A 55,544-nucleotide genomic window follows, 5' to 3' on the forward strand; every position below is an offset into this window, starting at 1 on the left:
ACGGTGACTCCGATCAGAGACGGCCGAAAGCCCGGCACTCGGGTGTTCACGGTGAAGGAACCGGCGTTGGTGGTGCCGACCTTGGTGATCGCCTGACGCGATCTGCGAGCCCCGGTCAGCCTGCCGGCGGTGCGGCGAGCATCGGAACCAGGAATTTGCGTGCGACCGTGGCCAATTGGACATCGTCGGTGATGTCGACGATTCGGCTGGGCACGGTGAGAAACGACGCCGAGATCCGCACCATCATCTCGGCAACCAGATCGGCGTCCACATCGCCCGAAATATTGCCGACCTGCTGCTCGCGGCGGAGTTGCCCGGCGACGAACTCCTGCACGGTCGAGAGCATGCCGCTGTCCTTTTTGATGATGGACCCGACCACCAGCGTCAACTCTGTTTCCAGGAGGCCGCCGATCAGCGGATTGCCCCCGATGGCCCGAATGGACGCGACGAAACCGACCACTACGCGATCGGCGACGGTATCGGCTTCCTTGATGTCGTCGAGAAACTGATCCAGATACCGGCGGAACTCCCGAATGATGAGTTGCTCGACCAGGGCATCCTTGGTGTCGAATTTTCGGTACAACGTGATCCTGGACAAACCTGCTCCACGTGCCACCTCCTCCATCGACGTGCGCTGAATGCCCAGTCGGCAGAACTGCTCGTAGGCGGCATCGAGCAATCGTTCGCGGGTCTCGTCGAGATCGCCGGAGCGTTCGACCGCGTTGGTGTATGCGCGCTCGAGCAACGACATCGGCTGGGGGGCCGTCACGCGGACGCCCGATGCTGGCGCAGATTCCATCGACACCTTTCGGACGCTATACGATCCAGCGCCCGATCTGGGTGCCGGCAGTTTTGCGAGACTTCTTGTGACCTGAGCCATAGCGTGCTACCTATGATACGGCGATACGGCAGTTGTTTCATTGCATCATCGTGGTGCGTTGGGGATGGGAGATATGGCATGGAGGATCTGAATCGGCGCGGGCTACTGCGAGCAGGCGGTGCGGTGGGCGCCCTGGGCGTCGCGGCCTCGGTTGCACCGTGGACCTGGTCGCCCGCGGGTGCGGTACCCGGTGTCGGGAGTGGTGCGGATCCACGGGGGGTGTGGGATGACGAGTCCGATCAGATCGTCGCGGCCCTGATCGATCGCGGTGAGGTCCCGAAGGTCAACCAGATATTGCGCGGCTGGACCAAGAACGGGCAGGCCCTACCGGGCGGACTTCCTGGCGATCTGCGTGACTTCATGGAACGCGCTCGTCAGCTTCCGGCGTGGGCGGACCAGCGCAAGCTCGCCGACGCAGTGACGTTCAACCAGAAACGCGGCACCTATCTCGGTGTGCTCTACGGCTTCGCCAGCGGGATGATGAGCACCGTCATTCCCAAAGAAGCACGCGCGGTGTACTACTCGAAGGGTGGCGCGGACATGAAAGACCGCATCACCAAGACGGCGAAGCTCGGCTACGACATCGGCTCGCTCAACGCTTATCAGCCCGACGGCGAAATGGTCGTCACCTGCGTCAAGACCCGTCTCGCGCACTCGGCGGTTCGCCATCTGCTGCCGCAGTCGCCCAACTGGGTAAACGCCGCGCCGGAGGACAAGCCGATCAGCCAGAGCGACATGATGGTCACGTGGCACAGCCTGCCCACCACCGCCTGGCGCAACCTGAATCGGTGGGGGGTGCCGGTTGCCGCGAACGAATCCGAGGGATTCCTGCATTCCTGGCAGGTCAGCGCGGCCATGCTCGGCATCGAGGATCAGTACATCCCGGCAACGTGGAACGATGCGGACGATCAGGCCAAGCATGTGCTCGACCCGATCCTGGCGCCGACGCCGGAAGGGGTCAAGCTCGCCGACATCCTGCTCGGACTGGGCAAGAATCTCGACCTGTCGCTGCTCAGCCGCGGCGTCCTCGGCGCGCTCACTCGGTTCATGCTGGGCGACCAGATCGCCGGTTGGCTCAATATCCCGAGAGAACCGGTGTGGAGCCCGCTGCTGGAAACGGCCTGGGGACCCTATGTCGCCGTGCGCGAAGGCGCGCTGAACGTGGGTGTGCCCAAGGAGGCGTACTGGCTGTTCGACGAGTTCCTTCGCCAGTTCGTCCTGTTCTACATGTCCGAGCTCAGGATGCCGATCAACATCGAGATTCCCGTGATCAACAATCCGCACTATCGCTGAGCGACGTTCTTGGGTGGTGCCACGTCTGCGGATCGGGACCGGTACGTAAGGGACCGCCGCGGGCGTGGCAAGACGATGGGCGGACTCGCATATGTCCATCGCGATCTTCGAGGAGAATGTGAACGGGTGCTCGGTATCCAGAGCCGACCCGTCCGACTCGGATTCGAAGGAGATTTCGATGACTGCCGCTACCACCACCCACGTCGCCACGCTCGCGGACCTCGACCCGCTCGTCGGGCAGGTGGTCGGAGTCAGTTCCTGGCTGCCGATCGAGCAGGACCGCATCAACACCTTTGCCGATGCGACCGGCGATCATCAGTGGATTCACGTGGACACGGAACGGGCGAAAAAGGAGAGCCCTTTCGGTGGGCCGGTGGCGCACGGATACCTCACCCTGTCGCTGATCATTCCGATGTGGGCCGAGATATTCACCGTCGACAGCGTGACGACCGGGATCAACTACGGCCTGAACAAGGTTCGTTTCACCAGTCCGGTCCCGGCCGCCGGCCGCGTGCGGCTCAACGCGACCCTGAAATCCGTCGAGCAGCTGCCCAAGGGCGGTGTTCAGGTGACGGTCGAAGGTGTCATCGAACTCGAGAACAGTGACCGCCCTGCTGTTGTCGTGGAGGCGATCTACCGCTACTTCGAGTGACAGTTTTCGGTGAGGCCCGCTAGCGCCTGCGGCAACACGTCGAGGTGCAGTACGCCGAGGCGCTGGGTGGCGCGGGTGAGGGCGACGTAGAGGTCGGCCGCGCCACGTGGTCCTTCGGCGAGAATCCGTTCCGGCTCCACCACCAGGACGGCATCGAACTCCAGCCCCTTCGTTGCCGATGCCGGAACCGCGCCCGGCGCGCCCGGTGGCCCGATCACGATGCTGGTGCCGTCCCGGTCGGCTTCCTCGCGAACGAATTCCTCGATGGCGTTGGACAGGTCGTCCGCACCGACCTTCCTGGACCACGGCGCGACACCGCTCGCGCGGACCGACTCCGGCGGCACGACATCGGGCGCGAATTCGGCTAGCACCGCGGCCGCGATCGACATGATTTCCGCGGGGGTGCGGTAGTTCACGGTCAGGGACCGGTAGACCCACCGCCCGGGCACATAAGGCTCCATCAACTTGCCCCACGACACCGCGCCGGCCGCCGACCGGCGTTGCGCGAGATCGCCCACCACCGTGAAGGATCGGCCCGGACAGCGCCGCATCAGCACGCGCCAGTCCATCTCGGAAAGTTCCTGGGCCTCGTCGACGACGATGTGCCGGTAGGTCCAGTCCCGGTCTGCGGCAGCGCGTTCGGCGAGTTCCCTGGTGTCGCGCTCGAGGAAGCGTTCCGCGAGGTCCTCGGCGTACAGCATGTCCTGAGCGAACAGATGGTCGTCGTCGTCCATGTGGTCGGCGCGGCCGACCATGTTGTCCAACACGGCGGCGGCATACGCGATCTCGCGCTTGCGCTCCCGCTCGGCCTCCTCGTCGACCGACTTGTCCCGGCCCAGCAGATCGATGAGTTCATCGAGCAGAGGCACATCCGATACCGTCCATGCCTCGCCGTCGGCGCGCCACAGGGACTGATCGGCACCGGCGGCCCGCAGCCGGTCTGTGGACGAATAGAGCTGTGCCAACAATGTTTCCGGAGCCAGAATCGGCCACAGGTCGTCGATTGCGGCGGTGAATGCGGCGTTGTCCGCGAGCTCCGTCAGCAGGTCTGCGCGCAATTGTTCCCAGGCTTCGCGGTCGTCCCGGGTCAGCCACCCGCGGCCGATCCGGGCGATCGCCCGCTCGGTGAGCACCCACGTGACGATCTCGACGAACTTTGCTCGTGCCTCGTTGTGCGGTAATCCGCTCGTGCGCGCCTCGTCGCGAGCCCACTGGGCCGTCGCCGCGTCGATCCGCGCCGTGACGTCGGCCAACTCGATGGTCACCGGCTGCTCGGGGAGTCGCTGCCGGTCGGCGACCGCGGCGGTGAGCACATCGAGGATCTGCAACGAACCCTTCATGCGCGCTGCGGCGGGGGCATCTTCGGCGGTGACGTGCAGGCCGGGGAGCAGATCACCGGTGGTCATGAACACGACGTTCGTCTCGCCCAGCGACGGGAGAACGCGGTCGATATGTTTCAGGAATGCCGGGTTGGGCCCGACCACGAGTACACCGCTGCGTTCCATCCGCTCGCGCTGGGTGTAGAGCAGATAGGCCACGCGGTGCAGCGCCACCACTGTTTTCCCGGTGCCAGGGCCGCCCTCGATGATGAGCACCCCGGGGTGCTCGAGCCGGATGATTTCGTCCTGCTCGGCCTGAATCGTCGCCACGATGTCGCGCATACCGTCCCCGCGCGGGGCATTCACCGCCGCGAGCAGGGCCGCGTCTCCCCGGCCGGCACGCTCATCGGAATCGGGCCGCCCGAGGATCTCGTCGGTGAAGTCGACCACCTGGCGACCACGCGTGTGGAACTGGCGGCGTCGGTGCATGTTCTCCGGATTCACCGCGGTGGCGACGTAGAAGGGTCGTGCGGCGGGTGCTCGCCAATCGAGCAGCAGCGGCTCGAACTCGTCCTTCTCGTCGAAGATGCCGATCCGACCGACGTAGGAGTGTTCGCCTGTCAGGCTGTCCAATCGGCCGAAGCACAGGCCGTTGTCCGCCACATCCAGCCGTTTCACCTCCTTGGCGAGCGCGCGAACCTCGAACTCGCGCTCCATCGGTGATCCACCGTCACCGAGTAGCGCTGCCCTGTGCTTTGCCTTCGTCTGCGCGCGCTCCTCGTCGAGGCGCGTGTAGAGCCCCTCGACGTAACTTCGCTCGGAGTGCAGTTCGTCGTTGTACCCCCGGGTTGACATCCACCCTCACACTTTCTGTGGCTCAGCTTGGACCAGTGATTCTGCGCCATGACCGGGGCCTTGCGGCAAGGCCCCCAGTGCGATATATGTTGAAAGTGGAAGGGAGCGAATCGCTTCTTTCCATTCTTGTCTCTGTCGCCGGGTATCAGCCATCATTGCTCAGCCGCAGGCATACCGGAAGCAGTCGGTCGGTGGAATGCGGCTGGGCGGGATGCGGTTGGGTAGGGACATGACCGACGCAGATTTCGATCCACGTGCACTGATCTCGGACACCAAGCTCGGCATTCTCGCGACCATCAAGTCGAACGGTGTACCGCAGCTTTCGCCGGTGACGTCCGTGTACGACCGCGATTCCGACCGGATTTACGTGTCGGTGACGGAGGGACGAGCCAAGACCGCCAACTTGCGGCGCGACCCGCGGGCGGCGATCGAGTTCACCAGCCCGGACGGCTACACCTGGGCGACCGCCGAGGGCGATGTCACAGTGGTCGGCCCGGGCAGCGATCCGAATGGTCCGGAGGTGGACGCGCTCGTCGACTATTACCGGCGCGGAGCGGGCGAACATCCCGACTGGCAGGAGTACCGTGCGGTGATGGTGTCGGATCGTCGAGTCCTGCTGATTCTCAACGTCGGTCGCGTCTACGGCGCGAAGCTGCGTTAGCCGCGAACGGGGAGCCGGCTAGAGCTTGATGGTCAGTTCCAGCCCACCGGCGAATGGGAGTGTCTGCGTGACAAGACCATTCGCCGGGTCGTTGATGTAGTCGAAGTTGGGCAGATACGACGCGAAATCCACCGGACCTTTCAAGGTGGCCAGCGTCTTGGGACAGCGGCCTTGTCGGGTTCGTATTCGATGCCGATCACGACACCATCGCCACCGCCGGCTTCGCTGACCAGACGCACCGCCTGCGCGAGGTGCAACGTCGAGACACCATGTGATGTCCCGGCTTCCACGACGCGCGTGGCACGCAAGGCGAGGCAGAGCCGATGGCAGAACAATGCTTTATCGGGGTCGAGGGCAACCAATTTGTCGGCGAGGAATTGGTGTGCGTCGTGGTCCAGCTGCCGCCAGTTCAGTGTTCCTGCTCCGGCGCGGTCGGTGAAATACTGTGTGAGATCGGCTTGCTGGCCCGAGTCGGCCGAATACAGGCGATCGAGCATTTCGTCCAGACGCGGGTCGCCAAGTCCCGTCACCCTCGTGACGCTATCGGTATAGCCTGGCGAATATGGCGCTGAACTGGAAGCTGGTCGTCGACAGCCGAGATGCAGCCACGCTCGCCGACTTCTGGGCGGCAGCTCTCGAGTACGAAGTGGAAGATCCGAGTGCGCTCGTCGAGCAACTCCTGACCGCGGGCCACCTGCCCGACGCGGCAGTGTACGAGCACAATGGCCGCAAGACCTTCCGTGGCTTAGCCGCGATCCGTCACCCCGACGATCCATTCGACGAAGCCAGTGGAGTCGGTCGCGGTAGGCGGGTGCTGTTCCAGGACGTTCCCGAGCCGAAGTCCGGCAAGAACCGCCTGCATGTCGACATTCACAGCGAGCCCGGTGGACTCGACGCGCTGGTCACCCGCCTCGAGGGCCTGGGCGCAACCCGGGTCCAGGAGTTCGACCAGGGACCGGCAGGCCGCTGGTGGGTCATGCAGGACCCGGAAGGCAACGAGTTCTGCGCCGCATAGGGTTTCGGCGGTCTGGGCTTCGACAGGTTGGAGCGCGAGGTTCACGCCCACGGAACACGACGGTTCCACCAGGACGGCGATGGGCGAGACCCGATTTCGACTGTGACGTCCCGGAAGCGCTCGTCGAGTAGCGTGACCGCCACTCGCAGTCGATGTGCACGCCGCCCGCCCCTGCGCAGCAAGCTCTCCAGACGGCCACGTGCGTCCGCGAACACCTCGCCATCGCACATCGGACATCCCGTGGGGCCGTCCCAGGACGGCGCTGGGCCGCGGCCCGGCCATATCTCGCCACGATGGGCCCTCTGCTCGATGTACTCGACGTAGCGACGCCATTCGCCGAGATGTCGGATTGCCGCACTTTCCCGCCGCGGTGTGCGCGGTCGATGCCGGTTCACCGGCGCAGAAGGGGTCGGACTCTTTCTCGAGGAGGCGTCATTCGAAGTGCCGTAACGGGGCGCGACCGGTGCGAGTATCGACCGTGGTGTCGATGTGATGATCGTAGCCGCCCAGCCGGCATTGACAGGCAAGTAACTGCTTGCATATTGTTGGGGGTGTGGGTGACGTGTTCAAAGCCTTGGCCGACCCCACGCGGCGCTCGATCCTCGATGAACTGACCGACCGAAATGGCCAGACGCTCTTCGAGATCTGCGCGCGGCTCACGACCAAGCACGGACTCTCCTCGTCCCGGCAGGCGGTCTCGCAGCACCTCGACGTACTCGAGACGGCAGGTCTGGTCGAGAGCCGTCGCGACGGCCGATACAAGTTTCACTACATCAACACCGCACCCCTCGAACCGATCGTTGCTCGGTGGCTCGACCGGGCTCCCGATCGGCGTGGTGACGTGGGCAGCGTGGAAGGACCACTATGAGAATCAATCTGGCCAGTGTGCTCGTCGACGATCAGGACAAGGCGCTGCGGTTCTACACCGAGGTCCTCGGCTTCAAACAGAAGCACGACGTCCCGATGGGTGAGTTCCGATGGATCACCGTGGTGTCCCCGGAGGAGCCGGACGGTACCGAGATTGTGCTCGAACCCGACGAGCACCCGGCGGCCAAGCCCTTCAAGGAGGCGCTCGTCGCCGACGGCATTCCATTCACCTCCTTCGCCGTCGATGACGTCCGCGCGGAGTACGAGCGGCTGCATGGGCTCGGCGTTCGCTTCACCCAGGAGCCGGTGGACATGGGGCCGGTGACCACAGCGGTCTTCGACGACACCTGCGGCAACCTGATCCAGATCGCCCAGCAGGCCGAATAGCTCCCCGCCACGTGCCCGATCTCATCGCTCCGACCGCACGTCTGTATGCGCCCTGGTTCGAAGCGCACAGGGAGTGGGGTCCCGGCCTCCACGAGGACGGATTCGGACTGCGCGAGTCCGACGACGTCGATTCACCCGTGGGCTTCGCGGCCTGGGTGGGTCGGCTGATCGCCGAATCGGATTCGGCGGCGGCCGAAGGGGATCGACCGGGATGTACCTATCGCTGGATCGTGGAGGGCGACCAAGTGCTCGGCGGGATCGCGTTGCGGCACGGGCTCGATGATTTTGTGCAGTGGGCGGGCCACATCGGTTTTGGCATCCGGCCGTCCGCGCGTGGGCGCGGGCTCGCAACCTGGGCGCTGGCCAGGGTGCTCGAGGTGGCAGACCAACGCGGTGTGGATCGGGTACTCGTCGTCTGCGCGATCGACAACCTTGCCTCCGCGAGGGTGATCGAGCGCAATGGCGGTGAATTCGAGGGGCCCGGGGAAACCCCACTCGGTCCGTCGCGGCGCTACTGGATCACGACGGGCGGGATCCGATGACCGGGACGATGTCGCCTCCCTGGGCTGCGACCCAGCCGATCGCGAGCTGCGCGAGCGACGCGTCATGGGTATCGGCGAGGCCGTGCAGTCGGGCTACCAGGGCGTCGTTGTGCTCGCGGTTCGCACCCTGGAAACGGGGCGAGATGACCGCCAGGCGTGAGTTGCGGTCCGAACTTCACCGAGAGCACGACATCGTCCGCTCCGGTCGCGCTAAGCCCGGGCGATCAACTGTTCGTTGTGCCACGCGCCGTAGAAATCACCCGTATCGAGCAAGGTGCCACCGGCGTCGAGGGCCACCGACAGGTTCGAACGTTCATTCAGTCGCCCTTTCATCTCGTTGGACACAAAGAGCGAACGTGCCGGCAGCGATACGACAGACTGAGTGTCACCACTCGTTACCGTGTGTGGCAGTGCCCAGACCAAGCGGACCCGACCAGAGGAGGAACCGGTGAGCGAGCACGACGTGCGGATGATCGTCCTCTCGACCGACAATCTCGAGGAGTCGATCCAGTTCTACAGCGAGACACTGGGAATGCCGCTGAAGTTCCGCGATGGCGCCCATTTTGCCGCCTTCGACGGCGGCTCCATCACACTTGCGCTCGCGACTGCGGTGGACCATCCGATTCACGGACAGGTGGTTGTCGGTATCAAGACCGCCGATGTCGACGCCGCGGCGAAGGCCGTCGAAGCCAGTGGTGGCGGCATCGTTACGGGCCCGTACGACGACGCGCACGAACGCCGTGCGGTTGTCTACGACAACAAGGGCAACGGCCTGGTCTTCTACAGCCCACTTCCGCGGTAGATCGTTGCGCCAGAAGAAATAGTGGCGCCGCAGTTGTCTCGAGCGCCGAATATTCGCCACTGTGCCCATGGGTAGGGCTCGTACACTCGCTCAGACGTACCGACGATTCGGCGAGGCCGATGCCGCCGGAACATCGCCCCTGTACGAGCGTGTCGCTGTCGCATTGAGCGAGTCGGATGCCGCGCTGCGCGCGATCGAGGCTGCGCCGGCGCGCGTGCGGCAGCCGGCACTGATTCTCGCTGCGCTGCACAACCTAGCCCTTGCCGGACACGCTCCGGCGCTTGCCGCGGCCTACACCGTTGCCGATGTCGACGCCGCCGCCTTGGCTGCAATCGATACGCTGTTGCACAGTACCGACTCGGTTTTCGCAATCGCCATGCGCAGGCGGATTCGGACCGACGAGATGAGGCGCTGCGCCGTGCTGTATCCGGCCATCGCCGAGGCGGCGCACCGGGTGGGCGCGAGTTCGGTCGGGCTGATCGACATGGGATGTTCGGCCGGGTTCAACCTCGCTGTCGACCGGGTCCGCATCGCCTATGGCAATGGACAATCGTTGGGCGACTTATCATCTCCGGTCCAGCTGTCGTCGTCGATCGTGGGGGAGAGGCCCATACCGACACGGGCGATCCCCGAGGTCGTCGCCCGGGTGGGTGTCGATCGCGATCCGATCGACGTTACCGACCCGGATGACGCCCGATGGTTGCGTGCCTGCCTATTCCCGGATCAGGTGCAGCGCGCTACCAGGCTCGACGCAGAGATGGCACTTGTGGCATCGGACCCGCCGGTGCTGCTGGACGGTGATGCCATCGAGGTGCTGCCCAAGGCTCTCGCCCGGGTGCCTGCGCACGCCCTGCCCGTGGTCATCACGACGTGGGCGCTGTCGAAGTTCTCGCTGGAGAGCCGCCTGCGCTTCCTGCACCGCCTCGACGAAGCAGCGACCGACCGGCCTGTGGCGTGGGTGTCGGCCGAAGGTGTCGGAGTCGCACCATCGATACCCACACTTGGCGATCGGCGCGCCTCGGGCCACACCATCATCGGCGTGGCGATTTTCGAGCACGCGGCGCTGGGCGCCGAGGCCGTTGGCCGCTGCTGGTCGCGGGGCAGCATGCTGGCGTGGCTGGGAGAAGTCTGAACAGTGTTTCGCGCCAACGAGTTCGACAGCGACCGGTCCCTTTTCGGGTGCCGGTGAGAGGATGCACAACCCATGAAGGCAGCCCAATTCAGCCGTTTCGGTGGTCCTGAGGTCCTCGAGATCGTGGACCTTCCCGATCCACACCCGGGAACGGGGGAGATCCGCATCCGGGTGCGTGCCGCGGGCATCAACGCAAGCGACTGGAAGAAGCGCCGGGGTCTGATGGATCGGGAGCTGCCGCAGACCATGGGGTACGAAGCGGCGGGCATCGTTGACGAACTCGGTCCGGGCGTGACGGAGGTAGCCATCGGCGACCGAGTGTTCGGGTTCGCCAACGACGGCGCCGCACAAGCGGAACGGGCCGTGCTGTCCTACTACGTGCCCATTCCGCCATCGCTCGACTTCGTCGATGCTGCCGCCCTACCGGCCACTGTCGAGACCGCCGCTCGCGCACTCAACCAGCTTGGCGTGGCCAGCGGGAGCACGGTGCTCATCAACGGGGCATCCGGCAGCGTCGGCAGCGCCGCCGTACAGCTCGCGGCGGCCCGCGGTGCACGGGTGATCGGCACCGGCAGTTCAGCCACACATGGATTCCTGCGCTCGATCGGCGCCGAGGCCGTCGCCTACGGCGACGGCATGGTGGACCGGATTCGTGTGCTCGCACCGGACGGCGTCGACCGTGCCCTCGACGTAGCCGGTAGCGGTGTCCTACCGGATCTGATCGAGCTTGCCCGAGGCCCCCAGCACGTCATCACGATCGCCGACTTCGCCGGCGCGCAGCGATACGGCGTTCGGTTCAGCAGCGGCGAAGACGGTCGCGCGTTCGACGCGCTGGTCGAGGTCGGCGTTCTGATCGAATCCGGGCAGTTCGCGATTCGAATCGGGCAGACGTTCGGACTGAGCGAGGTCGCCGAAGCGCACCGCGTCGGCGAGGCGGGCCGCGTGCGCGGCAAGCTCGTGCTGGTCGTCGGCCAGTGACTGTGGCTGCGGCGCAGGAAGAGTGGGCACGGCTTCGTGCACTCCTTTCGGCAAATCATCGTGAGCCCTACTGTGTGATCGAGGGCACATCGTTTGGGTGCTCGACGGCCCCGCGGCCGAGTCCGACGACGAGGGAGATGCGCATGACAGCCACCGCCGAGTCCAGCAGTGATCTGGTAACAGAGCCATTGCGCTCACGACGCAATCACTGGAACAACCAGGTCCACCGGCACGCGTTTATGACACCGGACCGGATCGCGGTGAAGTACCTGGACAGAGGCACCACCTGGCGCGAGCTCGACGACCGGTCCCGTGCGTTCGCCGCGGCCCTGTATCGCCGGGGGGTGCGGTTCGGCGACCGCGTACTGATGGCACTGCTGAATCGCACCGAATACGTCGAAGCCGTGTTGGGTGCCAACCTGATCGGTGCAATCCCGGTGCCGGTCAATATCCGGATGAGTCCGGCCGAGGTCGCGTTCCTCGTCCACGACAGCGGGGCAAAGGTGATCGTGACCGAGAGGCTGCTCGCGCCGCTGGCCGATGCCGTCAGCACCTCGACTGGCGCCATCGACACGACGATCGCGGTCGATGGCAGCGATATCGCCTCGCACCTGGACTACGAAGCGCTCCTCGCCGAGGACCCGTCGGATCTGCCGGAGATCGACGTCCCGGAGGAGACTGTCGCACTGATTATGTACACGTCGGGCACCACCGGAAAGCCCAAGGGCGCCATGCTGACCCACACGAACCTGCAGGCGCAGGCAGTGACGACGATCAGCGTTTCGCAGGGGAGTTCCGACGACGACGTCGCCTCGATCGTGCCGCCGCTGTTTCATATTGCCGGACTCGCGGGCTTCGCTCCGGTGTTCTACCGGGGCGTGCGGGCGGTGATCCATCCGCTCGGCGCCTTCGACCCGGACGCGATGCTCGACACGCTCGAGCGGGAGGGCACGACATCGGTCTTCATGGTGCCCGCCCAGTGGCAGGCAGTGTGTGCTGCGCAGCAGGCGCGACCACGCAACCTCGCGCTGCGGACGATCAGCTGGGGAGCGGCGCCGGCGTCGGACACAGTGCTGAACGCGATGAACGAGACCTTCCCCGCCGCACTCAACCTGACCGCGTTCGGGCAAACCGAAATGTCGCCAGTCACGTGCATCCTCGAGGGTAGGGACGCAATCCGCAAGATCGGTTCGATCGGCAAGGTCGTGCCCGCGGTGACCGCTCGCGTCGTCGACCCGATGATGGAGGACGTCAAGCCCGGCGAGGTCGGCGAAATCGTCTATCGCGGACCGAATCTGATGAAGGGGTACTGGCAGAACCCGCAGGCGACCGCCGACGCGTTCTACGGCGGCTGGTTCCACTCGGGGGATCTGGTGCGACAGGACGACGAAGGCTTCCTCTACGTCGTCGACCGTGCCAAGGACATGATCATCACCGGCGGCGAGAACGTCTACTGCGCGGAGGTGGAGAACGTACTCTACGGCCACCCGCAGATCGCCGAAGCCGCGATCATCGGTCGCGCACACGACAAGTGGGGAGAGGTGCCGGTGGCCGTCGTCGTGCTTGCCGACGGCGTCGACGGCCTGACCCTCGAGCAACTCGCGCCGCATCTCGACGAGAATCTCGCCCGGTTCAAGCAACCGAAGGATCTCGTCATCGTCGATGAACTGCCGCGCAATGCCGGTGGGAAGGTCGTCAAGCCGAAGCTGCGGGAAGCCTACGGGAGCAAAGACGCCGGGTTGGCCGACTGAGTCTGTCGGACAAGAAGGGTGGCGGAGACGGTGGCGACCGGGATGACGGTGTCCGAGGTGATGGCCGAGTTGGCCGCACTCGACGACTCGAGGGTGCGGGCGGTGAACGCGAAGCACGGCGACGATCACGGTGTGAATCTGAGCAAGCTGCGCGCGTTCGCGAGCCGGTTGAAGACGCAGCACGAGCTGGCTTGCGAGCTATGGGAGACGGGGGAGTCGGCGCCGAGACTCTTGGCACTCCTGATCTGCCGACCGAAGGCGTTCGATCGTGACACGTTGGACGCCATGGTGCGGGAGACGCGGACACCGAAAGTGCACGACTGGTTCGTGAACTACGTGGTGAAGAAGAATCCGCACTCCGAGGAGTTACGCCGGGCGTGGCAGGACGATCCGGATGCAATGGTCGCGAGTGCGGGCTGGGCATTGACCGCCGAACGCGTGACCAATAACCCGGACGGACTCGACCTCTCGGCACTGCTCGATGTCATCGAAGCCGAGATGAAAGGCGCTCCCGACCGGCTGCAGTGGTCGATGAACGAATGCCTTGCGCAGATCGGAATTGAAAACGCCGACCATCGCGCTCGCGCGATCGACATAGGAGAGCGTTTGGCGGTGCTCGAGGACTACCCGACGTCGCCGGGGTGCACTTCACCGTTCGCGCCAGTCTGGATTGCCGAAATGGTTCGCCGACAGAACGGTGCGAATTAGCCGCGACGGATCGCTACCGCCGCGGTGCGCAGGGCCTTACCGCGCTGGGTGGCCAGTGAGACACACAAGTGTCCAATGGTCTGGACACTTGGCCGGTGCGCGTGCCACACTCGTCCGGTGACCAGCGAGCACTCCTATCGGGTCGGTGTTGCCGCCGCTGCGGTGGATGCCGCTCGCACGCGGAGTTCCGTCGCTGATCTGGCTCAACGTCAGGTACTCGCTGGGGCAATCGCGCTGATGCGGGCCGAGGGCCTGAGTGACCGGAAGATCGCCACCGAGCTGGGCATCTCCAAATCGTCGATTCGTGCCATGTCCGCTGAGCCAACCGTCGATCCGGCCGATCGGAGCGACGTCGCACGGCTGGCACATCAGGTGTGGGTCGACGTGGCCGACCTCGCGGGTGAGCGATTCGTCGTCGAGGGCGATGACATCCCGAGTTTCGAGCGAATGGCCGCGCACGGCATCGAACCCGCATTCCCCGCCTCGCTGGGACACGCGGACACGACCTCCCGCGAATACGTTCAGATGACCACGGGGGAGCGGATCCTCGTGTTCTCCCAGTCGCGATGGAGCGGCTTTCCCGATCAATCGGTCGAGTCCGGTTGGGACCATCGGGGAAGCTACCTCGTCCACCGTTGCCCCGGCCTCGAGCCGGGGGTGTGCGCCGAATCCCATACCGTCATTCGGCCCGCAGACCTCGGCCTCGACGATGGTGTCGAGATCTATGGATCCGGGTGGATAGATCGCAAACCAACCGCACACCAGGTCTGGAAACTCCTCACTGCGGCCATCGAAGAGTGCTTCGAGGTGTTCGATCCTTCCTATCCCGAACTCGAACTCCGCAGGCGCCCGGGCACGACGCTGCGTTACCCGATCCGCGCCGGCAGGCGTGACGCCGCCACTGAGGTCGGCCGGACTCCCCAGAGCTAGGCAGCACTGGAACTCCAGTTGTTGTCACCCACACCGAGAGAAGGATTCACCCATGGCAACGCAAGAAGAACTCATCGCCGGCATCGCCGAGATCATCGAGGAAGTCACCGGTATCGAGCCTGCCGAGGTCACCATCGAGAAGTCGTTCGTCGATGACCTGGATATCGACTCACTGTCGATGGTCGAGATCGCCGTGCAAACCGAAGACAAGTACGGCGTCAAAATCCCGGACGAAGATCTCGCTTCACTTCGGACTGTCGGCGACGCGGTCACCTATATCCAGAAGCTCGAAGCCGAGAACGCCGACGCGGCCGCAGCGATCCGGGCCCGCATCGAGGAGCAGGATTGACGCGGTCGGGCGGTCCGCACTGGTCGGCTCTGCTGGCGCCCGGTGAATAATCCGCTTCGTGCGATCGCGCGGCAACCGGCCATCTACAGGTGGACGCTGCGGTTTCCTTGGTTGATCGAGTGGTCGGATCGGCTCCTCCGGATACTGTCGCGCAACCGCCTCGGTGCCATGGATGTGGTCGGCGTGGCATCACTGCGTGTCACCGTTGCCGGCCGACTGACCGGCATTCCGCGCACCACCACCCTGTCCTGTACCCCGTACAGGGGCGGGTTTCTCGTCGTCGGCTCGAACTGGGGTCGACCACAGCATCCCGCGTGGTCGGCGAATCTGCTTGCGGTAAGCGAGGTCTCGGTTGACCACAATGGCAGGGCGTCGGCGGCCACAGTCCGCGCGCTGACCGGCGCGGACCGCGAACATGCCTGGTCGGCAATCCTGCGGGAGTGGCCGAACTACCGCATCGCGCAGGAAATCGCCTATCCGCGAGTGTTCCGGATCTTCGAACTCACGCCCGTGGCTTCCGTCGCTTCCTGAAAGGCGACGATTGCACCGCCGTGTTCCCTAGCCCAGTCCGTCAGGATCTCGATTGGCTCGATGAGGGTCCCGCCGAGGTCGGTGAGGCTGTATTCGACCTGCCGTGGCGCGCTGGCATGGCGTTCGACGAGACCGTACTGCTGGAGTTTTCGCAGCGTCTGGGTGAGGACCTTGCGCGAGATGCCGCCAATGAGGTCGACGAGTTCACCGTGCCGGCGCGGCTGCTGGCCGAGTCCGAAGAGCACGAGCACTGCCCACTTGTCGGAGATGATCTCGACTGCCAGTCGAGTGGGGCAGTCGGCGAGGAATGCCGGTTCAGCGGCGTTCTGCATGAAAGCCGAAGGTACCAGAAGGTAACCGAGGGCTCCGTAGCGTCTTCTCCAGGCACAAACTAGCGCCAGAAGCGAAGGAGTCACCATGCCACGTGTTGTTGTCTTCGACGAGTTCGGTGGACCCGATGTCATGCGCATCGTCGAGGAGCCGGCCGTGGAGCCCGCAGCCGACGAAGTAAGCGTCAGGATCGAAGCATTCGCGGTCAACCCGCTCGACCTGATGATGCGGTCCGGCAACTCGCCCGCGACCGTCCCGCTGCCCCACGCTCGCCTGGGCATCGAGGGCACCGGTGTCATCGACGCGCTGGGGTCCGAGGTCGCTGGACTGGCAATCGGCGATCCGGTCATCCTCACGGCCATCCCGGACTCGCATGTCAGAGGTAGCTACGCCGAGTACACCACGATCCCCGCGAGCCGAGTCATCGCCCGGCCGACCGGGCTCGGGATCCGGGAGGCGGCGGGGATCTGGGTCGCGTATTCCACCGCCTATGGCGCGCTTATCGAGAAGGTGGGGATGCGGCCCGGTGACAACGTCCTCATCACTGCCGGGTCCGGCGGGGTAGGCCGGGCGGCAATCCAGATCGCCAATCAGATTGGCGCCGTTCCCATCGCGGTCACGCGGCACACCGCGAAGAAGGTCGACCTGCTCGCCGCCGGCGCCGCCGCGGTCGTCGCCATCGATCAGGAGAATGTCGTCGAAGCCGTTCGCCACCACACCGGCGGGATCGGCGCCGACATTGTTCTGGACCTCGTTATGGGACCCGGCCAACAGGATCTCCTCGAGGCCATCCGTCTCGACGGAATCCTGGTCGCCGCAGGCTTTCTGGACTCTCGGCCCACACCCGCCCCGACAAGCTCGCGCACGATCTTCGGCTACCGGAGCTTCGAGCACACCCTCGACCCCGCGGTGGTGAGGCGTATGGCGGCCTTCCTGAACGCCGGTGTCCGCCTCGGTGCACTGCGGCCCGCCCTCGACCGGGAGTTCGCCCTCGACGACATCGTGGAGGCGCACCGCCACCTCGAGAAGGGGCTGCACGCCGGGAGGAAGATCGTCGTCACGGTATAGGGAGGCAACATACGGCGATAGGTGTGCCCCGAATCCGGATGCGTCCGTGGCGATGTCGCTTCTCAGCCCGTGCTCGGCTGGGTAATCAAGTGCAGGGTGGGTCGGTAGACGAGCTCCTGGATGTGGCCGTCGAGCGTCCGGCTCTCGATCAGCTCGAGATCGAAGTCGGCCGCGCCGCGAAAGATCGGGGCCAAACCGGTCCGACCGGTGATCACAGGGAACAGCGTCACCTGGACGCGATCGACCAGCCCGGCGGCCATCAACGCCCGGTTCATCGACAGGCTGCCATGCGAGCGCAATGGCACCTCGGACTCCTCCTTGAGCCTGGCGACGACGTCGACGGCATCGCCACTCACGACGGTGGCATCCGGCCAGTCGAGGGGTGCTTCCAGTGTGGTCGACACCACCGTTGCGGGCAGGTTGCGCAACCGGGTGACCCACGGGTCATGCACGGTCTCCTCGGTGTTCGCAGCCAGCAATTGCGCGAACACCCGATAGGTGTTGGCCCCGAGGACCATTCGCTGCTCCTCGTCGTACAAGGCGAGACGGCGGTCGAGCAACTCGGGGCCCTGCTTGCCCCAGTAGCCGGTCCAGTCGCCACCGGCAGCGCCGAAGCCGTCGAGGCTGGAGAAGACGTCGAAGGTATAGGTCGCGGTCATGGTGCTCTCCTCGAGTTCGGTTGCTGGGTTCAGTTGCGATGACCGAGGCGCGCGGCGATTGCGGGAATCACGATCGCGGCGGCCACGAGATGCGTGGACATCAGTGTGAGCTTGGTGTCGACGGACGCAGTCACGAGCACATCGGGGACGAGTGACAATGCGGTCAGCGCAATCGTAGTGCGCACGAACGCAACACGAGGCCTTCTTGCCCACCGGCGCAGGCCTGCGGCGAGGACGATGCCGATCACCGCGCAGATCAGGGTCAGTTGCGCGAATCCGGCGATCGGGATCTGCTCGCCGTCGATCGCGAGCGACACACCGCCGGCTTGGGCGACGGCCGCCACTGCCGTGGTCGCTGCGGCGGCAGCGACTGCTGCGAGTGCGGCGGGACGCCAGAATGCGGGCGCTCCAGCTGCGCTGGTACGGACGGCGGACGAAGCGTGCACGGTGGTGGTCATGTCGATCTCCTGTGTGGTTTGGCGGTGGCGTTTCTGCCTCTCATCAGTTCCACGAACAGGGCCGATCGGATACGACAGGAGTTGGCGAATTTCTTTACTCGCCCGGTAACACCAGGTGATCGCGCCGTCTCGTCAGGTAGGCCCGCTCGGCCGAATTCTGCGTTGCCGCGATCGCGGCGTCATAGGCCGATCGCGCGTCGGCACTGCGTCCGAGCCTGCGCAGGAGATCGGCACGGGCGGCATGCCAGGCGTGGTAGCGGTCGAGGGCCAGGGTCTCGACGATGGCCAGCGCGACGTCCGGGCCGTCGAGTTCGGCGACGGCGACGGCCCTGTTCAGCGCGACGATCGGGGTGGGCGCGACGGCATAGAGCTGGTCGTAGAGCGCGACCACCTGACTCCAATCGGTGTCGCGTGCGTCGCGGGCGTCGGTGTGGACGGCGTTGATTGCCGCCATGAGCTGATAGTGCCCCGGCCGAGTCTGTTTCGCCGCCACGCGAGCCAGGCATTCGCGCACGAGTGTGTGACCCTCGGCGATGAGGGCGCGGTCCCAGCCGGTGCGATCCTGCTCGTCGAGGGTCACCAGCTCCCCGCCTCTGACACGAGCCGCGCTGCGCGCATCGGTCAGCAGCATCAGGGCGGAGCAGCCCGGCCACCTCGCCGTCGTCGGGCAGCAGTTGACGCATGATGCGGCCGAGCCGGATCGCCTCCGCGGTCAGGTCGGCGCGAATCGGATCGTCGCCGGCACCGGCCAGGTAGCCCTCGTTGAAAACGAGGTAGATGACGGCGAGCACACCATCGAGGCGGTTGGTGACGTCCTCATGGTCGGGAACGCGGAAGGGAATATGGGCGGACTTGATCTTGGCTTTGGCGCGGGTGATGCGTTGTGCCATCGTCGTTTCGGGGACGAGAAACGCGCGAGCAATCTCTTCGACGGTGAGTCCGCCGAGCAGGCGCAAGGTCAGTGCGACGCGTGCCTCGGGCGCGAGGGCCGGATGACAGCAGGTGAAGACGAGGCGGAGGCGGTCGTCCTCGACCGGTCCGGTCGGCTCGTGCGGGGTGGGATCAATGATGACCATGGCTGCCCGATGCTTTGTGTCGCGCAAGGATTCGCGTCGAATCCGGTCGATGGCGCGGTTGCCGGCGGTGGTCGTCAGCCAGCCACCTGGATTGGGCGGGATGCCATCGATCGGCCACCGCTCGATGGCAATGAGCAGGGCCTCGCCCGCCGCGTCCTCGGCGATATCGAGATCGCCGAAGCGTCGGGCGAGCGAGGCCACCACGCGGCCGTACTCCTCGCGATAGATCCGATCGATCCAATCGAGCCCAGGGCGAGAGTCGCTGTCGTTCACGCGCCGTCGAACGTCCGGATCTCGATCTTCTGCTCGCAGACCTTCGAGGCTCTGGCGGCGATTTTCAGGGCGGCATCGAGATCGGGCGCCTCGACGACCCAGAATCCACCGAGGCATTCCTTGGTCTCGACGAACGGCCCGTCGGTGACGATCACGTCGGAGCCGGTGCCGTCGACCGTCGTGGCCTCGTCGACGCGCCCGAGTCCGCCCGCGAATACCCACGAGCCTTCTGTCTTGAGCTCCTCGTTGAACCTGCCCGTCGCATCGAACTGCGACTGCGCCTCCTCGAGCGGGACGTCGTAGTCACTGGGCTCGACGACTACGGAAAGCATGTACTGCGTCATTTCGAAAATCCCTTCCTCGGTGGCTGCCGGTCGGCTGCCTCTACCCCTCCACGAATGGGCCGAATCGGATACGACAACCGTTACCGAGATTCCTAGAATTTTCCACCGCCTTCGAGGTCCCCGCACACGTTGGGGCGTAATCCGGCGCCGCTGATCAGACCGTGAACTCGGCGTCCTCGAACACAGGTTCGGCCCGCGCCGGGCTCGCTCATGGTGATCGACGACGCCGACCTCGAGCGGGTGGTCGAGGTCCTGACTGCCGGTTTGTGTTCGGTGATGGCCCTGACGTCGACTGAGATATCAACGGGACAGGTTCACTGCAAAGCAATTTCGCGCAACGGAGTTCCGTGCCCATCAGGGCCGACCCGAGTGGCAACCTCGCGGGCAGCCGCTCCGGGCGCACCGCCGATCTCCAGCACGCGCAGTCCTGGCTTCAGGGCAGGGCATCGACTACCCGCAGGAGGCGGTCCGAGATCGCGTCAGACACGCTGCACCACGGGCCACTCGGAATGGAGAAACACACGCCAATTATGGCCTTGCGCATTTATCGGGCCGATGAAACAGCGAGCGAAACTACCATCGGTGGAATGGCGGGGGATGCATGCGGTTAGCTTTAGGCATGGTCGACTCAAATTTCGATCCACGTTCACTCATCGCCGAGAGCCGGATCGGCGTTCTGGCCACCATCAAGGCGAACGGTCTACCGCAACTCTCCCCGGTGACGGGGGTGTACGACAGGGATGCCGACACCATCTACGTATCCATCACCGAGGGGCGAGCCAAGACCGCCAACCTTCGCCGAGACCCGCGGGCGGCGATGGAGTTCACCAGTCCGGACGGCTACACGTGGGCGACGGCAGAGGGGACAGCCACTCTGACCGGTCCGGGGACTGACCCGGACGGTCCCGAGGTGGACACGCTGGTGGACTACTACCGGCGTGCGGCCGGCGAACACCCCGACTGGCAGGAGTACCGCGCCGTCATGGTCTCGGACCGTCGAGTCCTGATGGCGCTCAGGATCACTCGCGTCTACGGAGCCAAACTCCGGTAAAGCCGTAGGGGAGTGCGTCCGCGAACCACTTCGACCGGACAATCAACTCATCGGGAGCTAACCATGGGTCTTATCCACATCGAGATGTTCGCAACCCTCGACCTCGTCGGACAGGCGCCTGGCGGCCCGGACGAGGACCCAGAGGGTTTCCCATTCGGGGGCTGGCAGGCGCCGCTGTTCGACGAGGTGGCCGGTGCACAGGTAGGCGCCGCGTACGAGGGAACGGACGCCCTTCTGCTCGGCCGGCGGACGTATGACATCTTCGCCGCGTACTGGCCACACCAGGAGGGAGGCCAGGACAGCGACATCGCCACGCTCTTCAATCGCGTCCCGAAATACGTGGCCTCCCGCGGTAAGCCCGACCTCGCTTGGGCCGGGTCCACGCAACTCGGCCCGGATCTGGCCGGTGCGGTGCGCGAGATCCGTGACCGGCACGAACACATCAAGGTTGTCGGGAGCCTGAACCTGGTGCAGACCCTCCTGCGCGAGAAACTCTTCGACCGTCTCGACCTTTGGGTGCACCCCATTGTGCTCGGCGTCGGAAAGAGGGTATTCGACGATGGCGCGGTGCCCACCAACGTCACGCTCGTCGAACCGCCGGTGGCCGGTCCGAAAGGCGTCGTGTACCTGCGTTACGGGCTCGCCGATGGCACGCCCGAGACGGGGGACATGGGCGCCGATCGCTGAGCGCGGCGCCTGAAGCGTTGGGCGAGATTCTTAATTGTGATGCTGCACATGGTGATTGGCCACGCTGGAGTTCGTCACACACCGGCGGGGAGGTAGTTACCCGAGAAATCGGCGGGACAGCCGGTTAGTGACGGTCCTCTTCTGGGTACCGTCCCGACATGTGACTGTGTCGCCATGGCTCAGCGCACGCCCGTCAGGGCCGACGGTGAGGACAACTGACGACATGGGTGATCGCACAGCGGGGCATTCGGGCGATCACCCCGACGACAGCGACGCGGCCGGCGCAGACGAGCGCACTCCGCTCCTGGAGCCGCCGCGCTTGCGGACCGGAGACGATCGGGGAGCAACGAGGCTCGAGCTCTTTTTCGACCTCGCGTACGTCTTGGTCATCCATCAGCTTGCGCTCGCCCTGAACGACGACCTCGGTTGGCACGGTGTGGCCGTCTTCACCGGACTGTTCGGGGTCACGTGGTGGTCGTGGGTGACCACCACGCTGTACGCCAACCGCTTCGACACCAACGACATCGTGTATCGCGTGCTCAAATTGGCCGCCACCTTCGCGGTCGCGGTGATGGCCGCCAGCGCATCCACGGCGGTCGGTGGCGACGGAACCGTGGCGTTCGGTGTGGGCTACATCGCGACCAGGGTCATCCTTGCCGGGCTGTATCTGCGCGCGAGGCGGCACATCAGCGACGTGCGAGTCACGCTCAATCTGTACTTCGCCGCGACGGTCACCAGCGCCGCGATCTGGGCGATCGCACTGCTCACGCCCTCACCGATTACCTACATCCTGTGGGGGATCGGTATCGCGATAGAGGCGATGGCGCCGTTAGCGGCCACCCGTTGGGGACCGGACGTGCCTCTGCACCTCGAACACCTACCGGAACGCTTCGGCCTGTTCGTGATCCTAGTTCTCGGCGAGTCCATCTCGGCCGTCGTGCTCGGGATGCAAGACACCCATTGGGACTGGCCGTCAACCTTGGTGGCGGCACTGGGATTCACCATTGCCGCGTCGGTGTGGTGGATGTACTTCGACATCGGTGGCGCCGAAGCCAAGACGGAGATTCAGGACGACGACAGCGCGGTCGGTAGCGGGCGCGCCGACGGGTACATCTACGGGCACCTGCCCCTCGTATTGGGCGCCGCGTTACTCGGTGTAGGGATCGAGCAGTACATCCTCCATCCGGTAGGTGAACTGACAACCGCCGGACGCTGGATCCTCTGCGGCGGGTTGGCGCTGTTCATCATCGGCGTGTGCGCCATCCTCGGCTGGAGCTCGAGCAACTGGAAGACGGTCATCCCGTGGCCGGCATTGGCGATTCCCGTAGTCCTCATCGTCGGACTCATCGACAGCGCAATTCCGTACGCCTCGGCGATAGTCCTTGCAGTCGGTTCGGTCCTCGTGGTGGTTACCGGAATCGTCCGGCGGCGTAGGAGTCCCGTCGAGACGACCGAAACTTGACCACAGGCCGGAAAGGGCGAAACCGTGCCGTCCCGCTGCGGCCAGCCGGAGTGCGGTCATGTGTCGATTCGGAACAGCTCCGCGAATCGCTCGAGCAGTTTCGTATTGCCCTTCACGATGGTGACGACTCCTTGCTCCACGGACTGGGCAGGGGTCAGTGTGCCCGCGATCAGGTGGCGGATACCTGGGCCTGTGATGAACTGCAGTTCCGGATCGCCGCTGGGCAGGGAGCCTCCCACCGGCGGTGTCGGGGGAGCGATCTGGAACACCTTCAACTCGCCGGCGCCGACCTGGGCACGCAACTCGACGGGCCCCACCTGGATTTGGAAATCCAGTGACGCCGAAGCGAATTCCGGTCTGAACGCGGTTCGCAGTGCCATCGTCAATGAGTCGGCGGTGACGATGTCGCCATCCTTGGGGTCGCCCATCGAGCGGAATCCCCATCGGCCGAGCGCCTGCACGATCGGTTCGAGATCACGCCCGTACTCGGTGAGTTCATAGACGAGTCCGCACCGTCGCAGTGCGATACGGCGGATCACCCCGCCCTCCTGCAACTCTTTCAGGCGCGCGGCGAGGATGTTCGTCGGAATCTTGGGCAGGCCCTGCTTCAGGTCGGTGTAACGACGCGGACCGACGAGCAGGTCACGGATTATGAGCAGTGCCCAGCGTTCCGTGATCAGCTCGACGGCAGTGGTGATACCGCAGTACTGCCCGTAGCTGCGGGCAGCCACCCTCAGGCCTGAGCTTGCTCGGCCAGGTATGCCTCCGGGCCTTGTTCTGCTGCCTGCGGCGACATCCAGATGAAGGACAGGTTGTTGCCGTCCGGGTCTTCGAGATCGCGGCTGTACATGAAACCGAGGTCCTGAGCCGGTCGCGGTTCGGAACCACCGGCGGCCAGACCCGCTTCGGTCAACGCGTCGACGTCCTCCCTGGAGTCGCGAGTGAACGCGATCTGGACCTGTGCAGAGATTGCCGGGTCGGCCACCTGCTTGTCGGTGAAGGTGGCGAAGAACTCGCGCTGCAGAACCATGGTGTAGATGTTGTCGTCCCACACGAAACAGGCGGCGTTCTCGTCGGTGAAGAGCGGATTGATAGTCGCGCCGAGTGCGGTGTAGAAGGACTTGCTGCGCTCGAGGTCGGCGGCCGGGTAGCTCACGAAGACGTTTGTAGACATGACGGTTGCTCCCTTGGTGGTTTCATCCGGACTCCACCAGACTTGTAAAAAACAAGTAAGGTTGTCAATAGCAAGTAGCCCGATTCGGGGTCATGTCGGCGGGCCGGGCTGGCGAAGGATGAGAGCGACCGAGGTGATCAGCAATACGCCCCCGACGCCAAGGAGCGCGTATCGCACGCCGAGTATCGAGAACGTGCTGCCGATGCCGACGAGGAAGAGCACCCCGGCAAGGGCGACGGTGATCCGGATGTATTGATCGCTCACACTTCCCGCGTGCTCGCCCGCGGAGGCGTGCTCGTCGGCGACCTGGTCCAACGCCGCCGCCTGATCTGCCTCCGCGACGTGGTACTGCGGCATGTAACTCGGCCCCGGCGGTGCAGCAGGGTTGGTGTCGGGGTCGGTTGCCCGCCAGGCGTCGAAAGCCACGCTGAATTCGGGCCGGAAACGCTTCTCCGCGATGGCCATCTTCTCCGGATTGTCCAGGGTGAATGCGGTGAACCAGGCGTTGAACGTGGATGCGTCGAAGTTGCGCACGTTCTGGGCCGTGTACTGCGCCCGGTTCGCCTCGGTACGGGTCGCCGACGCGGCCGCCAGTTGCAGCCGGGACTCGGTGCCCCACTTCGCCGCGGCGAATCCCGACCACGCCACGGTGATCGTGACCAGCGCCAGCACCAACGCCTCTGTTGTCTGCACAGCCCGGCCCCGCCAGCCGCTGGCACGCTCGGCATGGTGTTCGTGGTGCTGAAGCTCCTTGTGGGCTTCGATCGGAGTCAATCCTTCCGGCATGAGCGTCAGCCACCTCGATGTCGATAGCGTGCCCGGCACGGGTCCAGGCCTTGGGGGTGAGGGCGCAGCCGACTTCATGGCCTGCATCTTGGTGACGTTGCTGGCGTTCGACAGCGCTTGTCGTACGCCAGCAACCAAAGTCGGTGTGGGAGGGCATGACCTTTCTGCGGAGCGATGACCGGGCGTTGCCGGTACGGTGTCACGCTAGCGCGTTGCCATGTCGACCGCTCGTTCCATCGCGGACCCCTGCGGATGTCCCAACCGCCGATCCCACGATGAGCTTGACGCGAAGGCCGCGGCGGCGAGCGGACAACGCCGAAGCGTACGCCTCGCGGACCGATCAGCGTTACGCGCTTGTCCGGGGGAGGCTCTCGAGCATCGCCTCCGCGCTGGCCATGACAATGACAATGCCAATACCGGGAATTGATCGGCCCAGACAGGGGAAAAAACCGTCGCGATTGTAACCACCGTCAGCGACGGATTCGATGAATAGCGTGGCCCGCAAAACCCTTTCGGCGTTGGGAGCCAGCATGACCGAGACCGTGACAAGTCGCCTCAACGATGTCGACATCGAGGCCGTGGGGGGCCTCGTTCAGGCCATCAGGGACGACGCTAGCAAAGCGAAGACGACGTGGGCCGCGCATGTGAAATGGAAGGGCGCGTTTGCATCCGAGGCCCGTGTGCGGTCATTCGAGCCGTCGCAGTCCGACGAACCGGCCGCCCTGGGAGGCGGAGACAGCGCCCCCAACCCGGTGGAACAGCTGCTCAGCGCCCTCGGCAACTGCTTGGCTGTCGGTTACGCAGCGAACGCCACGGTCGCGGGCATCGAGCTCGAGGACGTCCGTATCGATCTCAAGGGAGATATCGACCTGGCGGTGTTCTTGGGCCTTGCCGTTGGGCACGCCGGATTCGACTCGATCAGCGCGACCGTCACCATCGACTCCGACGCACCCCGCGACCAGCTCGAGGCCTTGCACGCGACCGTTCTCGAGAGCTCACCGGTCGGGCACACAATCCGCAATGCCGTACCGGTGGACATCTCGCTGGCCTGACGGCCCGAATTCTTCGTAGCCGGAGAAGACGGTTTGAGTGAGTGCAGACAGCGTTCGCATTCGTCGGAATCGGTGATGACGCAGAACGACCTGGCGGGTTTCGCGGTACGGGTGAATCCGGGGGAGTTCGTCAAGGCGCGCATCTTTCGCACCACCTTCCCCGAGATCGCCGGCCTGGTTCGGCGCGCGCCGCCAACATCCTCGCGACGGTCCGAGGTAGTGGCCGGCTTCCCTTGACGTCCAGCCAACCGGGGTCCGCGCCCACCATAAGACCGAGGACGACAACATTTGGCCCCGGCTCATAGAGCGCGCGGCGGACCGCGTCCGTGAGCTGGCCGCGCAGTGGCGTCTACGGGGTCACCGTCGCGCTGATGCACTGGGGCGGCCGGTGGTGCTTCGAGGATCCGCCCTTGCACCTGACGCACGCCGCCGACGGTGGTCGCATCGAACAGATCCTGCGCTGCACCTGCTGCGGCCAGGACGTCGACGCCAGGAAAATCCGATATGAACAGACCGACGACGACCTCACACAGGAATGACCTCCGCCGGACCGCATCGACACCGGGTCAAGAATTCTGGCCGCGGCTTTCCCCTGGCGCTTGAACTCCACCTCGGCGCCCGCATCGGTGGTCGATCCAGCACTTGCCACTCGCGCATTTCGACGGATGCGCAATCACCAGCAGCAGGACCAGCCCTGCACCTCTTCAGCCTCGCCGCCGGTGGCCGCCTGCCAGATTCAGCATGTGGACTTCACCGAGATCGCTAGTTCTTCCAGGACGCGAAGCGCGGCCTGACCGGCAACCTGATGCACGGCCTTCGGCGACGCCGTCGCCGGCTTCGGTGCTGCTCCGGCCTCGACGACGACCACCGCGCAGGCCTCGAGCTGACCGCAGCGGCAAGGACAAAGCGCTATACACCGGCTTGGTGTGGAGCCCGCCCTTGCTATCAGCGAATCAGCTTGTCCTGCGGCCACTCACGCGGTCTCGATGGGCACGACCGTGATCCATGTCTCTACCCTGCCCGGGAGCTGGGCGGATAAAGTTTTGATCATGCGCTGGACACGCCGAGGTTCAACGGCAAGTCGGTCCGTGCAAGTCGATCCCACCGTATTCGACACGGCAGCAAGGGACCTGGGATTCACCCTCGATGAAGCGCAACGGCGGGTGGCCGTGGGGTTCGCGACCGCCGATCGGAACCTGTACCTGTGGGGACCGGTCGGGCGGGGAAAGAGCTGGCTGATGGCCGTGTATTTCGCCGCGGTGCCGACCGATCGGAAAATACGGATCCACTTCCACGAGTTCTTTCGCAATCTGCACTCGGCCATCCGGAGATCCGGCAACAACCTCTCCGCCGCCCTGGACGAACTTCTCGGCGGGCTGGATGTGGTGTGCTTCGACGAGTTTCACGTTCACGACCCCGCTGACGGCAAGTTCATTGCCCGCCTGCTGCCCACCCTTCTCGATCGGCAGATTCGGGTCATCGTGACCTCGAACTATCCACCGGAGGGTTTGCTGCCCAACCCGCTGTTTCACGCGGATTTTGCGCCCACGATCGAGTTGATCGAACGCTCAATGACGGTTGTCGCTATCGACGGCCGCGTCGACTACCGCACCATCTCTGCTCACGAGACTGGCTTCGCAGCGGGATGGTGGGTCAGCCCTGGCACCCCAGAACAACTCGGACGCCTCGTTTTGCACTCACCGACGGTCAGTGATCGCAGGATGCTTTCTCCTGCAGGGCATCCCATTCTCGCCCGCAGCGTGAGCGACGGATGCCTCTGGATCGATTTCCTCGACCTGTGTGAGGGCACCACTGCCCCCATGGACTACCTCGCGTTGACCCGAGATTTCCGTGAATGGGTCATTACCGGCGTACCAGACCTTCGAGCCGCAGGGAGCGAGCCGGCCCAACGCTTCGCCAACGTCGTCGACGTCCTTTACGACCGCCACATCACCACGGTGTTTCTCGCGACTTGCTCCCTACAGGAACTCGTCAACGGTGATCGACTACCCATCGATATTGCGCGAGTGATGAGCCGACTCGGCCAACTCCGCCGGATCGAGTTGGAAGCGGCGGAACCGTAAGCGGACTGGATCCATCGAGGTGTCGTGGATCGGGGCGATCCGGCGAGCAATCGGCGAGTAGACGACCGTTCGGCGCGGACTGTGAAGGTCTGGCGCAACCGGATGACCCCGACTCTCGCCCACGAACGCACCTGGTGGCTGGTCAGTTCCGACACCGCTCTGGCAACCTGCAACGAACCCGTTGTCGCTGTCTCTGCGCCCGAATGGCCGCGGCCGTCGATCACCGCACAAGGTCGGAACTCACTGCTATCCAACGCCACCCTCGCCGAACGAGTCGAGTGCTCGCGTGACCGTCAGCCTTGCAGAATGCACCGCGCAGAAACGGGGCACGCCGCCCGACGTACCCGGCGTCAACCATTCGGCGTCGACGCAAATAAAGTCTGCGCGCCCGGTTATCCGGCTTACAATCGGCCGATGCAAGTGAAGCGCCCAACGTTGCGGGTGGCCGCCGCTCAACCCGTCACGATCACGGGTGACGTCCGCGCCAACGCGCTCACCCATTCCGAGGCCGTCCGGGCCTGCGCCGCACGGGTTGTCGTATTCCCAGAAATGTCGCTTACCGGCTACAGCATGGACGCGCCGAGTGTCGACGTCGATGATGCGGCGCTCCGCCCGCTGGTCGAAGCGTGCCGGGACACAGGATCAGTCGCGCTGGCCGGTGCCGCCGTCCGGCATCGACCACGGCCGGCCATCGGGGTCCTTGCGGTAAGCGCGGCAGGTACCGAGATCGTGTACCGCAAGGTGCACCTCGGGGCCTCAGAAACTGAGGTGTACGCACCGGGGAGGTCGGCGGCCGTGGTCGAGATCGACGGGTGGCGTATTGGTCTCGGAATTTGCAAGGACACCCGCGTCGATCATCACCTGACGGCCAGCATCGCCGCAGGCATCGACCTGTATGTGGCCGGCCTCGTGCATGCGCCACAGGACATAGCCGAGTTCGACGTCCGTGCGCGTCGTATCGCCGCCCTGGGTGCAATTCCGGTGGTGTTCGCGGGGTTCGCGGGTCCAACCGGCGGGGGATACGCGAGCACCTGTGGGGGATCGGCCATCTGGGATGCGGCCGGCCATTGCCTGATGCAGGCGAATGATCAGCCCGGCGAACGCGTGGTCGCGGATCTGAGTGCCTGAGTCCGATCCGATTTGGGCGGAAGTCTCTGCATGGACGCGGTTGCGGGGCCGACACGATCCGGCGATGGCCAGGTCTACTGAGAATCTGGCCAACTGCATTGAGACCCGACTCGGAACCGGCCGGGACAGATAGCCCCGCCGCACGTCCCTGACCTACTTACTGGTAAGCCTGCATATTCAATCTGGTCGTATTCGTCTCGTGCGCAGCGTTGAACCGTGTTGCCCGTGTAACGGGCGAGGAGTTTGACTCGACCTCTAGATCATGCGTCTACGACTATCCCTCCTCGCCGCAGGCGTGGCCGGGGCACTGTTGGCATCTGTTGGTACTGCGCGTGCTGTGCCCGTCGACCAAATCGCCGCGGTTCGTTCGGCACTCGAGTCGGCGGCGATGCCCATCAGCAATCAGACCGCCGAGTCGGTTGCACTCGCGGTCGAGCGTCTGGTCACCAACACACCGCGGTACAACTACTTTCCACGGTCCGTTCGGTTGACCGAAGGCGCATCTCAGCCTTTTCTGTATGACACCGTCGCCGCGAATTGCCTCCCTGCGGGATTCGGCGAACACAACGATTCGATCGGGATTGCTCGGGCCATCGCCGGCCCCGCACGCGACGAAAGTCTTCCGGATCCGGTCATCGCACCAGGCACGGTCAACGTCTTCTTCAGCGCCCTGAATACTGCGATGTCGTCACCGCTGCAAAATGACCACCTCGAAGTTGCCTGGGTGAACCTTGCAACGATGCAGTCGGGCCGAGCGCCGATGATCCAGCAACGCCCGAACGACTACATCGTGACACTGTCCAACACGATGGCAACGGGGCGCGGCACGGTCGTTTTCGTTGTATTCGGTAGCGTCCTCGACTCCACGAGCCGTGCCTTGCCGCCGTGTGACTTCGCACCGGTGGTCGGTGTCGTTCAGGCCTGATCCGTGGTTCGACCATCAGCAGCCGCCCTCGGCAGGGACATGCCGCTTCGAGTTGACATAATGTCGATTATCGGCACTTTGTATAGCTGCGCGAACGTTCCCGGAAGGGGTTCCCCAAGACCCCGGGCGATCATCGGAATGCGCGGACAAACTGCAACGAGAACCGACGGGGCGCGAGGGTCCGCCGCTGCTGGGTCGTCAAGGACGTGCCGTGGCATCGACCTGGCCGAGCGGCATCGGCAGTTCTGCCATATCTGCCCGCCGCGGGCGGGCTCGGATCAATACGTCACGGATGACGATCATCCTGCGCTAGGTCCGAATCGGACTCTCCGTCCGCCCACTACCGTTAATACGTCACAGTGACATAATGACCATGGGTGACTGGGTGGTCCAAACATGCTGGCGGCGTGGGTATTTGCGCAGCATGCGCACCGCGCCGGGCCTGGGTTGCCACGGAAGGTTGGGTTGCCGGCCACCTGAGGGCTCGTTGAGTCCGTTGACGATGTCGACAACTTGCGTGCCGCCAGAATCGGTCGGGGAACGCCGACATCGTGGCGTTGGCCCGTGAATGTGGCGCTGCTCCACCCCACCGGGGCTCGACCCCTGCCCCACGGCCCCCGACCGACAAATCATGGATAATCGCTTTTATCCATGATTTGTTAGGGAGGGGACTGGAGCCCGCTCGCCGCGAGACGAACCGCATTGTCGCACCGATCTTCGACCCACTACCGAACGGGCTCCGCCATCACCGGCGCCGGTCGAGCCGCGTTTCGAGACCCGGTGATGCAACTGGGCCGAATCGGCCCTTCTCCCCTCCCCTCGGCTACCCAGCGCTACCCGGGATCGGTCCGATCGACCGGTAGGGTCGAGGGCATGAATCTCGATGGTGTGGGTATCTGGAGTTCGCAGCTGCGCTACAGCGATCCGTCCGAGGCGGCCGATGCCGCGGCGGAACTGGACGAATTGGGATTCAGCGCATTGTGGATTCCCGATGTGGGCGGTGCGGTGCTCGATGCGGTGGCGAACCTGCTGGGCGCCACGAAGAACGCCACGATTGCCACGGGCATCCTCAACATCTGGATGCACGAACCGAAGGACGTCGCCGCTGCGCATGCCACACTGACCGGCACGCACGGCGATCGGTTCCTGCTCGGGATCGGGGTCAGCCATGCACCGTTGATCGACGCCAAAGAACCTGGGCGCTACCGCAAGCCGATGGCCGCGATCGGAACGTTCCTCGATGGTCTGGACGACGCGGACCTGCCGGTGGCGCCCGAGAATCGTGTGCTCGCCGCGCTTGGCCCGAAGATGTTGAAGACGGCCGCCGAGCGCAGCCGCGGTGCCCATCCCTACCTGGTCACCCCCGAACACACCGCCATCGCCCGCGAGACGCTCGGCGCCGCTCCGCTGTTGCTGCCAGAGCAGACGGTGATTCTTGCCGAGGACCGCGACGAGGCCCGGACCATCGGAACGAACTGGCTGCGCAACTATCTCGCGATGCCGAACTACGTAAATAACCTGCTGCGCCTTGGATTCACGGACGAAGACGTCGCGTCGGTGAGCGACCGACTCTTCGATGGCGTCATCGCGTGGGGCGACGAGGAGGCCGTCGTCGACCGTATCCGCAAGCATCAGCAGGCCGGTGCGGACCACGTGTGCGTGCAAGTGTTGAGTGCAAATCAAGCTGAGTTTCCCACCGACCAATGGCGCCGCCTCGCGTCTGCGGTTCGATAGCGGACGCATGTGACCCATCCCGTCGAACCCGAGGACCCGGACAGCGCGCGTCCGGATTGGTTCGCAGCCTTCATCGCCGACTGCGGTACCCGCAAGCCGTCGCCACACACCTTGAAGGCCTATCGGCAGGATTTCGACACCATCGCTGTCCTGATCGCTGGAAACGGCACGGCGACAGACAAACTGAGCACCGACCTGCTCACCACCGACGAGATGCGGCGAGCGTTTGCCGCATACGCCAAGACGCATGAAGCAGCGTCGATCCGGCGCTGTTGGTCGACGTGGAACACGTTGTGCACCTTCCTTTTCACCGCCGAGACGATTTCGGCGAATCCGATGCCCGCCGTCGGGAGACCGAAGGCATCCAAGATCCTGCCGAAGTCGTTCGACAACACTGCCGTCACCGCGCTGCTCGGTGCGCTCGAATCGGATGGTGACCGAACGCGAAGTACCGACTGGCCCGAGCGGGATCGTGCCCTCGTGCTGACCGCTCTGCTCACGGGCATGCGTTCGGATGAGATGGTGCGCACCAACATCGGCGACGTGCGGGTCACCGAGGACGGTGCAGGCATGTTGCACGTTCATGGCAAGGGCAACAAGGATCGGTTCATTCCCGTGGAACGCGCGCTGCTCGCCGTGTTCGACCGATATCTCGAGACCAGGCACGAGCGTTTCCCTCCCCCGCCCAACTCGCGTCGCCGCCGCGACGACCGTTCGCTCTCCGCTTGGCCGCGGAAAGCGCCGCTGTTCGTCGGCCCGGCCGGCGATCGCATCACGCGCGGCGTCCTGCAGTACCGGATTCAGCGGATCTACCGCCGCGCGGGTATCGAGTCACAACGTCCGAAAGGCGCACTGGTGCACGCCCTCCGGCATACCTACGCCACTGCGCTGGCCGACGAGAACATCAGTGTGTACACACTGATGAAGCTCCTCGGCCACGAGTCGATGGCAACGGCGCAACGCTACGTCGCCGGCGCAGGTATCGACACTCGTCCGGCGGCGGCGAGCAACCCGGTTTATCGCATGCTCGGCGGTGCTACCGGCCTATCGACGACCGGAGCGGATGAACACGATCAGCCGTAGTGGCCGCGTTGGCGGAGGCCGCTCGGTCGCCTGATCGGCGCCCACGTCAGCATCGAACCGTGAGCCGAAATCGACCAGTTCACGGGCGAAGTGGGTGCAATGCGCTACGTGCGAACTGTAATCCTCGTCATGGTCGAGCCGGCGCGCCGAAAAGGGATCTCCGCCGCTGGATCGCGCCGGCGCTGTCGTTGAATCAGGCATGATTGGGCCATCAGTCGAACGAGCCCAGGAGCAGCCGTGTCCCTCCCGATCGCCGATGAGCCGCGCACCGCAGTCGAGTGGGTCCAGATGGACGACACAGCGATCGCGGCGGTGCGCTTCGAACACGCCACCCAGGCGACGCTGATCGAGGCCTTCGACGGCGGGTTCGGTGCGCTCGGCGCCGCCGCGGCAGCGGGCGCAGTGCAGCCCGCCGGGCCGGCGGTCGCGGTGTACCACGGCGATCCGATGGGCGAGTTCGATGTCGAGGTCGCCTTTCCGGTCCTCGAACCCCTCGCGGCGGAGGCGGAGTTCGCCGGGCGGGTCATCCGTCCCTCGACGATCGAGGGTGCGCGATGTGCAGTGGCAACCCACATCGGCGGCTACGACGGGCTCGGTGCGGCGTGGGGATCCGTCGTTGCCGCGGTCACCGCTGATGGCGCCGACATCCCCGGTCGCTGGATCGAGGTCTATGTGACGCAGCCGGGCCCCGACGTCGACCCGGCAACCATGCGCACCGAACTCATCGCGCCCGTCGAATCCTGAGGTTGTGCCCTGACTAGGCTGACGCCCGTGGCAGCACCACGCGGTTCCGGCAGCACGCGGCTCTCCGTCGACGATTGGATCGAGGCGGGCTATTCGATCCTTGCCGAGCAGGGTGTCCGGCAGCTCAAACTCGACAATCTGTGCACCCGGCTCGGCGCGACCAAGGGCAGCTTCTACTGGCACTTCACCGATATCGCGTCCTACCGGACGGCGCTGGTGCACGCGTGGGGGGAGCTACGGGAGTCCGAGCGCGAACGGCTCGAGCAACTCGGCGACGTGGAACCTCGCGAACGGCTGGCACAGATGATGCAATCCCTGGTGAGTCCACGCTATTGGGCGCTCGAGCGTGCGATGCGGGAGTGGGCACGCACCGATCCCGCCGCGGCGCAGGCCGTGCGGTCCGCGGATCGCCGGATGGTCCATGCCGTCCGCCAGGCATTCCTCGACGACGGATTCGACCCGGCAGAGGCGTCGGAACGGGCAAACACGATGTATGCAGCCGGAATTGGGGCGCTGCACCTGTCCGGGCCCACGCCGGCGAGGTGGACCGAGGACCGCCGCGATTGGTTCCTGGACTTCATGCTGCGACACTGACCGTCGTTGTTTTCCATACTAAAACGTATGGTAGTTTCGAGCGCATGACGATGATCACCGATCGGACGTCTGGAATCACCGACGAATTCGTCGCGGCCCTCGCGCAACGGGCGGCAGAAGCCGAAACGCTGCGCCGACTGCCCGCGGAGACGCTCGACGACTACGCCCGATCGGGACTGCCCGAGTTGCTCGTTCCCGCGCGCTTCGGTGGTGCACAAGCGCCGTTCCCGGCGATTCTCGACCCCATTCGCCGGCTCGCGCACGGGTGCACCTCGTCGTCCTGGACGCTGGCCTTCTATACGCTACACAACTGGATCATGGCGCTCTTCGACGAGCAAGCGCAGCGAGAGGCCTTCTCGGACAGGCCGTTTCTTGCGCCCGCCGCACTTGCGCCGACCGGGCGCGGGGTACCGGCAGACGGCGGATTTCGCGTGTCGGGCCGGTGGTCGTGGGCCACCGGTGTGATGCACGCGAACTGGGTGATGGTCAGCGCCCTGTGCGGGCCGGACGACGCGCCGATGCCCGCGCTCGTGCTCCTGCCCGCACGCGATGTCGAGATCGTGGACGTGTGGCATACCGACGGAATGCGGGCCACGGGATCGAACGACGTGCTCTTGCACGACGTCTTCGTCCCCGAACATCGAGTGGTCGGTGTCATCGACGTGTACGGCGGCAACTCGCCGGGCGCCCGTCTGCACGACTGCACCACCTACCGCTGGCCGATGGTGCCCGCGCTCGCGCTGGTCGCCGCAATGCCTGCGCTCGGCACCGCGGAGCGGGTGACCGAGTTGTTCGCCGAGCGGCTGCAGGAACGCGTCCTCGCCTACGGCGGCGGCAAGCAGAAGGACAAGCCGGCAGCGCAGGCGCGGCTTGCCGACGCGCGGGTTCGCCTCGATGCATTGCGGGCCCTCGTCGACCGCACCGCCGAGCGGATCGACGAGATGGTCGAAGCCGGGGAGCGCGTGCCGCCCGCGGTCCGGGCCGATGCCCGGCTCGCGGCCGCCCACGTAGTTGCGGATTCACGCTCGATCATCGCCAACCTACTCGAGGCATCCGGAGCGAGCGTCCATTTCCTGGACAACCCGATGCAGCGTGCCAAGCGCGATGTCGACGTGCTGTCCGGCCACGTGGTGTTTGACCACGACACCTGCCGCGAGTTGGCGGGCGCCCTCGCGATCGGTCTCCGGGTCCCGGTTACCTCGATGCTCTGACGGGTCGCCCAGACTTCATTCGACAGACTTCATTCGGCAGCAGCGTCGTACTGCATCGCGCCGATCGCGTTGCCGCCCGGATCGGCGAAGTAGATGAGGTGGCCGACGCCGGTGATCGTGAATCGGTCCATCAGGATCGTGCCACCGGCATCGCGGACCGCATGCGCTGTCGCGTCGACATCCTCGACGGCGAACGTGCACTCGGCACCGATCATGGTGTTGCCGGGAACGAGTTCGCGTCGGGCTTGCAACGCCCCGGCGATCCCCGGCTCGTCGTCGGGACCGGTTTGGATCTTGAAGAAACCGGGTGGGCCCCAGGCGCTGAAGGTCCAGCCGAAGACTTTTCCGTAGAAGTCCCTGGCTGCGTGCACGTCCGTGGCATTGAGCGCGAAATGCGCGAGGTTGGCTGGCATAAGCGAATCGTCCCACCACGCGACCGTGTCGCACGACGTAATCTTTGCCATGAAATGTCGAAAAGCCGACATCCCGACGAGCCCGCCGTGCGCGGCTATTCCGTGCGACACCCGCCCGGGCAGGCGGTTCTGCCCATCGAAAGTGGCTGGGACCAACTGCTCTACACCGCCGCGGGAACGATGACCATCACCACGTCCTCGGGCTCGTGGACGATCCCGCCCTACCGAGCAGTCTGGATTCCCGACGGTCGTCCGGCTCGGGTGCGCAATCGGTTCCCGGTCGCGGTCCGCTCGCTCTACTTCGCCTGCGAGATGCGCGCACTGCCTGCGTCCCCGGGCGCGGTCACCGTGTCCGGGTTCGTCCGAGAACTGTTGCTGCACACGGTGCACACCTGCCCGCTCCAACTCGACGACCCCGTGCACTGTGCGCTCATGACGGTGCTGCTCGATCAGCTGCGCGCTCTGCCCGCGGCCGCATTGTGGCTGCCGATGCCCGACGACGCACGTGCCACAGCCGCCGCCACGCTGATCCGTGCCGCACCCGCGCTCACCCTCTCGGCCGTTGCCAGGAACGTGGCGACCAGCCAGCGGACCTTGGAACGCACGTTCCGCACGCAAACCGGGATGAGTTTGGGCGCGTGGCGGCGGCGGGCGCGAATTCTGGGGTCCCTCGACTACCTGGCCGCGGACTATTCGGTCACCGACGCTGCGCTCGCCGCCGCATACGCCACCCCTTCGGCGTTCGTCACCGCGTTCAAACACGAACTCGGGCAGGCGCCACTGGCGTTCCTGCGGCACTGAGCGTGCGGGTATCAATCAGCGGGGGCGATGAGGACCGCGACCAGGCCGCCGATCATCGCGGTGTTCTTCAGGAATTGCGTCCGCTGCTGCGCCCGCTTCGCGGGGTTGTCGATTTTCCAGAAAGAATGTCCGGCAATGGTTGTCGGGACCAGCGAGCCGACCAGCGCCGTGGCCGACAGGCGTGGGAGCACGCCGACGGTCAGCAGCGCGCCCGCCGTCATCTGCACCGCGCCGTTGAGTCGAACGATTGTTTCGTTGTCCGCGGGCAGCGGCGCAACCTCGCGCAGCTTCGCCAGCGTTGGTGCCGCCATGTCGACGCGCCCGCCGGGTTCACGAAACGCGTCGAAACCAAAATAGGCGTAGCTGACCCCGGTGAGCGCCCGGGCGATAGCGCGTAGGAAATGCAGCATCGGCTCTGTCCTCTCGACGATTGAGTTGACCGTGGACCATCTCTCACATGTACCCGAACACCGCGGTGCAACTGCGTAGAATGACCGGCAAATCTCTCCCGAGGACGAACATGGCCAGCGACCCGCGTGCGGCCGGCGAAGCAGCCGATCGATTGCCCGATCGAGCAGATCGTGAACGGTTCGGTGGATACGGGGTGATGGGTCTGCCCTTTGCCGGCGGTCACTACCTCGCGTCGCGCCATTTCCCGGCCAGCTCCATCGGACCCGGCTACGACTCGGTGTGGCTTCGCGACCCCGGCGGACGGTGGACGATTTTCAGCAGCGCCCCACCCAGTTCCAGCTGTCCCCGATACTTCGCGGCGGCGGTGGACGAGACCGTATCCACGCCGATCACCGTCACCTGGCCCGATCCGTTCGCACTGTCCGTCGAGGTGCCCCACCGGCTCGTCTGGGATCTGCTGCTCGTCGCCACACCGGCAACGAGGGCGATGACGGTGGCGGGCCGACTACTGCCCGCCGCGGCGTGGCGCAATGGTGCGGTGCTGGCCACGATGTCGCGGATCGCCGGCCCGATGCTCGGTGTCGGGCGGGTGGCGTTGACCGGGACCGCGCCGAACGGTCAATCGTTCCAAACGAATCCGCGCATGGTGTGGGCGGTCGCCGACAGCCACGCTCACATCGACGGTGTCGATGCAGGCAGACCCGGACCGCTCCCCGAGCAGGCCCACCTCGGCGACTTCTGGCTGCCGCAGCGCGGTATGTTCGCGATCGGCGAGGCATTCTTCGCCCCGTTCGATGCACAGCGACACCGCGCGGCGAGCCCCGGCGAGTGATGATGGCGATCAGCGGCGTTGCGCCAACTCGGTCGACGCCGCTTCGATCTCGTCCTCGGATAGCAGCACCTCGAGTGCGGCGGCGCCGAGCGGTATGAAGCTGTCGGCACTCGTGACGCGCACGATCGGACCGCCGAACCCACCCTCCACCAGGATCGTCACGATCCCCTCACCTACGCCCCCGGCATGACGCGTTTCGTCCACGACGAGCACCCGTCCGGTCGACGCGGCCGCGCGCAGAATATCGGTTCGCGGCAGCGGAGCGAGCCACCGAATGTCCAAGACCCGGACGCGAATCCCCTTTGCGGCAAGCCGGCGGCAGACGCGCAGGCTCATCCGGACCCCGTTGCCAAAGCTGATGAGGGTGAGGTCGTCGCCGTCGCCGTAGGTGCGTGCCCGCCCGATCGGAGCGTGGTCGACATCGGCCGGGTACGGAGCCAGCCACCCATCGTCGCCGACCTCGTGCAGGTCTCGGGTGTGATACAGCGCGATCGGCTCGAGGTACACGCACACCGCGCCCGATTGCCGGGCCGCGGCGACACAGGTCCGCAGCATTGCCGCGGCGTCGTCGGGACGCGCGGGCGAGGCGATCACCAATCCGGGGATGTCACGCAGCGCCGCGACAGCGTTGTCATTGTGGAAATGTCCGCCGAAACCCTTCTGGTAGCCGTATCCGGCAATGCGGACGACCATCGGATTGCGGTATTGCCGTCGCGAGAAGAACTGCAGCGTCGCCGCCTCACCGCGCAGCTGGTCCGCGGCGTTGTGCAGGTAGGCCAGGTACTGAATCTCCGCGATGGGCAGCAGCCCCGCGAGCCCGGCGCCGAGCGCCAGACCCAGGATCGACTGTTCATCGAGCAGCGTGTCGAATACGCGGTTCGCGCCGAACCTCTTGCGCAGTCCTCGGGTGACGCCGTAGACACCGCCCTTGCGCGCCACGTCCTCGCCGAACAGCAGGGCTTCGGGGAACTCCGTGAGGGTGTCGTCGAGGGCTCGGTTGACCGCCTGCGCGAGCGTCAGCGCGGTCTCCGGCGCGCCGTTGTCGCGCACCGGCGCAGTCGGCCTGGCCGACAATGCGTCTCGCAGGGTCTCGGTGAGCGGCGACAGCACCGCGCTCGGGCTGTCGAGTTCGGCCTCGCCGCGCAAGTGGTCGGCGAGTGTCCTCACCTGCGTGCGCTTGTCCTCGTAGCTGTGCAGCACCTGCTCGGGTGTGCAGAATCCGTGCTCGACGAGTAGGCGCGCGGTCGCGAGCAGCGGGTCCCGTGCGTAGTCGGCCGAGATCTCCTGTGGGGAACGATATCCCGGTTCGAAGTCGGAGCCGGCGTGGCCCATCAGACGGACCGTGCGCAAATGCAGGAACGCGGGCCTGCGCTCGGTACGGACCCACTCGGCAGCGGCGTGCGCCGCCTCGTAGGTACCGGTCGGGTCGTCGCCCTCGGCGGCGAAGTACGCCAAGCCGGCGCGCTGGGAGAAGCTCGTCGCTATCCAGCCCGTCGGCGTCCGGACGCTGATCCCGATCCCGTTGTCCTCGCACACCAGCAGCAACGGAAGCGGAATCCCTTGATAAGCAGTGTGAATGGCGGTGTTGATCGCGCCGACCGCGGTGGAGTGACTCGCCGAGGCATCCCCGAAGCTACACACGGTCACGGCGTCGGCCGGCCACGGCGTCGAAATGCGCAGCCGGGCAGCACGTCCGATGGCGAAGGCGACACCGACCGCTCTGGGCAGATGCGAAGCGATCGTCGAGGTCTGCGGAACGATCGTCAGGTCTACGCGGCCGAACACCTTGTGTCGCCCACCGGCGATCGGCTCCGCGGTGGCGGCGAACATCCCGAGCAGGACGTCGCGCAGCGGATCGGAACCGCCGACCCGTTGCGCCCGTTCGAGAAAGAAACCGCCGGACCGGTAGTGCAGCAGCGCGGGGTCGGTCGTGCGGAGCGCGGCAGCAACCACGGCATTGCTCTCGTGACCCGCCGAACCGATCGTGTAGTACCCACGACCTGCCGCGCGGAGTTCGCGGGCGGCGAGATCGAGATGACGGCTGCCGAGTTGGGCGTCGAACAGGTCGAGCAGCCGCGCCGCCGGCAATGGCCCCTCGTCCGCGGCAATCGACGATTGCGCATGGAGGTGCGTAACGGCGGCGACGAAGTGCTCGTCGATGTTTTCACCCATCGTGTTCGATCGTCGCCGACGTCAGGGAATGATGACTACTCCGGGCGGGGCCGGGCAGCCGCAACCGAGCGACTACCACGGGACGACGAAGAGCCGGTCCGCCCGCACGGCGGCGTCGGACCACATCGGTGGGCAGGGAAGTCCGGGCGTGGTCGCCACCTCGAAATGCCACCATTCGTTGGCAAACGTGCGGCACAGCCCCCAACGGAGACCGTTGGCTTCCAGCCAGGCGGCTCCCTCCGGTGGACCGACATCGACGGCGTGACCTCCCACATGGGTGGATTCGTTCGGCGGTAGAACCCGGCGGCGCGCCGCCTCCGGACTGCCGTAGGTGGCGAGCGCGTCGCGCCACAGCCGTTCCTGTTCCGCCGGGGTGCGCCCGCCGGAAGTGATCGACAACGCAACGCCTTCCGATCGCGCAGCCTCGGAGGCCCGTGCATATGCGGCGTCCAGTACCGGGTCGAGTCCGTACCCCGACTCGGCCGCTGCGCGTCCCGGAAAGAGCAGAATCGCCAAGGCGACGACGGCAATGAGCGTCGAACCCGCCGCCGGCACACCACTGTGGATGATCCGCACATGGGTAGTAAACCCGTCGCAATCGGGTAGCGCACTACGCGTGTCCGATTCTCCTGCCGTTGAAAGGGTGGGGACATCCGATGAACGCGACCCAAGGGGTACCTCGATGAAGCGTCTGGTGGTCTGCTGTGACGGCACGTGGAAGAGCGCGGAAGATCAATACATCTCGAATGTGGAGAAGATCGCGCGTGCGGTACGGACCCGAGACGACGACGGAGTCGCTCAGATCGTGCACTACGTCAGCGGCGTGGGCACCGGTGAAACCCGGCTGGGCCGGCTGCTCGCCGGTGCCACCGGCGCGGGGTTGAACTCCGCGCTGCTGAGCGCGTACCGATTCCTCGCGCTCAACTACGAACACGGCGATCAGATCTACCTGTTCGGTTTCAGCCGCGGTGCGTACACCGCCCGCAGCCTGGCCGGGATGATCGGATTCAACGGGCTGCTCACCATGGACGGGGTCCTCGCGAAGTCGAACCCGCTGAGCGATGCGCTCGAGGTGTACCGGAACAGGCCACGCGGCGACGGTCCCGTCGACCTGCGGACCGAACTCTTCCGGGAGCTGACCTATCAGGGTGACGAGCGGCCCAAGATCACCTTCCTCGGCGTCTTCGACACCGTCGGAGCGCTCGGCGTCCCCGGGATGGCCGGCGCGAAGTTCGGGTTCCACAATGTGAATCTGTCCGACGAGGTGCTGCGTGCGCGTCAGGCGCTCGCGATCGACGAGCCGCGGCTGAAGTTCACCCCGGCAGTGTGGAACGGCAACGGGACCACCGACCTCAAACAGGTCTGGTTCGACGGTGATCACACCGATGTCGGTGGTGGTCACGAGGACACCACGCTGTCGGACGAGACGTTGCGATGGATCGTGCGCGAGGCCGGCGACCGCGAGATCGATGGTGGCGGACTGCAGTTCAAGTTCCGCGCAGCCCGACCGGTGCGCGGGCCGCGGCCGAAACCGTTCGATCCGTTGAAATTCGCCTACTGGTTCGACAATCGGCTGATCCTGTTGAAGCGGCGCTGGCGCAAGCCCACCCAACCGATCCGAACCAGAGGGAGCCGCCGCGTTCTCGCGCTCTCACCCGAAGACGTGAGCAAGAACCACATTTATCTGGCGAACACGGCCCTGGACAACTGGCGGGCGAATACCACGCGCGTGGATTCGGCCCCCAACATCGGGTGGTGGCAGGGTGCCGACGACCACCTCGACGCCGTGCCCGGTCCCATCGAGCCGGATATTCCCCGGATGGTCGATTAGGGTTCGACCAGGCCCGGCCCGGGCGAGTGGTCACTACCTACGTTCGAAACGCGTCGCCCTTGGTTGCCCGGGCCACGACTCGCTCGCTGATGCGCTCGCGCAACCGGTCCGGGCTGCGCCAGCGCATCGCACGTTTGTCGTAGTCCATGGCGTGCTCGGCGACGATGTCCTTGAGTTGTTCGGTATCGAGTGCCGCGAGCGCGTCCTGCAGCCCGGACTCGCCCGAGTCGAGGTACACGGCGAACGGATCGATCGGCCCGGGTTGACGCTTGGCGCGGCGGCTCGGCGCGCTGCCCCGGCTCGCGCCCGTACCGGATCGCGACGCGGGTGCGGGAGCAGCTCCGGCGGCAAGGGCCGCCTCGAGGCCACGGGCGAACCGTGGTGTCCGAACCGCCTCTTCCGCGAGTAGTTGCGTCACACCGGCGAGTGCTGCGGCCAATCCGGGGAGCTCGGCCTGGAGCTTCACCAGCGCGCCTGCGGCCGCATCCACCTGGATCCGCCCCGCAGCTCGATCACGCTCGGCATCCTCGACTCGTTCGGTCACAGCAGCACCCTCGAGGTCAGGAGAATGTCCTCCGTCAAATTGCGCAGGTCGTCGAACCGTTCGCCACCGCCGTACTTTCCACGCAGCGTGCGATGGTCGACGTTCTCTGCGGCGGCGGCGATCTGATTGGCTTCCGGAATCCACGCAGGCACGACGTTCGCGATCCGGTCGTCGCGTTGCAGCTGGTCGATCACCGCGCGGTGCACGCTCGACGCCGAACGGTATTTGGTGATGACCAGCCCGAGCTCCTTGATCGTGTGCCCGGTGCGGGCGGCAAACGCCGAAACTCGCGACTGCAGTTGCGGAATGCCGTAGGTGGACAGAATGTCCGGGATCGTCGGGATGATGTAGCCATCTGCCAGACGCAGGCCGTTGAGGGTGAGCATGCCCAGGTTCGGTGGGCAGTCGACGAGGACGTAGTCGTAGCGGTCCAGCACCGGCGCCACCGCGTCGCGCAGCACCTCCACCGGCCAACTTGCGTGCGGTTCGGCGTACTGCCGGTAGCTCAGCCCTTCCTGGATCTCCATCAGATCCAGCGACGAGGCCAGCAGGTCGACCCCGCGCACGGCATTGACCGGCGAGGCATTGACCTGGATCGCCTTGTCCATGTCGAACCGCATCCCGACCGACTCGACCGCTTCCAGAAACAGCGCCGCGAGGGTCAGGCCGCTCTCGTTGAGCTCCTGCCAGCGCCGCTCCCCGATCATCATCGTGGTCAGGTTCGTTTGCGGGTCGAGATCGATGAGCAGCACCCGTTGGCCGAACTCCGCGGCGAGGAACTCGCCGAGCGCAGCTGTGGTGGTCGTCTTGCCCACGCCGCCTTTGAGGTTGATCGTGGCAATCACCCTCGTCATCGCACGTCCCTCATGTAGATCCTTTACTCGTCCGGCCGATCGGTTGGACCACGATAGCGACCCGAGCCGGCATCTCGACCGATCCGGTCGTGCGTGTTTCCGGACCGCGCCACCGGGTAGCCGTCCAGAGGTAGCGTTTGGCGCAGGTGAAGTGCTATCGGAGGCACCGCGCAATGACCCATGATTTCGAGCCCGAGAAGTGGAGAGCCGAACAGGCCCAGACCTCCGATGTCGAGAAGAACTGGCGTGACCCGGGTGCGATGCGTGCGGCCACCCGGTTCACCATCGCTGTCGTCGTCGTGGCGCTCGCCGTGATGGTGGGCTCGATCCTCTGGTCTGTAGCCACGGATCACGGCGAGTGCGCCGATGCGGAGTTCGAGGTCTGTCAGTCGCCGCAGCGCTACTTCCTGGCCATGGCACCCACCGCGATCCTGCTGATCGGCGGGGTGGTGGCCTTCGTGCAGTCCTACCGGGCCTGGCGGTCGGGCCATGCGTGGCCGATCTGGCAGGGCGCGGGTTGGGTGCTCTTCGTACTGTCGCTGCTGTATCTCGGCCTGTCCTCGCCCGTGCTCGTCGTCGACTGAGCGCTGTGGCACCATCCGAACGATGGACGAACAGTCGGTCGTTGCCGCCTATGCAGATTCCGAATTCATGCTCCTGCCCGAGAATGCGGAGGAGGCCGGTCTGCCGTGGCGCCCACCGCCGATCGAACGGCTCGAGCTCGATGAGACCAGCGCACTGCGCTGGGGTACCGGCCCGGTGGACCTCGTCTTCCTGCACGGCGGTGGCCAGAACGCACATACCTGGGACACCGTGCTGCTCGCGTTGCTCGCCAAGCGCCCCGTGTCCGCGTTGGCCGTCGACCTCCCCGGGCATGGGCATTCCGGCTGGCGGGAGGACCGCGACTACTCGCCGCAAACCAACGCCGCGACACTGGCGCCGCTCCTCGAGTCCGTTGCACCGGACCCGACAGCGGTGATCGGCATGTCGCTGGGCGGTCTCACCACACTCGCGCTCGATCCGCTCGGCTACTCGGGCCGCAACCGCATGCTGGTGGACGTCACGCCCGCTACGGGGAAACGCGCCGAGGAGATGACGAAGGCGCAGCGCGGGGCCACCGATTTGATCCGCGGGCCGCACCGCTATGCCAGCTTCGAGGAGATGCTGGATGCGACGGCGGCCGCAAGCCCGACCCGCTCGCGGGCCTCGCTGCGTCGCGGGATTCTGCACAATGCTCGGGTCACCGACGAAGGCTGGGAGTGGCGCTACGATTCGCTTCAGCCGCGAGACGGCGCCGACTGGTCGAGCAACATCGACGCTCTGTGGGACGTGGTCGACGCCTCGTCGGTGCCGACAATGCTTGTCCGCGGCGCGAATTCATTTCACACCACAGACGCGGACATGGACGAGTTCCGTCGGCGCAGCCCCGGTGCTGCCCTGGAGACGGTGCCCGACGCGGGCCACTCGATTCAGGGCGACCAGCCGCTTCGGCTGGCCGGCCTGATCGCGCAACGGATCTGGGGAGACTGAGCAACGCTCGCGCGCACTCCGGCGGGGGACGTCACGCTGTCGGCGACGCTATGCCATGACGGCGCCCTAGCCGCTGTTGCGGACGATGACGATCGGGCACTCCACACTGTGCAGCAGGGACTGGCTGGTCGAGCCGATCAACATGCCATTGAATCCGCCGCGGCCATGCGATCCGACCACGACGAACTGCGCGCCCTCGGACTGTTCGAGGATGTTGCGCGCCGGCCGGTCTCGCACCGTGACGGTACGGACGGGGACGTCCGGGTAGTCCTGGCGGGATCCGGCAAGTGCCGCGGATACCAGTGCCTCTTCGGCTTCGGCGACGGCGGAGAACTCGAGATCGGGAAGTCGGAACTGGCTCGCGTCGGCCCAGGCGTGCACCGCGAGCACTTCGGCGCCGCGCGCCGCGGCCGCGGCGAAGGCGAATTCGACTGCGGGCATGGAGTTGTCGGACCCGTCGACACCGACCACGATCGGGCCGGACCGGGCGACAACCTCCGCGATCGAGTCGTCCTTGATCACCGCGACCGGGCAACTCGCATGCCGGGTCACCGCGGAACTCACCGAGCCGACCAGGGAACGGGTGAACGCACCGAGCCCTCGACTGCCGACCACGAGCAGGGACGCGTTCTTCGAGAGGTCGAGCAATGCGGGGATGATCGAACCGGTGACCAACTCGGCGGAGACGTCGATCGTCGCCCCCGGCCCGGCCACATCGACGGCGATCTGCCTGGCTTCGGCCAGGATCCGTTCGCCATCGGCGTGCACCATGTCGAAGTCGGACTGGGTGAACGCGACGGTTGTGCCGTAGAGCGCGGGCAGGGTTGCGGAATTTACCAGCAGCAGCGGCACACTGTCGCTCCGCGCGGCCAACGCCGCCCATGCGACCGCGGCATTCGCGGTCTGCGAACCATCGACGGCAACGACTATCGGGGCTTTCGGCATCGTGCGCGACTCCTTCGTCGTCGGGACAACCACCCCTCGACACTTGTCGAAGCGTCCCACCGCGTCAACAAATCGTGGCCGATACCTCGTCGTCGTTGGCCGCCGCGGCGCAGCGGGTGACGTAAGGTGCGAATCGGAGGTAGTCGAGTGCTGAAGGTATTCCTCGTCGACGACCACGAGGTGGTCCGCCGCGGTCTCGCCGACCTGCTGGAGGACGACCCGGACCTCACTGTGATAGGCGAAGCCGGCAGTGTCGCGCAGGCGCTGGCCCGAATCCCCGCGCTGCATCCGGACGTTGCCGTTCTCGATGTTCGGCTCCCCGACGGCAATGGCATCGAATTATGCCGGGAACTGTTGTCGCGCATGCCCGATCTGCATTGTCTGATCCTGACGTCCTATACCGACGAGCAGGCGATGCTCGACGCCATTCTCGCCGGCGCGAGCGGATACGTGATCAAGGACATCAAGGGTTTCGAACTCACCAAGGCGGTCAAGGAAGTGGGCGCCGGTAAGTCGCTGCTCGACAACCGTGCGGCCGCGGTGCTCATGGACTCGCTGCGCCGCCGCACCGACGAGTCCGATCCACTGGCCGGACTGACCGAGCAGGAGCGCACCCTACTGATGCTGCTCGGCGAAGGACTGACCAATCGGGAGATCGCCGCCCGCATGTTCCTCGCCGAAAAGACCGTGAAGAACTACGTTTCCCGGCTGCTGGCCAAGCTCGGAATGGAACGCCGCACCCAGGCTGCGGTTTTCGTCTCGAAACTCGGTCGCGACGATCGAAAACAGTGAAACACGAACACTCCGGCAGCGTTCCCGATCGCAGCCGAGGGCTGATGCAGGCGATGCTCGCGGTGACCTCCGGCCTCGAGTTGGACACCACGCTCGAGGCGATCGTCGCGGCCGCGGTCGATCTGGTGGACGCCCGATATGGCGCGCTCGGTGTCCGCGGTGAAGGTCACCACCTGGTGGGGTTCATCTATCAGGGCATCGATGAGTCGACCCGGGACCGGATCGGCAATCTACCGGAGGGACGCGGCGTACTCGGGGTGCTGCTCGACGATCCGCAGCCGCTGCGGGTCGACAATGTCGCCGAACATCAGTCGTCGGTCGGGTTCCCGGCGAATCACCCACCGATGCGGACCTTCCTCGGCGTCCCCGTTCGGGTCCACGACGAGGTCTTCGGCAACCTGTACCTCACCGAGAAGGCGGGTGGTCAACCGTTCACTGCCGATGACGAGGAACTCGTGGAGGCGCTTGCCGCGGCGGCGGGCATCGCGATCGGCAACGCTCGACTCTACGAGCAGGCACGGGCGCGCCAGAAGTACATCGAGGCCACCAGGGACATCGGCGCGGATCTCCTCGCGGGCGCCGACGCGGCAGGTGTGTTCGACCGCATCGCGGACCTGGCCAACGGACTGACCGGTGCCGATCGCACCGTCCTCGCCCTGCCCGTGGATCCGGATGTCTCCCCCGCCGACGTCACCGAACTCGTCGTGACCGAGTCGACCGCGGATCCCGACGACGAGACGACGAGCCGGATTCGCACCATCGCGCCGGGCCGCTTCGCCGAAATCATGCGGACCATCGCGGCCGGACGGTTCGACTCCCCCGATCCCGCGTTGGCGCGCGATCTCGTCGTATCCGGTGCGGGACCAACACTGCTGCTGCCGTTGCGGGCCGCCGAGGACGTGCACGGCGTGCTGCTCGTCCTGCGCGCGCCGGGCGCGCCCACGTTCGACGGCGAACAACTCGAGCTCATGTCGGCGTTCGCCGACCAGGCGGCACTCGCGCTGCAATCCGCCGGGGCCCAGCAGCGGATGCGTGAACTCGACGTGCTCAGCGACCGCGACCGGATCGCCCGCGACCTGCACGATCACGTCATCCAACGACTCTTCGCGGCTGGTTTGTCCCTGCAAGGCACGATCTCGCGCGCAGGTTCCCCCGAACTCCAGCAACGACTTTCCTCGGTGACCGACGATCTGCAGGAGGTCATCGAAGAGATCCGCACCGCGATCTACGACCTGCACGGCAGCGGCGGAACGATGCGCCTGCGCCGTCGGCTCGAAGCGGCGGTGGCGCAGATGACGATCGACACCGACATTCGCGCGAGCGTCCGTATCCATGGTCCGCTCTCGGTGCTCGGCGCCGAGCTCGGCGAGCATGCTCAGGCAGTGGTTCGCGAGGCGGTGAGCAACGCCGTCCGGCACGGGCGCCCGTCCACACTCGCCGTCGATATCGGCGTCGACGAGGACCTGACCATTGCCGTTACCGACGACGGCGGCGGCATCCCGGCGGATGTCGTGCGCAGCGGGCTGGAAAATCTGGCTGCGCGGGCCACGCAGGTGCAGGGCCGATTCACCGTTGGTCCGCGTGACGAGGGCGGCACCGTGCTCGTCTGGTCGGCGCCCCTGCTCTAGGTCCCGAGCGCTCGGGACTTTCGGCACCTCCGCGACGGCGTCGTAGCGTCGTGGTGAATTGGCCTGTCGCGCCCCCTCGTTGCACAACACCCAGCCGTGGAAGTGGGTCTTCGACGGGGTCTCGCTGCACCTGTACAGCGATCCGGCGCGACTGCTCCCCGAGGCCGATCCGTTCGGCAGGCAGCTGCTGCTCAGCTGCGGTGCCGTACTCGATCATCTGAAAGTCGCACTCGCCGTGCAAGGTTGGCGCGCATTGGTGGTGCGTTTCCCCGATCCGGGCCGGCTCGGGCACCTCGCAGCGATCACCCTTCACACCCGCTCGCTTCGTGACGTCGGACGAACATCGCCGCGCCGCCGCGATCGAAGCTCGCCGTACCGATCGCCTTCCGTTCGGCGCGCCGCCGCGCTGGGGGCAGTTCCGCGAAACGCTCACCGAGCTGCTCGACGACTACGGCGCGCACGCGGCGTTACTGTCGCAGGACACCCGCAACGACCTGGCCGAGGCCTCCCGGCTGACCGCCGCAAGGCGCAGATACGATTCGCTGTATCGGGCCGAATTGCATTGGTGGACCGGGCATGCGCCGCACGCCGACGGCGTACCAGCCACCCTTCTCGCTGCACCCGCCGAGGCGACCCGAGTGCCGGTCGGCCGAGCATTCGGCGTCGGCGGAATCGCTACCGAGACGACACCCCAGCCGACGATGGACGAGTCCGCGCTGCTGGTACTCGGCACCGACGGCGATGATCGGCTGGATTGCCTGCGTGGCGGCGAAGCCTTGTCGGCGGTCCTGCTCGAGGCGACCATGGCGGGCTACGCGACGTGCCCCCTCACCCACCTGACGGAGCTACCGGCAAGCCGGGCAGTCGTGGCGCGACTCGCCGCGGACGGCCGGGTGCCGCAGGTTGTGATCCGGGTGGGCGTTGCCCAAGCACCGGATCGACCACGCACCGCACGCCGAGACGTCTCCGAGGTCTTCGTGGTCCGGCATCCGGGCGACGGCGCGCCCTGACCCAGGGAGCACCCGCGCCGCAGACTCGTTGCCGCCGCCGAGCGGAGCCGCCGGATCGCCCTTATCGTTGGATCGGGACTACCGAGGCGGTGATCCGCGAGGAGGCCGGTCCATGCCGTCGACGCCAAGCACCGACGTGATCCGTGACGCGGTTGCACTCGCATGCCGGGCGCCGTCGTTGCACAACACGCAGCCGTGGCGATGGGTGTTCGACGGCGTCGCGTTGCATCTGTTCAGCGATCCCGCGCGGATGCTCGCGGGGACCGATGCATTCGGTCGCGAGATGGTGATCAGTTGTGGTGTCGTACTCGATCATCTCGTGGTCGCGATGGCTGGGCAACGTTGGCGAACGGAAGTCCATCGATATCCCGATCCGCAGCGTCGCGAACTGCTCGCATCGCTGCGTTTCTCCCCCGTCATGCTGCTCACCAACGCCGAACACGATCGCGCCGTAGCGATTTCGCGTCGTCACACCAGCCGCGCGCCATTCGGCGCGGTGGCCGACTGGGCGCACTACGAGTCGGTTTTGCGCAGCGTTGCCGACGACTATGACGTCGACCTGTCGGTGCTTCCTGCCGCCGCACACCCCGAATTGCTGCGCGCCGCCGAGGTGTACGCATCCCTGCGTGGGCAGGATGCCCAGTATCTGGCCGAGCTGCGTTGGTGGAGTAGTCATCCCGACGTTGTCGAGCAGCAGGTGGCGGCTGATCCAGGCGCGAGTCGACCCGGATGGGCGGGCCGAGTGGCACCGCAGCGCGACTCGGGCTGGGACGAAGCCGACCTCTCCGACGATCGGGCGACGGTCCTCGTGCTGTCCACACCCGGCGACGGCCCCCTCGACTGCCTGCGATGCGGCGAAGCGCTGTCCGCCGTCCTGCTCGAGTGCACGGTGGCGGGCTTGGCCACCTGCCCGCTGACCCACCTGACGGAACTGCCCGCCAGCCGCGACATCCTTGCGGCGCTGATCGGGCGCGTCGCGGCACCCCAGGTCCTGGTCCGCCTCGGAATACCGCCGCAGGAACGGAATCTCACGGCACACACCGCACGACGACATGTGGCCGATGTGCTCGAGGTGGTGTCCTGAACCCGGCCGATTCAGGGCACACCCATCAGCCGTAGCAGCGCCGTGGTGACAGCCGCGGCGATCACGATGAGCGCGAACGGCGCCCTGCGCCACGCGAGGATTCCGGCGACCAGTACACCAGCCGGTCGCGCCACCCCGGCGAAGCCGTCGCCGTCGGTGAACGTGGACACTGCGAGGACCGCGGTGAGCAGCACGACGGCGGCCGCCGCTATCAGTCGCCTGCTCGTCAACGGCAGTCGCATCCGTCGGCGCAGCACGGGGCCGAGCAGTCGCGTGGCGTACGTCCCGATCGCCAGTAGGACGATCGCAGGGATGAGGACAGCAGAATCGGTCATCGGCTCATCGCCACCCGAGTGAAACCGAGACCGAGCAACGACAGCAGGACCGGGACGCCGGCGGGCAGAAACGCTGTCGTGGCCAGTGCGATCGCCGCACCGATCAGCGCCGCAACGCGGGTCTGCCGCTCGCGCAGCGCCGGCAACACCAAGGCGACCAGCACGGCGGGGAACGCGGCGTCCAGACCGAGCGCCGCGGTGTCGGTTATCAAATGTCCGGCCTGCACGCCGATCATGGTGCCGAGGTTCCAGAACACGAAAATACCTGTCCCGCAAAGCCAATACACTGCCCGGCGCCCTTCGTGCGACCGCTGTGCGAGCGCGAAGGCAACCGTTTCGTCGGCCATCAGGTGGGCGCCGGCCGCCCTTCGCCATCCCGATCCGAGGAGGTCGGCGACGGCGAGGCCGAACGGGATATGCCGGGTGTTGACGAGCAGTCCGGCCGTTGCCGCGGTGAGCGGACTGGCGCCCGTTGCGACAATGCCGATGAAGAGAAACTGCGACGCGCCCGCGAAAACGAACACCGACATCGCCACCGGCAGCCAAGGACTCGCACCCGCGCCGACGGTGATCGCCCCGAAGGAAATACCGACGATACCGTCGGCGAGACAGACGAGCGCGACGTCGCGCAGGACGCCCCTATCGACCGTTCGCCATTTCGAACGCATGGCGTATATAATGAACAGCGCCGCAGGAGCGTGTCAACCGATATCCAAGCGAGGGAGGCCGCGTGGGTGCGGACGCCACCGAGAGGACGCCCGTCGACGTGATCGCAGCTTCGCTGCGACGCGAACGTGAACGTGCAGGCCTGTCTCTGACCGAATTGGCCCGCCGCGCCGGAATCGCCAAATCGACGCTGTCACAGCTCGAATCGGGCGCCGGAAACCCCAGCGTGGAGACGCTGTGGGCGTTGTGCGTCGCGTTGGGCGTGCAGTTCGCCCAACTGCTGGATCCGCCGCGTCCCCGCGTGCAGGTGATTCGCGCGGACGAGGGCGCAGCGATCGCCTCCGAGCGGGCCGACTACCGGGCCACGCTGGTATCGGCCAGCCCGCCGGGCGCCCGCCGCGATGTCTATCGGATCGCGGCCGAACCGGGCCCGGGCCGCGAGTCCGCACCGCATATGCCCGGAGTCGTCGAGCATGTCGTGCTCAGCGCGGGCCGTGCGCTGGCCGGGCTCATCGAGGCGCCGATCGAACTGGCTCCGGGCGACTACGTTGCCTACCCGGGCGATCTGCCGCATATTTTTCAGGCGCTCGAGCCCGGCACGCGTGCCGTATTGATTTCCGAACACAGCTGAGCGCGGATGGGCGACGATCGGGACCGTGACGACGACGATCGTGTTCGTGCTCGCGGCCGCTGGGGTACTGGCGGTTGCGGTATTCGCGTGGTTGCGGACGCGACGGATGTTCACCACGCCGGCGCAGCGCGCGGTCCACGTCACGCTGCACACCGCCGCTCTCGCGGCGCGACCACTTCGCCGCGGTCTGAACGTCGAGTCCGCCGGCGACGCGGCACCGCACCTGCACGCCCTGACCGGCGGCGAGGCGGTCGGGATCGCCGACCCGAACGGTGCCGTGCTGGCCTGGACCGGTCCGCATCCGGAACTCGGCGACGAGTTCGCGGTGACCGCGGCACGCGCCGCCGACGCCGGCCGACGGATCCTCGTCACGGTGCCCGCCGGACCGGACCGCACCGCGCGCTCGCTCGTCGTCCAGCCGCTGGTCACCGAAGGCGCGGGCGTGGTGGGTGTGCTCGGGGTGCTGACCGGCAGCGCACCCGATCCGGGGACACTCGGTGCCATCGCCGACGTGGCGCGCTACGCCTCCGGTCAGATAGAGCTCGCCGAACTCGATGCGTCGCAGGCGCGCCTCGACCGGGCGGAGGTGCTCGCGCTGCGGGCCCAGATCAGTCCGCACTTCATCTACAACGCGCTCAACACCATCGCCTCGTTCGTCCGTACCGATCCCGACCGGGCGCGCGAGCTCGTACTCGAGTTCGCCGACTTCACCCGGTACTCGTTCCGCGCGGCAGGCGAATACACCACGCTGTCGGACGAACTGCGCAACATCGATCGCTACCTCACCCTCGAACGCGCCCGGTTCGGCGACGCGCTGCAGGTGAGACTGCAGGTGGCTCCCGAGGTGCTCAACGTGGTGCTGCCATTTCTCGCGTTGCAACCGCTGGTGGAGAACGCCGTGCGACACGGGATCGCAGGCAAGCCGGGCGGCGGGACAGTCGGCGTGCTGGCGACCGACGAGGGCACGGAATGCGTGATCAGCGTCGAGGACGACGGGATCGGCATGGAACCCGAGCTGCTGACCTCCGGCGCGCTGGACTCCGTGGCCGCCGCCCCCGGTTCGGCACAGGGCCCGGAAGCCGCGCACGTCGGCCTGGCCAATGTCGACGACCGACTGCGCGCGGCGTTCGGCAACGACTACGGGCTGGTCGTCGAAACAGCCCCCGGTGCCGGCACGAAGGTCAGCATGCGGGTGCCGAAATTCCGCGCCGGGGTTCGCGCATGAGGGCCGTGGCGCCGCCGGATCGCCGCACATCTCCGTGGCACTATTGAGCCGCTGTGAGCCACACCACCGAACCCGCGCGCGCCCCGTCGCTCACCGTCCTGGCCGTGGACGATGAGCGGCCCGCGCTGGACGAAGTCGCCTTCCTGCTCGGCCGCAACAACGACGTCGGGGTCGTACACACCGCCGCCGACGCGACCACGGCGTTGCGGCTGTTGCGCGCGCACGCGATCGACGCGGTGTTCCTCGACATCAACATGCCCGGTCTCGACGGCCTCGAACTTGCCGGCATCCTCTCGGAGTTCGCGCAGCGTCCGGCGGTCGTGTTCGTGACGGCGCATGACGACCGCGCCGTGGATGCCTTCGATCTCGGCGCAGTCGACTACCTGCTGAAGCCGATCCGGGAGGAGCGCCTCGCCGAGTCCGTGCGTCGGGTCGCCGCCGCCCGTGCGAGCGCCACAGAGCCGGGGTCGCCGGCGCCCGAGCAGGACGAGGTGATCCCGGTCGAACTGGGCGGGGTGACGACGATGGTGGCGCGGTCCAGCGTCGGCTGGGTGGAGGCCGAAGGCGACTACGCCCGGTTGCACAGCGCCGACGGTGTGCATCTGGTTCGGATCCCGTTGTCCACCTTGGCGCAGCGGTGGGGCGACGCCGGGTTCCTGCGGGTGCATCGTTCGTACCTGGTGGCGATGGGGCTGGTGATCGGGATCCGTTCGGTGGGCACCGGTGTCGCGGTATGCCTGCGCGCGAACGGTGCCTCGCCGGCGGTCGAACTTCCGGTCAGCCGGCGGCACACCAGGGAACTGAAGGATCGGTTGGTCCGCGCGCCCCGGCAGAGACCGCGCGGCAGCCGATGACCGCGCCCGGCGCACGCCCGCCGCGCCGGCGGGTCGTGCTCTCCGAGCGCCGCGGCGCTCGGATGGTGCGCACACGGGTGGAGGTTCAGGAACAGACGGCCGTGGGCGAGGCACTCATTCGTGGACTGATGCGCGCACAACTCGGTCTCGCCATCCGCGTGGTCGTTGTCATCGTCCTGCTCGTCGGATCGATTCCGTTGCTCTGCTTCACCTTCCCCGCCTTCGGTGCCGCCTCGGTGTGGGGTGTGCGACTGCCGTGGCTGTTCCTCGGCGCGCTGGTCTACCCGCTGCTCTACGTCGTCGGCAAGGTCTACGTCCGGCTCGCCGAACGCAACGAGCAGGAGTTCACCGACGTGCTCGAGGATTGACGGGGGCAGGAGTGCACACCGAATTCACCGCCATGACGGTCGTCGGCCTCGCCTTCGCCGCGCTCTCGACCGTCGCGATCGGCGTGTACGGCGTCCGGCTGGCCAGGACGACCTCCGACTTTCTGGTGGCCTCACGCAGCGTGGGACCGCGCTGGAACGCCGCCGCGATCTCGGGCGAGTACCTCTCGGCCGCTTCATTTCTCGGCGTCGCGGGCTTGATCGCGAAGTACGGCGCGGACGCGCTCTGGTACCCCGTCGGATTCACTGTCGGCTACGTCGGACTGCTGCTGTTCGTCGCCGCGCCGCTGCGCCGCTCCGGGGCCTACACCGTGCCGGATTTCGCGGAGTTCCGGCTCGGCGCGCCGTGGCTGCGCACCCTCGCGATGATCGTCGTCGCGGTGATCTGCACGCTGTATCTCGTCCCGCAATTTCAGGGCGCGGGGCTGACTCTGCAGATACTGCTCGGTGTGCCGAGTTGGGTGGGCGCGGTGGTGGTATGCGCGATCGTCGTCGGCAATGTGGCCGGCGGCGGCATGCGATCGATCACCTTCGTGCAGGCGTTTCAGTACTGGCTCAAACTGACCGCCGTCGCCGTGCCCGCACTGGTGCTCTGCGCGCATTTCGCCGGGTCCGGTGGAGCGCTCGGCAGCCCCGCGCCACCGACGGTCGACGAACGCACCACCATCGACATCACCACCGACGTGATCGTGCAGGTTCCCGAACTGGAACGGGCCACGGTCACCGGAACGGTCGACGGGCGCGAGGTCGCCGGTCCGGTCATACTCGCGCCGGGCGATCACGAACTCGGCAGCGGCAGCCAACTCGTGCTCGAAGCCGGCGCGGCGGTGCCCGTGGTGTCCGGCGCACCCGCCGACGGGCAGGCCTGGTTGACACCCGGCGGCGGCTTCGGCGGTGATCATTCGCTGTATCAGGTCTATTCGTTGATCATCGCAACGTTCCTCGGCACGATGGGTCTTCCGCATGTCCTCGTCCGGTTCTACACGAACCCCGACGGACGGACGGCGCGCGCGACCTCGCTCGCG

The 55,544-nt window shown here is 66.1% G+C and carries 65 protein-coding genes and 2 pseudogenes (1 of these 67 running past the window's edge); 45 read left to right on the forward strand and 22 right to left on the reverse strand.

Annotated features, from left to right (window positions below):
- A pseudogene (locus tag OG921_RS21375) lies at positions 1-96 on the forward strand (glyoxalase); the annotation flags it as partial.
- 19 nt (positions 97-115) lie between these two features.
- Here the strand turns inward: OG921_RS21375 and OG921_RS21380 are convergent.
- Complete coding sequence (locus OG921_RS21380; protein ID WP_266114551.1) at positions 116-799, reverse strand: TetR/AcrR family transcriptional regulator; 684 nt, start codon at positions 797-799, stop codon at positions 116-118.
- Between the two features lie 159 nt (positions 800-958).
- Here OG921_RS21380 and OG921_RS21385 point away from each other — a divergent pair, with 159 nt between their 5' ends.
- Positions 959-2,173 carry an oxygenase MpaB family protein gene (locus tag OG921_RS21385; protein WP_266114552.1) on the forward strand — a complete coding sequence of 405 codons (1,215 nt, stop codon included), beginning with the start codon at positions 959-961 and terminating at the stop codon, positions 2,171-2,173.
- Positions 2,174-2,351: 178 nt separating this feature from the next.
- Positions 2,352-2,825 (forward strand): MaoC family dehydratase, encoded by a 474-nt coding sequence (locus OG921_RS21390; protein WP_266114553.1) that lies wholly within the window; start codon positions 2,352-2,354, stop codon positions 2,823-2,825.
- On the opposite strand, the gene helR is transcribed toward OG921_RS21390, so the two are convergent.
- Complete coding sequence (gene helR, locus OG921_RS21395; RefSeq protein WP_266114554.1) at positions 2,813-4,999, reverse strand: RNA polymerase recycling motor ATPase HelR; 2,187 nt, start codon at positions 4,997-4,999, stop codon at positions 2,813-2,815. The genes OG921_RS21390 and helR overlap by 13 nt on opposite strands.
- A gap of 229 nt (positions 5,000-5,228) precedes the next feature.
- Here helR and OG921_RS21400 point away from each other — a divergent pair, with 229 nt between their 5' ends.
- A complete protein-coding gene (locus OG921_RS21400) occupies positions 5,229-5,660 on the forward strand; it encodes a PPOX class F420-dependent oxidoreductase (protein WP_266114555.1) in 432 nt (143 codons plus the stop codon).
- 18 nt (positions 5,661-5,678) lie between these two features.
- On the opposite strand, the gene OG921_RS21405 is transcribed toward OG921_RS21400, so the two are convergent.
- Complete coding sequence (locus OG921_RS21405; RefSeq protein ID WP_266114556.1) at positions 5,679-5,804, reverse strand: hypothetical protein; 126 nt, start codon at positions 5,802-5,804, stop codon at positions 5,679-5,681.
- A complete protein-coding gene (locus tag OG921_RS21410) occupies positions 5,801-6,190 on the reverse strand; it encodes a hypothetical protein (protein WP_266114557.1) in 390 nt (129 codons plus the stop codon). Before OG921_RS21410 ends, OG921_RS21405 begins: the two co-directional genes overlap by 4 nt.
- 32 nt (positions 6,191-6,222) lie before the next feature.
- Between OG921_RS21410 and OG921_RS21415 the strand changes: the two genes are divergently transcribed.
- The 4 genes from OG921_RS21415 (at position 6,223) to OG921_RS21430 (ending at position 8,471) form a co-directional block, all read left to right on the forward strand.
- Positions 6,223-6,675, forward strand: coding sequence for a VOC family protein (locus tag OG921_RS21415; protein WP_266114558.1), 453 nt, complete (start codon positions 6,223-6,225; stop codon positions 6,673-6,675).
- Positions 6,676-7,228: 553 nt separating this feature from the next.
- Positions 7,229-7,543: a helix-turn-helix transcriptional regulator gene (locus tag OG921_RS21420; RefSeq protein WP_266114559.1), complete on the forward strand. Its 315-nt coding sequence runs from the start codon at positions 7,229-7,231 to the stop codon at positions 7,541-7,543.
- Positions 7,540-7,929, forward strand: a complete 390-nt coding sequence (locus tag OG921_RS21425) for a VOC family protein (RefSeq protein ID WP_266114560.1) — start codon at positions 7,540-7,542, stop codon at positions 7,927-7,929. The genes OG921_RS21420 and OG921_RS21425 overlap by 4 nt, the downstream gene beginning before the upstream one ends.
- Positions 7,930-7,940: 11 nt before the next feature.
- A complete protein-coding gene (locus tag OG921_RS21430; protein WP_266114561.1) occupies positions 7,941-8,471 on the forward strand; it encodes a GNAT family N-acetyltransferase in 531 nt (176 codons plus the stop codon).
- Between the two features lie 210 nt (positions 8,472-8,681).
- Here the strand turns inward: OG921_RS21430 and OG921_RS21435 are convergent, their stop codons facing one another.
- Positions 8,682-8,816, reverse strand: coding sequence for a hypothetical protein (locus OG921_RS21435; RefSeq protein WP_266114562.1), 135 nt, complete (start codon positions 8,814-8,816; stop codon positions 8,682-8,684).
- A 103-nt stretch (positions 8,817-8,919) separates the two neighbouring features.
- Here OG921_RS21435 and OG921_RS21440 point away from each other — a divergent pair, with 103 nt between their 5' ends.
- The 8 genes from OG921_RS21440 to OG921_RS21475 all read left to right on the forward strand — a co-directional run bounded on the left by OG921_RS21440 (position 8,920) and on the right by OG921_RS21475 (position 15,652).
- Positions 8,920-9,273: a VOC family protein gene (locus OG921_RS21440; RefSeq protein WP_266114563.1), complete on the forward strand. Its 354-nt coding sequence runs from the start codon at positions 8,920-8,922 to the stop codon at positions 9,271-9,273.
- A gap of 67 nt (positions 9,274-9,340) precedes the next feature.
- Entirely contained in the window at positions 9,341-10,405 is a 1,065-nt protein-coding gene (locus OG921_RS21445) for a DUF2332 domain-containing protein (RefSeq protein WP_266114564.1), read from the forward strand.
- A 72-nt stretch (positions 10,406-10,477) separates the two neighbouring features.
- Positions 10,478-11,383, forward strand: a complete 906-nt coding sequence (locus tag OG921_RS21450; protein ID WP_266114565.1) for an NADP-dependent oxidoreductase — start codon at positions 10,478-10,480, stop codon at positions 11,381-11,383.
- Positions 11,384-11,526: 143 nt separating this feature from the next.
- Positions 11,527-13,134, forward strand: coding sequence for a fatty-acid--CoA ligase FadD5 (gene fadD5, locus OG921_RS21455; protein WP_266114566.1), 1,608 nt, complete (start codon positions 11,527-11,529; stop codon positions 13,132-13,134).
- An 18-nt stretch (positions 13,135-13,152) separates the two neighbouring features.
- Complete coding sequence (locus OG921_RS21460; RefSeq protein ID WP_266114567.1) at positions 13,153-13,842, forward strand: DNA alkylation repair protein; 690 nt, start codon at positions 13,153-13,155, stop codon at positions 13,840-13,842.
- Between the two features lie 117 nt (positions 13,843-13,959).
- Positions 13,960-14,772: a hypothetical protein gene (locus tag OG921_RS21465; RefSeq protein WP_266114568.1), complete on the forward strand. Its 813-nt coding sequence runs from the start codon at positions 13,960-13,962 to the stop codon at positions 14,770-14,772.
- 52 nt (positions 14,773-14,824) lie between these two features.
- Positions 14,825-15,121: a meromycolate extension acyl carrier protein AcpM gene (acpM, locus tag OG921_RS21470; protein WP_266114569.1), complete on the forward strand. Its 297-nt coding sequence runs from the start codon at positions 14,825-14,827 to the stop codon at positions 15,119-15,121.
- 183 nt (positions 15,122-15,304) lie between these two features.
- Positions 15,305-15,652 carry a nitroreductase family deazaflavin-dependent oxidoreductase gene (locus OG921_RS21475; RefSeq protein ID WP_266114570.1) on the forward strand — a complete coding sequence of 116 codons (348 nt, stop codon included), beginning with the start codon at positions 15,305-15,307 and terminating at the stop codon, positions 15,650-15,652.
- Here the strand turns inward: OG921_RS21475 and OG921_RS21480 are convergent.
- A complete protein-coding gene (locus OG921_RS21480; protein ID WP_266114571.1) occupies positions 15,595-15,984 on the reverse strand; it encodes a helix-turn-helix domain-containing protein in 390 nt (129 codons plus the stop codon). The two genes, OG921_RS21475 and OG921_RS21480, sit on opposite strands and share 58 nt — an antisense overlap.
- 85 nt (positions 15,985-16,069) lie before the next feature.
- On the opposite strand from OG921_RS21480, the gene OG921_RS21485 reads away from it, so the two are divergent.
- On the forward strand, positions 16,070-17,050 hold the full coding sequence (locus tag OG921_RS21485; protein ID WP_266114572.1) for a zinc-dependent alcohol dehydrogenase family protein: 981 nt from the start codon (positions 16,070-16,072) through the stop codon (positions 17,048-17,050).
- A gap of 62 nt (positions 17,051-17,112) precedes the next feature.
- Here the strand turns inward: OG921_RS21485 and OG921_RS21490 are convergent, their stop codons facing one another.
- From OG921_RS21490 to OG921_RS21505, 4 genes and pseudogenes are all read right to left on the reverse strand, one after another.
- Entirely contained in the window at positions 17,113-17,709 is a 597-nt protein-coding gene (locus OG921_RS21490; RefSeq protein WP_266114573.1) for a dihydrofolate reductase family protein, read from the reverse strand.
- A gap of 29 nt (positions 17,710-17,738) precedes the next feature.
- Positions 17,739-18,167 (reverse strand): DUF6069 family protein, encoded by a 429-nt coding sequence (locus OG921_RS21495; RefSeq protein ID WP_266114574.1) that lies wholly within the window; start codon positions 18,165-18,167, stop codon positions 17,739-17,741.
- A gap of 94 nt (positions 18,168-18,261) precedes the next feature.
- A pseudogene (locus OG921_RS21500) lies at positions 18,262-19,516 on the reverse strand (RNA polymerase sigma factor).
- A complete protein-coding gene (locus OG921_RS21505; protein ID WP_266114575.1) occupies positions 19,513-19,860 on the reverse strand; it encodes a YciI family protein in 348 nt (115 codons plus the stop codon). The pseudogene OG921_RS21500 and the gene OG921_RS21505 overlap by 4 nt, the downstream one beginning before the upstream one ends.
- Before the next feature lie 619 nt (positions 19,861-20,479).
- Here OG921_RS21505 and OG921_RS21510 point away from each other — a divergent pair.
- From OG921_RS21510 to OG921_RS21520, 3 genes are all read left to right on the forward strand, one after another.
- Complete coding sequence (locus OG921_RS21510; protein WP_266114576.1) at positions 20,480-20,911, forward strand: PPOX class F420-dependent oxidoreductase; 432 nt, start codon at positions 20,480-20,482, stop codon at positions 20,909-20,911.
- A 63-nt stretch (positions 20,912-20,974) separates the two neighbouring features.
- Positions 20,975-21,598, forward strand: coding sequence for a dihydrofolate reductase family protein (locus OG921_RS21515; protein WP_266114577.1), 624 nt, complete (start codon positions 20,975-20,977; stop codon positions 21,596-21,598).
- 223 nt (positions 21,599-21,821) lie between these two features.
- On the forward strand, positions 21,822-23,060 hold the full coding sequence (locus tag OG921_RS21520) for a low temperature requirement protein A (RefSeq protein WP_266114578.1): 1,239 nt from the start codon (positions 21,822-21,824) through the stop codon (positions 23,058-23,060).
- A gap of 56 nt (positions 23,061-23,116) precedes the next feature.
- Here OG921_RS21520 and OG921_RS21525 read toward each other — a convergent pair whose 3' ends face one another.
- From OG921_RS21525 to OG921_RS21535, 3 genes are all read right to left on the reverse strand, one after another.
- Entirely contained in the window at positions 23,117-23,791 is a 675-nt protein-coding gene (locus OG921_RS21525) for a helix-turn-helix domain-containing protein (RefSeq protein WP_266114579.1), read from the reverse strand.
- Between the two features lie 2 nt (positions 23,792-23,793).
- The gene (locus tag OG921_RS21530) at positions 23,794-24,234 is read right to left on the reverse strand and encodes a VOC family protein (protein ID WP_266114580.1); all 441 of its coding nucleotides are present in this window, start codon (positions 24,232-24,234) and stop codon (positions 23,794-23,796) included.
- A 90-nt stretch (positions 24,235-24,324) separates the two neighbouring features.
- On the reverse strand, positions 24,325-25,020 hold the full coding sequence (locus OG921_RS21535; protein ID WP_266114581.1) for a hypothetical protein: 696 nt from the start codon (positions 25,018-25,020) through the stop codon (positions 24,325-24,327).
- Positions 25,021-25,550: 530 nt separating this feature from the next.
- Between OG921_RS21535 and OG921_RS21540 the strand changes: the two genes are divergently transcribed.
- From OG921_RS21540 to OG921_RS21590, 11 genes are all read left to right on the forward strand, one after another.
- A complete protein-coding gene (locus OG921_RS21540) occupies positions 25,551-26,072 on the forward strand; it encodes an OsmC family protein (RefSeq protein ID WP_266114582.1) in 522 nt (173 codons plus the stop codon).
- Positions 26,073-26,147: 75 nt separating this feature from the next.
- Positions 26,148-26,309: a hypothetical protein gene (locus OG921_RS21545; RefSeq protein WP_266114583.1), complete on the forward strand. Its 162-nt coding sequence runs from the start codon at positions 26,148-26,150 to the stop codon at positions 26,307-26,309.
- Between the two features lie 89 nt (positions 26,310-26,398).
- Positions 26,399-26,611, forward strand: a complete 213-nt coding sequence (locus tag OG921_RS21550; RefSeq protein WP_266114584.1) for a hypothetical protein — start codon at positions 26,399-26,401, stop codon at positions 26,609-26,611.
- Positions 26,612-27,058: 447 nt separating this feature from the next.
- Positions 27,059-28,156: a cell division protein ZapE gene (gene zapE / locus OG921_RS21555; RefSeq protein WP_266114585.1), complete on the forward strand. Its 1,098-nt coding sequence runs from the start codon at positions 27,059-27,061 to the stop codon at positions 28,154-28,156.
- Positions 28,157-28,570: 414 nt separating this feature from the next.
- Complete coding sequence (locus tag OG921_RS21560) at positions 28,571-29,284, forward strand: carbon-nitrogen hydrolase family protein (RefSeq protein ID WP_266114586.1); 714 nt, start codon at positions 28,571-28,573, stop codon at positions 29,282-29,284.
- Positions 29,285-29,546: 262 nt separating this feature from the next.
- A complete protein-coding gene (locus tag OG921_RS21565; RefSeq protein WP_266114587.1) occupies positions 29,547-30,209 on the forward strand; it encodes a hypothetical protein in 663 nt (220 codons plus the stop codon).
- Between the two features lie 873 nt (positions 30,210-31,082).
- On the forward strand, positions 31,083-31,943 hold the full coding sequence (locus OG921_RS21570; protein ID WP_266114588.1) for an LLM class F420-dependent oxidoreductase: 861 nt from the start codon (positions 31,083-31,085) through the stop codon (positions 31,941-31,943).
- A gap of 9 nt (positions 31,944-31,952) precedes the next feature.
- On the forward strand, positions 31,953-33,026 hold the full coding sequence (locus tag OG921_RS21575; protein ID WP_266114589.1) for a tyrosine-type recombinase/integrase: 1,074 nt from the start codon (positions 31,953-31,955) through the stop codon (positions 33,024-33,026).
- Positions 33,027-33,263: 237 nt separating this feature from the next.
- The gene (locus OG921_RS21580; RefSeq protein WP_266114590.1) at positions 33,264-33,770 is read left to right on the forward strand and encodes a GyrI-like domain-containing protein; all 507 of its coding nucleotides are present in this window, start codon (positions 33,264-33,266) and stop codon (positions 33,768-33,770) included.
- Positions 33,771-33,797: 27 nt separating this feature from the next.
- Positions 33,798-34,364, forward strand: a complete 567-nt coding sequence (locus OG921_RS21585) for a TetR/AcrR family transcriptional regulator (protein ID WP_266114591.1) — start codon at positions 33,798-33,800, stop codon at positions 34,362-34,364.
- Between the two features lie 44 nt (positions 34,365-34,408).
- Entirely contained in the window at positions 34,409-35,575 is a 1,167-nt protein-coding gene (locus OG921_RS21590) for an acyl-CoA dehydrogenase family protein (RefSeq protein ID WP_266114592.1), read from the forward strand.
- Between the two features lie 29 nt (positions 35,576-35,604).
- On the opposite strand, the gene OG921_RS21595 is transcribed toward OG921_RS21590, so the two are convergent.
- A complete protein-coding gene (locus OG921_RS21595) occupies positions 35,605-35,988 on the reverse strand; it encodes a VOC family protein (RefSeq protein ID WP_266114593.1) in 384 nt (127 codons plus the stop codon).
- A gap of 54 nt (positions 35,989-36,042) precedes the next feature.
- Here OG921_RS21595 and OG921_RS21600 point away from each other — a divergent pair, with 54 nt between their 5' ends.
- On the forward strand, positions 36,043-36,789 hold the full coding sequence (locus tag OG921_RS21600; protein WP_266114594.1) for a helix-turn-helix domain-containing protein: 747 nt from the start codon (positions 36,043-36,045) through the stop codon (positions 36,787-36,789).
- An 11-nt stretch (positions 36,790-36,800) separates the two neighbouring features.
- On the opposite strand, the gene OG921_RS21605 is transcribed toward OG921_RS21600, so the two are convergent.
- Positions 36,801-37,199: a DoxX family protein gene (locus OG921_RS21605; protein WP_266114595.1), complete on the reverse strand. Its 399-nt coding sequence runs from the start codon at positions 37,197-37,199 to the stop codon at positions 36,801-36,803.
- Between the two features lie 110 nt (positions 37,200-37,309).
- Between OG921_RS21605 and OG921_RS21610 the strand changes: the two genes are divergently transcribed.
- Positions 37,310-38,032 (forward strand): hypothetical protein, encoded by a 723-nt coding sequence (locus tag OG921_RS21610; RefSeq protein WP_266114596.1) that lies wholly within the window; start codon positions 37,310-37,312, stop codon positions 38,030-38,032.
- A gap of 9 nt (positions 38,033-38,041) precedes the next feature.
- Here OG921_RS21610 and OG921_RS21615 read toward each other — a convergent pair whose 3' ends face one another.
- Both OG921_RS21615 and OG921_RS21620 read right to left on the reverse strand, forming a co-directional pair.
- Positions 38,042-40,204 (reverse strand): thiamine pyrophosphate-dependent enzyme, encoded by a 2,163-nt coding sequence (locus OG921_RS21615; RefSeq protein ID WP_266114597.1) that lies wholly within the window; start codon positions 40,202-40,204, stop codon positions 38,042-38,044.
- A 72-nt stretch (positions 40,205-40,276) separates the two neighbouring features.
- Complete coding sequence (locus tag OG921_RS21620) at positions 40,277-40,711, reverse strand: M15 family metallopeptidase (RefSeq protein WP_266114711.1); 435 nt, start codon at positions 40,709-40,711, stop codon at positions 40,277-40,279.
- Positions 40,712-40,886: 175 nt separating this feature from the next.
- Here OG921_RS21620 and OG921_RS21625 point away from each other — a divergent pair, with 175 nt between their 5' ends.
- The gene (locus tag OG921_RS21625) at positions 40,887-42,035 is read left to right on the forward strand and encodes a DUF2235 domain-containing protein (RefSeq protein ID WP_266114598.1); all 1,149 of its coding nucleotides are present in this window, start codon (positions 40,887-40,889) and stop codon (positions 42,033-42,035) included.
- Positions 42,036-42,072: 37 nt separating this feature from the next.
- On the opposite strand, the gene OG921_RS21630 is transcribed toward OG921_RS21625, so the two are convergent.
- Positions 42,073-42,579 carry a hypothetical protein gene (locus OG921_RS21630; protein WP_266114599.1) on the reverse strand — a complete coding sequence of 169 codons (507 nt, stop codon included), beginning with the start codon at positions 42,577-42,579 and terminating at the stop codon, positions 42,073-42,075.
- The gene (locus OG921_RS21635; protein ID WP_266114600.1) at positions 42,576-43,433 is read right to left on the reverse strand and encodes a ParA family protein; all 858 of its coding nucleotides are present in this window, start codon (positions 43,431-43,433) and stop codon (positions 42,576-42,578) included. Before OG921_RS21635 ends, OG921_RS21630 begins: the two co-directional genes overlap by 4 nt.
- Before the next feature lie 173 nt (positions 43,434-43,606).
- Between OG921_RS21635 and OG921_RS21640 the strand changes: the two genes are divergently transcribed.
- The gene (locus tag OG921_RS21640; protein WP_266114601.1) at positions 43,607-44,017 is read left to right on the forward strand and encodes a hypothetical protein; all 411 of its coding nucleotides are present in this window, start codon (positions 43,607-43,609) and stop codon (positions 44,015-44,017) included.
- A 22-nt stretch (positions 44,018-44,039) separates the two neighbouring features.
- On the forward strand, positions 44,040-44,963 hold the full coding sequence (locus OG921_RS21645; RefSeq protein ID WP_266114602.1) for an alpha/beta fold hydrolase: 924 nt from the start codon (positions 44,040-44,042) through the stop codon (positions 44,961-44,963).
- 66 nt (positions 44,964-45,029) lie between these two features.
- Here OG921_RS21645 and OG921_RS21650 read toward each other — a convergent pair whose 3' ends face one another.
- Positions 45,030-45,908 (reverse strand): universal stress protein, encoded by an 879-nt coding sequence (locus OG921_RS21650; RefSeq protein ID WP_266114603.1) that lies wholly within the window; start codon positions 45,906-45,908, stop codon positions 45,030-45,032.
- A gap of 147 nt (positions 45,909-46,055) precedes the next feature.
- Between OG921_RS21650 and OG921_RS21655 the strand changes: the two genes are divergently transcribed.
- The 4 genes from OG921_RS21655 (at position 46,056) to OG921_RS21670 (ending at position 50,422) form a co-directional block, all read left to right on the forward strand.
- On the forward strand, positions 46,056-46,700 hold the full coding sequence (locus OG921_RS21655) for a response regulator transcription factor (protein WP_266114604.1): 645 nt from the start codon (positions 46,056-46,058) through the stop codon (positions 46,698-46,700).
- Positions 46,697-48,328 carry a GAF domain-containing sensor histidine kinase gene (locus OG921_RS21660; protein ID WP_266114605.1) on the forward strand — a complete coding sequence of 544 codons (1,632 nt, stop codon included), beginning with the start codon at positions 46,697-46,699 and terminating at the stop codon, positions 48,326-48,328. The genes OG921_RS21655 and OG921_RS21660 overlap by 4 nt, the downstream gene beginning before the upstream one ends.
- A 326-nt stretch (positions 48,329-48,654) precedes the next feature.
- Positions 48,655-49,338, forward strand: coding sequence for a hypothetical protein (locus OG921_RS21665; RefSeq protein WP_266114606.1), 684 nt, complete (start codon positions 48,655-48,657; stop codon positions 49,336-49,338).
- A 112-nt stretch (positions 49,339-49,450) separates the two neighbouring features.
- Positions 49,451-50,422: an NAD(P)H nitroreductase gene (locus OG921_RS21670; protein ID WP_266114607.1), complete on the forward strand. Its 972-nt coding sequence runs from the start codon at positions 49,451-49,453 to the stop codon at positions 50,420-50,422.
- 11 nt (positions 50,423-50,433) lie between these two features.
- Here the strand turns inward: OG921_RS21670 and OG921_RS21675 are convergent, their stop codons facing one another.
- Entirely contained in the window at positions 50,434-50,757 is a 324-nt protein-coding gene (locus tag OG921_RS21675) for an AzlD domain-containing protein (protein ID WP_266114608.1), read from the reverse strand.
- Positions 50,754-51,425 carry an AzlC family ABC transporter permease gene (locus OG921_RS21680; RefSeq protein ID WP_266114609.1) on the reverse strand — a complete coding sequence of 224 codons (672 nt, stop codon included), beginning with the start codon at positions 51,423-51,425 and terminating at the stop codon, positions 50,754-50,756. The genes OG921_RS21675 and OG921_RS21680 overlap by 4 nt, the downstream gene beginning before the upstream one ends.
- 62 nt (positions 51,426-51,487) lie before the next feature.
- Between OG921_RS21680 and OG921_RS21685 the strand changes: the two genes are divergently transcribed.
- The 5 genes in view from OG921_RS21685 to OG921_RS21705 are tightly spaced (at most 53 nt apart) and all read left to right on the forward strand, a layout consistent with a single transcriptional unit that may run on beyond the window.
- A complete protein-coding gene (locus OG921_RS21685; protein WP_266114610.1) occupies positions 51,488-52,054 on the forward strand; it encodes a helix-turn-helix domain-containing protein in 567 nt (188 codons plus the stop codon).
- A 25-nt stretch (positions 52,055-52,079) separates the two neighbouring features.
- On the forward strand, positions 52,080-53,279 hold the full coding sequence (locus OG921_RS21690; protein WP_266114611.1) for a sensor histidine kinase: 1,200 nt from the start codon (positions 52,080-52,082) through the stop codon (positions 53,277-53,279).
- Positions 53,280-53,332: 53 nt separating this feature from the next.
- Complete coding sequence (locus tag OG921_RS21695; protein WP_266114612.1) at positions 53,333-54,133, forward strand: LytTR family DNA-binding domain-containing protein; 801 nt, start codon at positions 53,333-53,335, stop codon at positions 54,131-54,133.
- Positions 54,130-54,501: a hypothetical protein gene (locus tag OG921_RS21700; RefSeq protein ID WP_266114613.1), complete on the forward strand. Its 372-nt coding sequence runs from the start codon at positions 54,130-54,132 to the stop codon at positions 54,499-54,501. Before OG921_RS21695 ends, OG921_RS21700 begins: the two co-directional genes overlap by 4 nt.
- Positions 54,502-54,533: 32 nt before the next feature.
- Positions 54,534-55,544, forward strand: partial view of a cation acetate symporter gene (locus tag OG921_RS21705; protein WP_266114712.1) — the 5' portion only. It continues 738 nt past the right edge of the window; 1,011 of the gene's 1,749 nt are visible here — the first part of the coding sequence; it begins with the start codon at positions 54,534-54,536; the stop codon falls past the right edge of the window.

It is taken from the genome of Aldersonia sp. NBC_00410 (genome assembly GCF_026342035.1).
In the GTDB taxonomy this organism is placed as follows: Bacteria; Actinomycetota; Actinomycetes; order Mycobacteriales; family Mycobacteriaceae; genus Aldersonia.

Bases quoted from the DNA above. Each gene is read 5' to 3' on its own strand.
- OG921_RS21380 (WP_266114551.1), bottom strand. From the start codon at position 799: ATGGAATCTGCGCCAGCATCGGGCGTCCGCGTGACGGCCCCCCAGCCG.
- OG921_RS21385 (WP_266114552.1), top strand. From the start codon at position 959: ATGGAGGATCTGAATCGGCGCGGGCTACTGCGAGCAGGCGGTGCGGTG.
- OG921_RS21390 (WP_266114553.1), top strand. From the start codon at position 2,352: ATGACTGCCGCTACCACCACCCACGTCGCCACGCTCGCGGACCTCGAC.
- helR (WP_266114554.1), bottom strand. From the start codon at position 4,999: ATGTCAACCCGGGGGTACAACGACGAACTGCACTCCGAGCGAAGTTAC.
- OG921_RS21400 (WP_266114555.1), top strand. From the start codon at position 5,229: ATGACCGACGCAGATTTCGATCCACGTGCACTGATCTCGGACACCAAG.
- OG921_RS21415 (WP_266114558.1), top strand. From the start codon at position 6,223: ATGGCGCTGAACTGGAAGCTGGTCGTCGACAGCCGAGATGCAGCCACG.
- OG921_RS21425 (WP_266114560.1), top strand. From the start codon at position 7,540: ATGAGAATCAATCTGGCCAGTGTGCTCGTCGACGATCAGGACAAGGCG.
- OG921_RS21445 (WP_266114564.1), top strand. From the start codon at position 9,341: ATGGGTAGGGCTCGTACACTCGCTCAGACGTACCGACGATTCGGCGAG.
- OG921_RS21450 (WP_266114565.1), top strand. From the start codon at position 10,478: ATGAAGGCAGCCCAATTCAGCCGTTTCGGTGGTCCTGAGGTCCTCGAG.
- fadD5 (WP_266114566.1), top strand. From the start codon at position 11,527: ATGACAGCCACCGCCGAGTCCAGCAGTGATCTGGTAACAGAGCCATTG.
- acpM (WP_266114569.1), top strand. From the start codon at position 14,825: ATGGCAACGCAAGAAGAACTCATCGCCGGCATCGCCGAGATCATCGAG.
- OG921_RS21480 (WP_266114571.1), bottom strand. From the start codon at position 15,984: ATGCAGAACGCCGCTGAACCGGCATTCCTCGCCGACTGCCCCACTCGA.
- OG921_RS21485 (WP_266114572.1), top strand. From the start codon at position 16,070: ATGCCACGTGTTGTTGTCTTCGACGAGTTCGGTGGACCCGATGTCATG.
- OG921_RS21490 (WP_266114573.1), bottom strand. From the start codon at position 17,709: ATGACCGCGACCTATACCTTCGACGTCTTCTCCAGCCTCGACGGCTTC.
- OG921_RS21495 (WP_266114574.1), bottom strand. From the start codon at position 18,167: ATGACCACCACCGTGCACGCTTCGTCCGCCGTCCGTACCAGCGCAGCT.
- OG921_RS21505 (WP_266114575.1), bottom strand. From the start codon at position 19,860: ATGACGCAGTACATGCTTTCCGTAGTCGTCGAGCCCAGTGACTACGAC.
- OG921_RS21510 (WP_266114576.1), top strand. From the start codon at position 20,480: ATGGTCGACTCAAATTTCGATCCACGTTCACTCATCGCCGAGAGCCGG.
- OG921_RS21515 (WP_266114577.1), top strand. From the start codon at position 20,975: ATGGGTCTTATCCACATCGAGATGTTCGCAACCCTCGACCTCGTCGGA.
- OG921_RS21520 (WP_266114578.1), top strand. From the start codon at position 21,822: ATGGGTGATCGCACAGCGGGGCATTCGGGCGATCACCCCGACGACAGC.
- OG921_RS21530 (WP_266114580.1), bottom strand. From the start codon at position 24,234: ATGTCTACAAACGTCTTCGTGAGCTACCCGGCCGCCGACCTCGAGCGC.
- OG921_RS21535 (WP_266114581.1), bottom strand. From the start codon at position 25,020: ATGCCGGAAGGATTGACTCCGATCGAAGCCCACAAGGAGCTTCAGCAC.
- OG921_RS21540 (WP_266114582.1), top strand. From the start codon at position 25,551: ATGACCGAGACCGTGACAAGTCGCCTCAACGATGTCGACATCGAGGCC.
- OG921_RS21545 (WP_266114583.1), top strand. From the start codon at position 26,148: ATGACGCAGAACGACCTGGCGGGTTTCGCGGTACGGGTGAATCCGGGG.
- zapE (WP_266114585.1), top strand. From the start codon at position 27,059: ATGGGCACGACCGTGATCCATGTCTCTACCCTGCCCGGGAGCTGGGCG.
- OG921_RS21560 (WP_266114586.1), top strand. From the start codon at position 28,571: ATGCAAGTGAAGCGCCCAACGTTGCGGGTGGCCGCCGCTCAACCCGTC.
- OG921_RS21565 (WP_266114587.1), top strand. From the start codon at position 29,547: ATGCGTCTACGACTATCCCTCCTCGCCGCAGGCGTGGCCGGGGCACTG.
- OG921_RS21570 (WP_266114588.1), top strand. From the start codon at position 31,083: ATGAATCTCGATGGTGTGGGTATCTGGAGTTCGCAGCTGCGCTACAGC.
- OG921_RS21590 (WP_266114592.1), top strand. From the start codon at position 34,409: ATGACGATGATCACCGATCGGACGTCTGGAATCACCGACGAATTCGTC.
- OG921_RS21595 (WP_266114593.1), bottom strand. From the start codon at position 35,988: ATGCCAGCCAACCTCGCGCATTTCGCGCTCAATGCCACGGACGTGCAC.
- OG921_RS21600 (WP_266114594.1), top strand. From the start codon at position 36,043: ATGTCGAAAAGCCGACATCCCGACGAGCCCGCCGTGCGCGGCTATTCC.
- OG921_RS21605 (WP_266114595.1), bottom strand. From the start codon at position 37,199: ATGCTGCATTTCCTACGCGCTATCGCCCGGGCGCTCACCGGGGTCAGC.
- OG921_RS21610 (WP_266114596.1), top strand. From the start codon at position 37,310: ATGGCCAGCGACCCGCGTGCGGCCGGCGAAGCAGCCGATCGATTGCCC.
- OG921_RS21615 (WP_266114597.1), bottom strand. From the start codon at position 40,204: ATGGGTGAAAACATCGACGAGCACTTCGTCGCCGCCGTTACGCACCTC.
- OG921_RS21625 (WP_266114598.1), top strand. From the start codon at position 40,887: ATGAAGCGTCTGGTGGTCTGCTGTGACGGCACGTGGAAGAGCGCGGAA.
- OG921_RS21635 (WP_266114600.1), bottom strand. From the start codon at position 43,433: ATGACGAGGGTGATTGCCACGATCAACCTCAAAGGCGGCGTGGGCAAG.
- OG921_RS21640 (WP_266114601.1), top strand. From the start codon at position 43,607: ATGACCCATGATTTCGAGCCCGAGAAGTGGAGAGCCGAACAGGCCCAG.
- OG921_RS21645 (WP_266114602.1), top strand. From the start codon at position 44,040: ATGGACGAACAGTCGGTCGTTGCCGCCTATGCAGATTCCGAATTCATG.
- OG921_RS21650 (WP_266114603.1), bottom strand. From the start codon at position 45,908: ATGCCGAAAGCCCCGATAGTCGTTGCCGTCGATGGTTCGCAGACCGCG.
- OG921_RS21670 (WP_266114607.1), top strand. From the start codon at position 49,451: ATGCCGTCGACGCCAAGCACCGACGTGATCCGTGACGCGGTTGCACTC.
- OG921_RS21675 (WP_266114608.1), bottom strand. From the start codon at position 50,757: ATGACCGATTCTGCTGTCCTCATCCCTGCGATCGTCCTACTGGCGATC.
- OG921_RS21680 (WP_266114609.1), bottom strand. From the start codon at position 51,425: ATGCGTTCGAAATGGCGAACGGTCGATAGGGGCGTCCTGCGCGACGTC.
- OG921_RS21700 (WP_266114613.1), top strand. From the start codon at position 54,130: ATGACCGCGCCCGGCGCACGCCCGCCGCGCCGGCGGGTCGTGCTCTCC.